This is a genomic window from Agreia sp. Leaf210, from assembly GCF_001421485.1.
In the GTDB taxonomy this organism is placed as follows: Bacteria; Actinomycetota; Actinomycetes; order Actinomycetales; family Microbacteriaceae; genus Agreia.
Map to the genome: position 1 here is coordinate 113,788 of NZ_LMKK01000002.1, position 56,777 is coordinate 170,564.

A 56,777-nucleotide genomic window follows, 5' to 3' on the forward strand; every position below is an offset into this window, starting at 1 on the left:
GGGATCGTCGGGATCGGGGTCGGCGAGCCGGGTGACGCGCACGCCGCCGTCTCGGGACGCTGCCGCGGGCCCGCCCGGCTGGGCGACGTCGCCGTCGATCGGTGAGATGTGACGCACGTAGACGTGGGATGCCGGTACCGATGCCACACGCACCGACTGAGGCTCGGCAGCGGCAAAAGAAGCGCGATGGGGCAACTTCTCGGAGGCAGAGCCATCTCGGCCCGACTGCGAAAGAAGGCTCGTCATATGCGCCTCCGTTCCATGGGTTGGTGCGCCGCTGAAGTGGTCACTCGGGCGCCCTTCAGCATGTCACTCGATTGCGAGGCGCAAATTGACCCTTGCCAAACGGTCGACGCTGCCCTACACGTTTTCGATCAGAGTCGCCGTCTGCTCGCGATCACGATCGAGCCGACGACAGCAAGAGCTTCAGCCGCCGCCGCGACGATGCGCAGGTGCAACCAGGGACCGACCGGAATCGTCGGGAGCCCGAACGGAAGCTCGATGGGTGCGACGGTGCTCGACACCGTCAGGGCGAGTCCCACCACCGACGCGGCGGTCACGACGAACGCAGACCACCGGCGGGGCCGAACGAGGATGAGGATGGCGAGGATCACGTTCGCTGCCGCAGCGACTCGAAAGAACTGACCGACGGAGGCGACGAAGCCGTTCTCGAGCCGCGTCTGCACGAGATCGAATTGGGGAGCCGAGCCAGAAATACACCACCGCGTTCACCGCGAGGGCGAGAGCGGTCCAGATGACGGCGGCGACGCGAAATGCCATGACAATCAGCCTGCCTGGTCACTCGGTCTCGAGGCTTTCGGTCAGAAGTAGTGCCAGGCCGCGGAACGCCTCTCGGCGGAAGGCCGTTCGTAACGGCGGAAATTGGAGCCCGGGGTTACCACGGCCCGGCGAGATACGACTTTACCCGACTTCAGTCGAGACTGTCCGTTCTCCACAATTTTGCGCAGATAGCGAACTCCGACGCTGTCTCCGCGAAGCGATTGGCGCGTACCGTGAACTCCGACGCCCGCTCGGCCGAATCCGATTCTGTGTCGTCGGCCTCGGCGGCTGCGCCGAGAGACATGATCCGGCAGAAGGCGGCAGCCCTTTCGAGAGCCACGGCGAAGTCGCCGTCGAAGATGCCACGCAGAATCTGGTCGGCGAGGTCGGTGATCTCCTTCGGCCCCGTCGGAGAGGTCGCACCGGCGACCACCGGGTCGATGGTGATGCTCAGTTCGCTGCCCTTCTGGAACAGAAAGCTCGACTGCTCGGGATCTTGTCGGATCAGGGCGCGAAGCAGGTAGATGCGCCAGAGCGCACCGGGAAGGCTGTGAGACGACGCCCGAGACCAGAGTTCGGCTATCGCATCGATGCCGTGCAGGTCGGTGTACTCGATGAGTCTGTCGATGACGCCGGGGTCTGGATCTGCGCGGACCCGGCCCAGCAGCGCGCTGGCGGTGTCATGCGCGAGACGCGAGATCTGGGCGGGATCCTCGCCTCCCTTGAACGCCTCGAACTCCGATCCGCCGAAGAGTGCGGGTTTGCGATACTCGCTTGTCATGCATCCATCCTGCCTCGGTTAGATGAGAGCGCAAAGACACGCTAGATTAGTCGCTGCGGGCCTCTAGCTCAGTTGGTAGAGCATCGGACTTTTAATCCGCGGGTCGCCGGTTCGAGCCCGGCGGGGCCCACCGTATTCACGGCTTTTCCGCATCGATTGCGCGACGAGGAGCCCTATGAAGATCACCATCACCGGCGGCGCCGGTTTCGTGGGCCGCCACCTCGCCGAGAGATTCGCGCCAGACGACGTCGTGCTCGTCTCTCGCCGAACCGGCACCGACATCACCGATGTCGATGCTCTGGCCGCCTCATTCGCCGGCTGCGGCGCTGTGGCGCACTGCGCGGGTATCAACCGAGAGATCGGCGACCAGAGCTATGAGAAGGTGCACATCGAAGGCACCCGCTCGGTGATCGAGGCAGCCAAGCGTGCCGGTGTCTCCCGCATCGTGATGCTCAGCTTCCTGCGAGCCAGGCCGGAGTGCGGGTCGGCGTATCACGAGTCGAAATGGGCCGCCGAAGAGCTGGTCCGTTCGAGCGGCCTCGAGTTCACCGTGCTGAAGGCGGGAATGATCTACGGTCACGGCGATCACCTCGTCGATCACCTCAGCCACTCCGTTCAGACTCTGCCCCTCTTCGCGACAGTCGGACTGCGCGAGAAGAGCATCCGGCCGATTCCGGTGAGCGAGATGGTCGACGTGCTCGTGGCGTCCGTCGAGGGGCGCCTGCCTAACGCGACCTTCGCGGTGACAGGGCACGAAGAACTGTTGCTGAGCGAGGCCGTGCGACGCGTATCGCGCATTGTCGGCCGTCGCGTGGCGGTCGTTCCGTCACCGGTGTGGGCGATTCGCGCGATCGCGCAACTCACGGAGTGGACGATGAAAGTGCCCCTGATCGCGAAAGCCCAGGCGACGATGCTGGCCGAGGGTGTGTCGATCGCGGCTCCCCCGACGCCGGAGCTGCCAGTCGAGCTGCAACCGCGGCTCGATTTCTCGGCGGAACAGATCCGCAGAGCACTGCCTCCGCGCGGAGGTTTCGGGTTCAGCGATCTCCTCATCGCCAGGTAGATCCACACCCCGTGCTGGCATCATTGTCGGGTGCAGCTCTCCGACTTCTTCGCCCTCACCTCCGGTCCGGCCCCGCTCGTGACGGGCTCTCGGGGTGAACTGTCGGTGCACGATCTCGGCACCCTGCGTGTTCCCTCGGGCTCTCTCGGGGCGGCTGACCCCTTCGTCGCCCTCGACATGCCCATCACGGTGCCGATTCCGCCAGGCGACTACCGCGTCTCGACCACGATCGCGGATGTGTCGACCGAACAAGACGGCTCGCACCTGCGTGAGGCATATCTGTCGTTGATCGTCTCCGACGCAGTAACAGCCTCCGTCGAACCCGTGCCCGGCCCCGACGGTCCCCCCGAACACGGCTCGTTCTTCGGAGTCGCCGTCGATGCCGGCACGGTCGCGTTCTTCGACGCCGCCGCCGTCGAGTCGTCGATGCCGGGCGAAGCCGACGACTGGTACGACGAGGTGTTCGATACGGGCGAGCCAGGGTCGTGGTTCGACACCATGGACTCTGAGACGCCGCTCAGGGCGGGCACCGCGAACATCGAGATGCCGCTCGCTCGCGCCGGTGAGAACGTCATCCTCGCGCACTCGGGCTGGGGCGACGGGTTCTATCCCGTCGTTCAGACCTGGGATGCCGACGGCCGCCTCACAGGCGTGCATATCGATCTGCAGGTGGTCGGCTCGGCACCCGATCCGGAGCCTTCGTCGCCACAAACGAGCTGGGTCTCCCGCGTGAAAGGCTTCCTCAGGTGATCGACGTCATCGTCGTCATCGTGCTCATCGCCGGCGCCGTGACGGGCTACCGTCTGGGCCTCGTGAGATCGCTGCTCGGACTCGCCGGTGTGATCGCGGGAGGAGTGGGTGCGTACTTCGCGATCCCGCCCGTGGTCGCCTGGATCTCCGAGCCGGAATGGCGGATCGCCGGCGTCATCGGAACGGCTTTTGTCCTGGTCACCGTGGGGTACCTGCTCGGCGCCACGATCGGACGACTGATCGGGCGGGGCGTGGCGAAGGCGAAACTCCGCTTCGTCGACCGCGGTCTGGGGTTCATCGGCAGCGGCATCGCTGCAGCCCTCGTCGTGGTGACCGTCGCGTCAGGGGTCTCGACTCTCGGCGTCGTCCCGCTCACTCAGGCCGTGGCATCATCGTCGATTCTGCGAACCATCGACGGCCTCGTTCCGCCCCAGGTGACGACTTTCCTGGCCCAGTTGCGCACGGCCGCGGTCACAGACGGAGCCCCGTGGGTCATCGACGCTCTGGGTGCGCCGACCACGGCTCCGTCCATTCCGACGATCAGCACCGACAGCCCTGCGCTCACTGCTGCGGCCCGATCGATCGTTCGCATCACGGGCACTGCATACGAGTGCGGCGTCACGATGTCGGGAAGCGGTTTCGCGATCGCGCCCGATCGGGTCGTCACGAACGCCCACGTGGTTGCGGGGATCTCCGAGCCCGTGGTCGAGGTCCCGGGACAATCTCCGCGATCGGGGCGCATCGTCTACTTCGACCCGGCTGCGGATCTGGCGGTGATCGCGGTCGACGGCCTGCCGGCGGACGCGCTTGAGTTGGCCGAGACGCTTCCGCCCACGAGCCCCGCGGTCGTCGCCGGCTACCCCTTCGGCGGCCCCTTCTCCATCGCCGGGGCCGAGGTCTTGGCGGCCGGTCCCCTGCAGCTGATCGCAGACGGCACGGCCGGGGCCACGCGGGATGCCTACACGCTGGCGGCCGATATCGAGCCAGGCAACTCGGGGGGCCCGCTTCTCACGGTCGATGGTCGCGTTGCCGGCGTGGTCTTCGCTCGGGCCAGCACGGTGAGCAATGTCGGTTACGCCCTCACGATGCAGGAGCTCTCTCCCGTGGCAGCGCAGGCGCCGGGTCTCACAGCGCCTGTCAGCACCGGGGCGTGCTCCGCCTGACCCTGGTGGCCTCCGTCGTCAGAAGACGTCGTAGTCGAGGCTCGCCTTGCCGTTGCCGCTGTCGATACGCGCCGTGTTCTCGTGCGACTGCGCCTGCTCACGCACGCGCTCCGCGACACCCTGGGTCTCGGGCTCGGCGTACGACACGGTTTCGTGCTGGCTCATGATCTGGCTGGTCGGGCCCAGTACGAGCGACACCGGGGTCGGCGCGCCGTCGGCGTCGAAGCCGGGAACCACCAGAACCTGATTGCGCCGGTTGCGCGGAACGGTAGCCGCGAAGTGCACGAGCGCATCGGCCACCTCGTCACTCGTGACGAACGTCCCACCGGCGTAACTCATCTTCTTCATCTCTTGAGGGTCGCGCATTCCGGCCGCTCGGACCCGGGCATTGTGATCGACGCCTTACTGAGGTAACAGAGTGCAGGACTACCCTTCGGCGGCGCGTGCCCCGTACGATGAAGTCCCATGTCGCCCGCTCCCGCTCGAAGCGCCGTCCGCCAATTCTTCGACGGGGTCGCCTATCTCGGGCGCGGGCTGAAGATGTGGGGTAGCGACCCTCGCCTGATGCTCTTCGGCGCTCTGCCGGCGCTCATCGTCGCCGCGGTCTATCTCGCCGTGCTCGTCGTGCTCTTCGTCAACGCCGCGACGCTGGCCGAGTGGGCCACACCCTTCGCCGACGAATGGGACGAGGGCTGGCGAACCACCCTGCGCGTGACCGCCGTGATCGCATTCCTCGCCCTCGGCGCCCTCCTCGTGGTGTACACGTACACCGCGATCACACTCGTGGTCGGCGATCCGTTCTACGAGAAGATCTGGCGAAGCGTGGAGAACCGTCTTGGCGGGATCCCCGACGAGGTAGAGACGGCATTCTGGCCATCTGTTCTGCGCGGAATCCTCGATGCACTGCGCATCCTGTTGGCGACCTTGCTCATCGGCATCTGTCTGTTCGCGCTGGGATTCATCCCCGTGCTCGGCCAGACGGTCGTTCCAGTGCTCGGCGCAGCGGTGGCCGGCTGGTTCCTCGCCCTCGAGCTCACGGGCAAGGCGTTCGAAGCCCGGGGTCGAACGCTGCGGCAGAGGAGACGGGCGCTTGCGGCCATGAGGCCCACCGCGCTCGGCTTCGGAATCGCGAGTTACCTCGTGTTCCTCATTCCGTTCGGGGCAGTGTTCGTTATGCCCGCCGCGGTGGCCGGTGGTGCGCTGCTCTCTCGGCAGGCCCTCGCCGACGACGCTGGCAGCGCGGGCGCGCTATGAGCCGCTGGATTCGCCGTGCTCGTCGGGCTCCGGCACCGGTCTGAGCCCGCCCGTGCTGTTCGCAGCGAGCATGAGGTCTTCGATCCATACCCGGTTGAGCGCCGGAGACTTGTTTCCGTAGAAACGGAAGTGAAGCGGAATCGACGGGTGCACCCAGATGGTGCTGCGGCCGCTGCCTTCTTCTGTTCCGTGCTCCCACGAGAGCATAAAGGCCTCGTTGCGACGCAGCTTCGTCGAGATCACGACTTTGAGGTGAGCAAGCAGCCGATCCTCGAACTCGACGTCTGTATCTCCGGTGCCGTAGATCAGTCTGCCCATATGAAAAAACGTCCGTTCCTGACAAAGGGCCCACGCAGATCCAATTCCACGTGAGCTCCCTCACCAAGGTAGTCGCTCAAAATGCTCCGTTTTCAGGGTTGCCAATAGGGAACCACTTGTGCGAAGCGATCCAGATGTGCGACTAGCGCGAGAGTGCGTAGAGCGCGCTCTTCGCGTCGTCTGCGGTCTTGTACAAACCACACACGTTGCCATAGGCATCCGTCAACTTCGCCGGATGTCCGGGCAGACCCTGCACCATTCCGGCGAATCGTCCGTCGCGGCGGGCGAGCCATACCCCGTCGAAGACGAGCTGCCAGCGGAGGTGGGTCGTGGCACTATCTGTGACGGAGCCGGGTGCCGTCGGCGCCGACGGCATGCTGTCGATAACGAGAGACATTAATCCACTCCTTTCAGAGTTGCTTGATGCCTTCAGGCTAGGTGTGGACACCACCCCCCAACAAGGGGTTTACGGCACCCCCGTCACCCGCTACGGGCGCCCGTCAGGACGCGGCACGATAGCGGACACCCCAGCTGAGCATCCATGATGCTCCCGGTTCGATCCAGCGAAGGCCCTCCCCCGTGTTGAAGGCGTTGGCCGGGGCTGTCATGGGTTCGAGAGCGACAGCCATCCCTGTTCCGGTCTCGAAGGGGAACTCCCGGGGGTTGTACGCCTGTACGTACGCGAAGTTGAGGTCGGTCCACAATTCGACCCGCTGCCCGTCGGGCGAGACGAGCGAATGGATGTTCTGTCCCCCCGTTCCGGTCAACGAACCGAACGCGTGGTTGAGGTCGAGGTCAGACAGATGGCGACCGGCCCGCAGATCGAGTCCGGCATCCTCGACCGAGACCTCGGCGGTCGGTATGAACGCGTCGTCGTACTCGAAGACCGTGTCGGCCGCGAGGGTGAGGGTCAGATCCTCGGTCGGGACGGAGCCGATGACGAAGTACGGGTGTGCCCCGACGGCCACCGGCGCTGGAGCATCCGACTCGTTCGTGATTGCGTGAGTGACGGTGAGACCGGCTTCGCTGAGCTCGTAGCTCACCGAGGTGTCGAGCAGGAACGGGTAGCCGTGCTGCGGGAACACGCGGGCGTTCAATGTCAGAAAGCCCTCCCCCTGCTCGGCAACCGTGTACGCCGTATTGCGCAGGAGGCCGTGCGTGGCATTGCCGGTGGAGGGCTCGGTGATGTCGAGTTGCTGCTTGACCCCGTCGAGCACCCAGGCTCCGTGTGCGATGCGATTCGGCCAGGGAACGAGCACGATGCCCTGGCCCATGGGCGGCAGCGACTGCTCGGGGTACTCACGAACCACCTCGACGCCGTTCAGCACGAGGCCACGAAGACCCGCCGCCAGCTCGGTGATCGTTGCTCGGGAATCGCCGAATTCGACGGAATACTGGGTGCCTGTCGCTGCTCTCACGAGACAAGCCTACGGTGTCGCCCGGCCCCGGGCATCCGGATGCCGGAGCCGGGCGACTCGCGGGTCAGGCGGCGGGCGCCGGCCCGTCGGTCGGCTCGGCGTCTGTCGGCAGAGACTCCTCGATCTCCTCGAGGACAGTGTCCTCTTTCTCGCCGGCCGTCTTCTTGCCCGGATCGCGAGGGATGGGATGTTCGTTCGTCATACGTTCCTCCTTCTGTGGTGGGATCGTGCTCTCGTACCGCGACTACGGCGTCGCGGCATCGACCACGTTCTGTACGAGCAGAGCCCGAGTCATCGGACCCACTCCGCCGGGAACCGGTGACAGGAACCCGGCCACGTCTGCGACGCCAGGATCGACGTCGCCTCGCAGCTTCGCCTTGCCGGTCTCGGCATCGACGACCCGGCTGATGCCCACATCGAGTACCGCCGCGCCGGGCTTGATCCATTCGGCCTTGATGAGCCCGGGCACGCCGACGGCCGCGATGACGATGTCGGCACGACGCACCTCGGCCTCGAGGTCACGCGTGCGGGAGTGGGTGAGCGTGACGGTTGCGTCGATGCCCTTGCGCGTGAGCAGAAGACCCAATGGGCGACCGACCGTGAGCCCGCGACCCACGATCACCACGTGGTGACCGCTCAGCGGAATGTCGTATCGACGCAGGATCTCCACGATTCCGGCGGGGGTGCACGGAAGCGGAGCGCGCCGACCGGCGCTCGACGCGGGGTCGACCGTGAGCACGAGACGCCCCAGATTGGTCGGGTGCAGCCCGTCGGCGTCCTTGGCCGGATCGATGAGCTCGAGCATGGCGTTCTCGTCGATGCCGTTCGGCAACGGAAGCTGCACGATATAGCCCGTCACGAGCGGATCGGCATTCAGCGCAGCGATGGCGTCGCGCACGTCTTGCTCGCTCGCCGTGGCCGGCAGGTCGACCCTGATCGACTCGATGCCGACCTCGGCACAGTCTCGGTGCTTGCCCGCCACGTACGAACGGGATGCCGGGTCGTCGCCGACCAGGAGCGTGCCGAGGCCGGGGTGGATGCCCTGCTTCTTCAGCTCGAGGACGCGCTGCGCGAGCTCGGACTTGATGGCCGAGGCTGTGGCGACACCGTCGAGGACGACGGCCGTCACTGGACGAGGCCCGGGTAGAGGGGGAACGCGCCGGTCAGGGCCGAGACGCGAGTGCGCAGGGCAGCCGTGTCGGCACCCGGCTTGAGCGCCTCTGCGATGATGTCGGCGACCTCGGTGAACTCGACGTCTCCGAAACCGCGGGTTGCGAGCGCGGGCGTTCCGATGCGCAGCCCGGAGGTGACCATCGGGGGGCGGGGATCGAAGGGCACGGAGTTGCGGTTGACCGTGATGCCCACCTCGTGAAGGACGTCTTCGGCCTGCTGTCCGTCGAGTGGCGAATTGCGCAGATCCGCGAGCACGAGGTGCACCTCGGTTCCGCCCGTGAGCACGTCGACGCCACCGGCGCGTGAGTCTTCCGCGGTCAGGCGCTCGGCGACGATGCGGGCACCATCGATGGTGCGCTGCTGGCGATCGCGGAACTCCGGCTCGGCGGCGAGCTTGAACGCCGTCGCCTTCGCGGCGATGACGTGCATGAGCGGACCGCCCTGCTGGCCGGGGAAGACGTTCGAATTGAGCTTCTTGGCGAGTTCGGTGTCGCGGCTGATGATGAAGCCGGAGCGCGGACCGCCAATGGTCTTGTGCACGGTCGACGAGACGACGTCGGCGAAGGGAACCGGCGACGGGTGGAGGCCTGCGGCGACGAGCCCGGCGAAGTGGGCCATGTCGACCCACAGCTTGGCGCCGACCTCGTCGGCGATGGCGCGGAAGGCAGCGAAGTCGAGGTGGCGCGGGTACGCCGACCATCCGGCGATGATGACCTGCGGGCGGTGCTCGAGCGCCTTGTCGCGCACCACGTTCATGTCGACGAGGAATGTCTCGGGGTCGACCCCGTATGAGACGGCGTTGTAGAGCTTGCCCGAGAAGTTCAGCTTCATTCCGTGGGTGAGGTGGCCGCCGTGGCTCAGCTCGAGTCCGAGGATGGTGTCTCCGGGGGTGGCGATCGCCGAGAGAACGGCCGCGTTCGCCGTGGCGCCGGAGTGCGGCTGCACGTTGGCGTACTCCGCACCGAAAAGGCTCTTGGCCCGAGCGATGGCCAGCTCTTCCGCGATGTCGACGAACTCGCAGCCGCCGTAGTAGCGGCGGCCGGGATAGCCCTCGGCGTACTTGTTCGTGAGAACCGATCCCTGCGACTGCAGCACGGCACGCGGAACGAAGTTCTCGCTGGCGATCATCTCGAGCGTGTCGCGCTGGCGACCGAGTTCCTTCTCGAGAACGGCGTAGATCTCGGGATCGACCGATTCGAGGGGCTCGTTGAACGAGGAAGACGTGTGATCAGACAAGGCTGGCTCCTAAAGTGACAGAAACGGAAAAGTTGCCGCCGCGCGAACGACGGGGTGAAGCAGTATCCGGATCGACCCAGGCGCGCGGCCGAATTCGTGTCAGTCGCTTCCCGATGGTGACCATCTGAACGCCAGTTGCGACAGCAAGAAGCCTACAACAGGCATCCCGCACAATCTCTGGTGAACCATACGGGGGGCCGATGGTCGCAGACCTACGGCTCGGCCGGCCCCGGCCCGATCAGCTGAGGCGTGGCCTTCCGGCGGGAGGTGAGTTCCGCAGCGACCAAGAGCGCGCCGGCCACGACGAGGGTGATGAGGTACGCGACAGGCAATGACGTCAAGCCGAACCCGTCGAGCAGGGCCGCGCCGACGAGCGCTCCCCCGCCGATGCCGATGTTGAACGACGTCGAATAGAACGCGCTGGCGGTGTCGCGGATATCGACCGAGGCGACGTGCAGCAGTCGAGCGGCGAGCAGCGGAGGCAGCGTTCCGAAGACGAGACCCCACAGCACGAAGGCGGGAATCGCGATGAAGGGGTTGACCGCGAACACCGCCATGACGGTCACGGACACGGCGGTGACGGCGACCCCGATCACGACGCCGAGCGTGGGGCGGCGACCGAACACCGTGCCGGCGAGCAGAAGCCCGCCCGCACCCGCCAGACCGAAGATCGCGAGCAGGAGGCCGACGTGACTCGAATCGACGCCGAGTTCACCCGTGAGATAAGGAGCGATGAAGGTGTAGAACGAGTAGTGGCCGATCATGATGACCGCGGCCAGCAGGCACAGGAGGGCGACGGCGGGAACCGTCGAATCCAGCTTTCGCCGGCCAGACGGATGCCGCTCGGGCAGCGCGTCGGACTTGGCGGGACGCTCCACCCGGGGCAGCAGCCACAGCATGAGCGCGGCGCCGATGATGCAGAGAACGGCGATCGCTCCGAAGGCGCTGCGCCAGCCGATCGCCTGGCCCAGCACGGTGCCGAGTGGCACGCCGAGCACGAACGCGAGAGTGCCGCCGCCCGTGGTGATGGCCACAGCGCGACCGAGCTGCTCCTTGGGAACCAGGTACCCCGAGTAGGCGCCCATGACAGCCCAGAACAAGCCGTGCGCCATGCCTCCGACGATCCGGGCCCCCACGAGGATCTCGAAGGTGGGCGCGATGGCGGTGACAGCACTCGAGAGCGAGACCACGATCAGGACGAGAACGATGAGGCGGTGACGCGACACGCTGCGGGTCAGGCGCGACAGCGGGATGCTCGTGAGCACCACCGCGAACGCGAAGACGGAGACGAGCAGGCCGATCTGCGATTCGCCCACCCGGAGCTCTGTGCTCATCTCGGGCAGAAGACCGGTGGGCAGCATCTCGGCGGTCACCGAGAGGAAGACGGCGGAGGCGAGCACGAGGAGCCCGCCCCAGGGAAACGGTCGACCGGGAGCCCCGGTCGGGACGACGGCGATGGGAGAGGTGAACGGCTGAGTCACTGCGGTAGAACGAACCAAACTAACGAAAGAAGGCGAACAGAGGCGGCGTCACGCCAGCCTGACGAGGGCGGCATCGGAAGGATCGGACGACACCGCACGACGGGCACTCGACCTCAGGAACCGATGACGACGTCGTGCATGCCCGGGGCCGAACGAGATCCGTCGGCCACCCGCTAGTGTATCGGGAGGCAGAATCGGATGGAAGAGGCGAGAGCGTTGACGAGTTCCCATTGGGTGTTGACCTTCGTCTGTGCCGACCTCCCGGGTATCGTGCACGCGGTGAGCGGCGCGGTCGTGCAATCGGGTGGCAACATCACCGAGAGTCAGCAGTTCTCCAGCGCCGATACGGGCCGATTCTTCATGCGGCTGCAGGTCGAGTCCGAATCCGATCGGGCCGTCTTCGAATCGGCGCTCGCACCGGTGATCGAACGCTACGACATGGACTGGCAGCTCGACGTGGTCGGCCGCCCCTTGCGTACTCTTGTTCTCGGCTCGACGGCGGCGCACTGCCTCAACGATCTGCTCTTCCGTCAGCGCGCGGGCCAGCTCGCCGTCGACATTCCGCTCGTCCTGAGCAATCACTCGGTTCTGGCGGAGCTCGCCGGGTTCTACGGTGTCGCCTTCGAATCGATGCCGGTGACGGATGCCGAGAGCAAGGCCGCCTTCGAACGTCGGGTTCTCGACGTGGTGGAGCAGCACGACATCGAACTCGTCGTGCTCGCCCGCTACATGCAGATCCTTTCGCCCGAGCTGTGCGCCGCGCTCGCCGGCCGCGCCATCAACATCCACCACTCTTTCCTCCCCGGGTTCAAGGGCGCGAATCCCTACAAGCAGGCCCATGCCCGGGGCGTGAAGCTCATCGGCGCGACGGCGCACTTCGTGACGAGCGACCTCGATGAGGGTCCGATCATCGAGCAGAACGTCGTGAGGGTCGACCACTCGCGTACCGCGTCTGAGCTCGTCTCGATCGGCCAAGACGAGGAGAGCCGCACGCTGACACAAGCCGTGAAGTGGTTCTCGGAGCATCGGGTGCTGCAGGACGGCGCCCGCACGATCATCTTCCGCTGACGCGGTCGGTACGCTTGAACCGTGAATCGAGAGACAGAGACCGCCGCCGGCAGAATCGGCATCGCCGACGTGATCCGGTTCGTGCTCGAACTGTTCGCGTTCGTCAGCCTCGGAATCTGGGGATTCCTCGCGTGGCCGGGCCCGTGGCTGAACATCGTCCTCTGCATCGCCACACCCCTGTTCGCCATCCTGTTGTGGGCGCTGTTCCGCTCTCCCCGGGCCGTCGTGAAGCTCGACGCGTTCGGCAAGGCGCTCATCGAGATCCTCATCATGGGGTCGGCGGCGCTCGCCTGGCTGAACCTGGGGCAGCCGATCGTCGCGGTGGTCTTCGGCGTCGCAGCGACCATCAGCGGCGTGATCTCAGGCCGTAGAGAACTCAGCTGATGCTGCTGCACGGCGCTCGAAAGCTCGACGCCGACGGGATCGTCGACGACTTCTGGATGCTGCTCGTCGGCGACACGATCTCCACGACGGGCACCGGAGACAGCTGGCAGGCCCTGGCTCCGTCGGTCGCCGACAGTGCTCGGTTCGATGCGCGCGGCCGCTGGCTCACCCCCGGCTTCATCGATCTCCACGCGCACGGAGGAGGAGGCGCCTCGTTCGACGACGGCATCGACGCCATCGGCACGGCCCTCGCGGTGCACCGCGCGCACGGCACGACGCGGTCTGTCTTGAGCCTCGTCACGAACCCCCTGGATCGTCTCGCCGAGAACCTGCGGGGCATCGCCGATCTGGCCTCGCGCGATCCGCTCATCCTCGGCTCGCATCTCGAGGGGCCCTTTCTCTCTCCGCTGCACCGCGGCGCCCACGAGCCGCAGTATCTGATCGAGCCCGACCCGGCGAACGTCGAGGAGCTGCTGCAGGCATCCGCTGGCACCCTGCGACAGGTCACGATCGCGCCCGAGCTGCCGGGAGCCCTCGACGCCATCGACCGTTTCGTGAACGCGGGAGTCGTGGTGGCGGTGGGCCACACCGATGCCGGGCTCGAGGTCACCGCAGAGGCCTTCGATCGAGGCGCCTCGGTATTGACCCACGCGTTCAACGCCATGCGAGCAATCCACCACCGTGCTCCCGGACCGGTCATCGCCGCGTTCGAAGACTCCCGGGTCGCCCTAGAGCTCATCCTCGACGGTGTGCATGTCCACCCCGAGGTCGTGCGACTCGCCTTTCTGGCTGCGCCTCAGCGCATCGTCCTCGTCACCGATGCCATGGCGGCGGCGGGGGCGCCCGACGGTCCATATCGGCTCGGATCCCTCGACGTGACCGTGGCACACGGCGAGGCGATGCTGAGCGGTACCGAGACCCTGGCGGGATCGACCCTGACCCAGGACGCCTCGCTGGCCAACGCGATCGAACTCGCGCAGATCGATCCCGTGCTCGCCGTCCGGGCGGTCACGGCGAGCCCGGCCCGAGCCCTCGGGCTCGATACGCGGTTCGGCTATCTGCGCCCCGGATACGCTGCGGACGCCGTGCTGCTCGACGAGCAGTGGCGCTCTACGACCGTATTCGCGAACGGCCTGCGGCTGGTGTGAGCCGCGCTCGTCGCCTGCACGCGTCTGCCCTGCGACAAAACACTCGGCGCCGCGCCCTCCCGAAGGAGGACACGGCGCCGGGTGGTTCAGGAGGTTTCGACTAGGCCAGACGGGCCGCGAGGTTCTTGTCGAGCGTGTCGAGGAACTCCTCGGTGGTCTCCCACTTCTGCTCGGGGCCGACGAGAAGAGCCAGGTCCTTCGTCATGTGCCCGGCCTCGACGCTCTTGATGACGACGTCTTCGAGAGTCTCGGCGAACTCGGCGAGGGCCGGATTGCCATCGAGCTTGGCGCGGTGCGACAGACCGCGGGTCCAGGCGTAGATCGAGGCGATGGGGTTGGTCGACGTCGGCTTGCCCTGCTGGTGCATGCGGTAGTGCCGCGTGACCGTTCCGTGCGCTGCCTCGGCCTCGACGACCGATCCGTCGGGCACGCTGAGCACGCTCGTCATCAGGCCCAGCGAGCCGAAGCCCTGGGCGACGGTGTCGCTCTGCACGTCTCCGTCGTAGTTCTTGCACGCCCAGACGTAGCCGCCCTCCCACTTCATGGCCGAGGCGACCATGTCGTCGATGAGGCGGTGCTCGTAGGTGAGACCGGCAGCCTCGAACTTCTCCTTGAACTCGGTCTCGAAGATCTCCTCGAAGATGTCCTTGAAGCGACCGTCGTAGGCCTTGAGGATGGTGTTCTTCGTCGACAGGTAGACCGGGTAGTTGCGGGTCAGACCGTAGTTGAGGCTCGAGCGCGCGAAGTCGCGGATCGACGCGTCCTGGTTGTACTGCACCTGTGCGATGCCGTCGTCGGGTGCGTCGTAGACCTCGAACTTCATCGGCTCGGAGCCGTCTTCCGGCGTGAACTCGACCGTGAGCTTGCCCTTGCCCTTGAACACGAAGTCCGTGGCCCGGTACTGGTCGCCGAAGGCGTGACGGCCGATGATGATCGGCTTGTTCCACCCGGGCACGAGGCGCGGAATGTTCGAGATGATGATGGGCTCGCGGAAGATGACGCCGCCGAGGATGTTGCGGATCGTGCCGTTCGGCGACTTCCACATCTTCTTGAGGCCGAATTCCTCGACCCGCGCCTCGTCGGGCGTGATCGTGGCGCACTTCACGCCGACACCGTGCTTCTGGATGGCATGGGCTGCGTCGATCGTGACCTGGTCGTCGGTCGCGTCGCGGTGCTCGATGCCGAGGTCGTAGTACTCGAGATTGATGTCGAGGTAGGGATGGATCAGCGTGTCTTTGATCGCCTGCCAGATGATTCGTGTCATCTCGTCTCCGTCGAGTTCGACGACGGTTCCTTCAACCTTGATCTTGGACAACGGCCACTCCTTCGCGTGTTTTCGGACTGTTCCACAGCTTAGCCGCTCGCCGATATATCTCTACGTCGAGATATATATCCGTTTGTACAGATGAAAGTGGCGGGCGGGTTCGAGGCGGGCTAGCCTTGCCCCATGGGTGAACTGAGACTGGTTGAGTTGTCGGCGAGCAACATCGTGGCGGCGAACTCGCTCACGCTCAAGCCCGGCCAGGAGCAGTACGTGGCCCCTGTTTCGCACTCCATCGCCGAGGCCTACGTGAACCCGGTCACCGCGTGGCCACGCGTCGTTCTCGACGACGACGAGGTCGTCGGCTTCATTCAGGGCAACTTCGATCCCGAGAGCGACCACGAAGAATTCAAAGGTTGCATCTGGAGCATCAACGTGGCGGCAGCAGCCCAAGGCCGAGGCGTGGGCCGCTTCGCCGTACTCTCCCTCGCCGACGAGGCACGATCGCGCGGCTACGACCGCATCACTGTCATGTTCGAGCCGGGTGAAGATGGGCCGGAGGCCTTCTTCTACCGCCTCGGATTCTCCAGCATCGGAGAGACGCAGTACGGCGAGACCATCGCCGCACTCTCACTCTGACCCGCTGCCGTGGCGTCGCCAGCCGCGGCCGGTCACGAGTTCGCCCTCGACGTGCTCGACCTCGTCGACTCGATACCGGTGGGTCGCGTGCTCAGCTACGGCGATCTCGCCGCGATGCTCGGCTCCCGCGCATCACGAGCGGTCGGCACGGTGCTGCGGCAGTCGGGGTCGGGTCATGCGTGGTGGCGAGTCCTTCGATCCGGAGGACATCCGCCGGTGGGGCACGAAGCGCGCGCCTACGAGCACTACATCGTCGAAGAGACCCCGCTCGTGCGCACGGCGACAGGCTGCGGCTATCGCGTCGACTACGCTGTAGCACGGTGGATTCCGACGGAGCCCCCGACCGAAGCCGTAAGCCCACGAGAAAAGGAGCAGCAGTGAAGCGTCGTCTGCTTGTTGCCGCCCCCATCCTCGCCATGACCGCACTCCTGTCCGGATGCACGCTGGCGAATGCGATCAACCCGCCCATCGAGAGCGCCATCTACGCGACCCAGCCCGAGGCGGCCGGGGCCACCGGCAGCGTCGCGCTACCCGACTTCGTGCAGGCCGATGCCACCACGATCCGCATCAAGACCGACACCGCGGACAACACCAAGATCCTCGGCTACAGCATCCCGGCTCCGCTCGCGGCCCCGATCGGCTCCGAATGCTCGAGCCCCAGCACGCCTGCTCTCGACGACACCTGGTGGGCCGAGTCCATTCCGACCGACGCCGCCATCACCTGCTCGGGCGCGTGGCACATCTACGTCGCCGGACAGACCATCTTCGCCTGGACTCCGTAGGCCTCGATCACGCCAGAGATTCGCGCCAGGAGGCGTGAAGCGCCGCGAAGCGACCCGTTCCGGCGATGAGGTCGGCCGGGGTTCCGTCTTCGACGATCCGACCGTGCTCCATCACGAGAACGCGATCCGCGATCGCCACGGTCGAGAGTCGGTGCGCGATGATGATCGCCGTACGATCCGCCAGGAGCGTCTGCAGGGCATCCTGCACGAGCCGTTCGCTCGGGATGTCGAGCGACGCCGTCGCCTCGTCGAGGATCAGCACCGCCGGGTCGGCCAGGAAGGCCCGCGCGAACGAGATCAACTGCCGCTGACCGGCTGAGACACGCCCTCCCCGCTTGTTCACATCTGTTTCATAGCCGTTAGGCAGGCCCTCGATGAAGGCGTCGGCGCCGACGGCTCTCGCGGCCGCCTTGATCTCGTCGAACGACGCCTCGGGCTTGCCGATCGCGATGTTGTCGGCGACCGTACCCGAGAAGAGGTACGCCTCCTGGGTCACCATCACGATGGCCCTGCGCAGATCTTTCGGGTGGAGCGACCGCAGGTCGATGCCGTCGAGAGAGACCTCGCCGGTCGTCGGGTCGTAGAACCGCGACACCAGTTTCGCCAGCGTCGACTTGCCGGCGCCGGTGGACCCGACGAGGGCGATCGTCTGTCCTGCCGGGATATCGAGGTCGAACGTCGGCAGGATGACACGATCGCCGGAATAGGCGAACTCCACGTCGGAGAATCGCACGTGGCCCTTCGACGTCCAGAGATCGACGGGAGCCGTGGGATCGGGGACGCTCGGCTGCTCCTCGAGAACGCCGGAGATCTTCTCGAGAGCCGCGGCCGCCGACTGATAGGAGTTGTAGAACATCGCCATGTCCTCCATCGGGTCGAAGAAGCGGCGGGTGTAGAGCACCACGGCCAGAAGCGCGCCGACGGCCAGCTGACCGTCGAAGACACGCAGCCCGCCCACGAGCAGCACGACCGCGACCGTGACGTTGCCGATGAGAACGAGTCCCGGGTTGTAGATGCCGAAGAGGCGGATGACCTTGGCGTTGACCTGGCGGTAGTCCTCGACCAGCTCACCGAAGACGTGCTCGTTTCGAGACTCGGTACGGAATGCCTTGACCGCCCGAATGCCCGTCATCGTCTCGACGAACTTGACGATGACGTTGGCCGATGCCGTGCGCGTCTGCCGGAAGACCCGCTGCGACCGCAGCTGGAACCACCGGGTGAGGATCGCCAGAGGAACGAGCGACACGAGAAGCACGCCGGCGCTGAGCGGGTCGACGAGGAGCAACGCCACGCCGACGAAGACCATGTAGAGCACGCCCTGCACGAGGTTGTTGATGCCCGAGTCGAGGAGTTCGCGGATCGAGTCGAGGTCGCTCGTCTGCCGGGAGATGATGCGCCCGGAGGTGTAGCTCTCGTGGAACTCGAGGCTGAGCCGCTGGGTCTGAAGGAAGACCCGGCGTCGCAGATCGAGCAGCACGGCCTGACTGATGCGAGCGGAGAGGACCGTGAACCAGGCGACCAGAGCGGCGCCGATCACCCCGGTGGCGAGGTAGGCCGCTCCGGCGAGCGCGAGCGGCATCCAGTCGTTCTTCATGAGGGCCGGCAGACCGCTGTCGATGCCGAATGCGATGAGGGCGGGGCCGGCCACCTGCGCGGCCGTCGACACGATGATCACGACGATGCCGAGGATGAGCCGGGCACGGAGGGGCTCGAGCAACGACCCGAGGAGACGCATACTGCGGCTGCGGATCTGTCGGCTCTCGGCGCGCGTGAAGTCGTCGCGCTCCTCGCCGCTGGTTCCGGTGACGCTGGTCTGGCTCATGAGAGGTTCTCCGTGTGTGCAGGCTCTGCCTGTGTCTGGTTGTCGAGGCTCGAGATCACGAAGCGGTAGTGCTCGTTGCTCGCGATGAGCTCGCTGTGCGTGCCCACGGCCGTGATGCGCCCGTCTTGCATCAGCGCCACCCTGTCTGCGAGCGACACCGTCGAGGGGCGGTGCGCGACGATCAGCGCGGTGGTCGACGCGAGCACGCGCCTGAGGGCCGCCTCGACCAGCTGCTCGGTCGTCACATCGAGAGCAGACAGCGGGTCGTCGAGCACGAGCACCGCTGGACGAGCAGCAACCGCGCGAGCCAAGGCGAGGCGCTGGCGCTGGCCACCTGACAGGCTCAGCCCCTCCTCGCCGACGCGAGTGTCGAGCCCGTCTGGCAGATCGAAGACGAAGCGGGCCTGCGCGATATCGAGCGCCTCCTCGAGATCGGCCTCCGTCGCATCCGGTCTGCCCAGCAGCACGTTCTCGCGAACCGTCGCCGAGAACAGCGTCGCATCTTCGAACGCCATCGCGATGTGGGTTCGAAGCTCGTCGAGAGAGAGGTCACGAACGTCGACGCCGTCGAGGGTCACCGAGCCCCCCGTGACGTCGTAGAGGCGCGTCGGCAGCGCCGTGAGCGTGGTCTTGCCTGATCCGGTAAGACCGACGAGCGCCATCGTCTCTCCCGGCTCGATGACGAGGTCGATTCCGTCGAGCAGATCAGGAAAGCGACTCGGCGAATCCTGGTAGCGGAAGTGCGCGTCGGCGAAGACCAGTCGCCCCTCGGGCCTGTCGATCGTCTTCGGCGAGACAGAGTCGACAATGGTGTTGACCTCATCCATGACCTCGAAAAAGCGATTGGTCGCGGTCTTCGCGTCGATCGTCATGGCCAGGAAGTAGCCCATCGACTGGATGGGGAACAGGAGCACCGTGCCGGTCGCGAAGAAGGCGACCAGCTCCCCCACACTCGACTGACCCGACTGCGCCAGCCATACGCCGACGACCAGTGCCACGGCGAAGGCGACATCGGGAACGAGCAGGAGCCAGAGCCAGATGCCGGCCACGGCCCGCGCCTTCTCGAGCTCCGTGCCCTGCAGCTCTTCGGCCTGCGTCTCGAACCGCTTGAGCGCGTGCGAGCCGCGCCCGAATGCCTTGAGAACCCGGATGCCGTGAACGCTCTCTTCGACGGCCGTCGCCAGATCGCCCTGCTGGTCTTGACCACGGCGAGCCGCCAGCGAATAGCGCTTCTCGAACGCGTAGCCGTAGATGAGCACGGGGATCGATGCGGCCACGAAGATGAGCCCGAGGATCCAATTGAGCGAGACGAGGATGACGAACCCGATCACCAGGGTCAGCGAGTTCACGATCAGAATGACGAAGCCGAACGCCATCCACCGGCGGATCAGGTTGAGATCGCCGATCGCACGCGACAGCAGCTGTCCGCTCGGCCATCTGTCGTGGAAGGCCACGGGAAGGCGCTGCAACTTCCGATAGAGGCTGTTGCGCATGTGCGCCTCGACGTGGGTTCCCGGAGTGAGGACGAGCCAGCGGCGCAGGGCGATCAAAGCGGCTTCGGCGACACCCAACGCGAGTACCAGGCCCACCGAGAACCACACGAGCGATACATCTGTGCCCGTCAGCGGACCGTCGATCAGCCACTGCAGCACCTGCGGGATCGCCAGCGCCACGAGACTCGCGAGAAGAGACGCCACGATTGCCACATAAATGCGCGGCATTGCCGGCTTCGCGTACCGGTACAGCCGTCCGAGGGAGGGCAGGGTGGACGGGGGCGGGGGCGTTGACACGGAGAAACCTCGTAAGAAGGGTGAAATTCCGCCCGAGTGCGGGCAGCCTTTCAGGCTACTCTCGAGTCGTGCTCGAGCGCAACGCGCGTCGCGCGAATCAGCGCACGCGCACCGACAGGCACGTCACGCAGGCCTCGAGCTTCTCGAACTCGGAGATGTCGACGGCGATGACCCTGTATCCCAGACTCTCGATCAGCTGAGCGGACTCGGGCGCCGCCGACGACATCAGCACCGTGTCGTCGGAGAGGATGACGACGTGCGCCCCAGCCTCCTCCGGCACGGCGAGGAAGCGGTCGAAGATCTTGGGATCGTCGACGACCGGCGGATATCCGATGACCGTGCCGTCGGGCAGAGCCGTGACGGCGCTCTTGAGATGCAGGACCTTCGAGATCGGCACGGCGATGACGGTATATCCGAGAGGGCTCAGGATGTGCCGTAGCTGCCTGATTCCCTCGGCGTTCGTTCGGCCACCGCGCCCCACGTAGACGCGCTTCTCGATCTTCAGCACGTCTCCCCCGTCGAGGGTGCCGGGCTGCACGATGCGCGTGACATCGAGACCCAGCGATCGCACGCTCTTCTCCACCTCGTCGATCTCTGCGACGCGGCTGGGTGCCGCAGGGCTCGCGAGCACGGCCAGGCGACCGAACATCACGACGGAGTCTTCGACGAAGACCGAGTCGGCCAGCCCGTCGGCACGCTCGACCTCCACCGGCTTCCAGCCCGCCCCGATCAGTGCGGCGACGTACGACTCCCACTGCTCGTCAGCGAGTTCTGTGTCGACCGCGGTGCGCTCGAGGTGGGTCACGATCCCCTCGGCCAGGTTGTCGGACGGGCGCCGCACCAGAACCGTTCCCGAGACGGTGCGTGGCGGCATCTCGGAGTGGCTGAGCGCCGAGTACACCCGGCGGCCCAGCGTGGCCGTCGCCACCGTGGCGGTGAGCACGAAGATGAGATTGATGTTGCCGAGAGTGCTGAGAACGTATGCGATCACCCGCCCGTCGAGTGCATTGCCCTGCAGCAGGGTTTGGATTCCCGTGCCGACGACGGCCGCGATGAGGCCCGAGACCACCCCGGCGATGGCGGCCGTGTACCAGCGCGTCAGCCGGGCGATCATGGCGAACACGAAGACCAGCACGAGCAGCACGAGCGTCGCTGGCACGAAGAAGTTGTTGATCTGCAGCAGCACGATCGCCTGGGGATCGCTGCCGACGAAGAACGACAGCATCGTGGCGAGGTGCGTGATCGCCGCGATGAGCAGCGCTGCCACGGCGGACGCGATGACCGGTCTCGGTCGGAGGAAATGCATGGGTGCGACCTTACTTCGGGTTTCTGTACGCACGTCGAGGGGTTCTAGTGGAAGAAGTGGCGTTCCCCTGTGAAGTACATGGTGACGCCTGCGGCCTGAGCCGCCTCGATCACCTCTGCATCACGGACCGAGCCGCCCGGCTGCACGACCGCTTTCACGCCCGCGTCGATGAGCACCTGCAACCCGTCCGCGAAGGGGAAGAAGGCGTCGGATGCGGCGACCGATCCGGCGGCGCGGTCGCCCGCTCGCGTCACAGCCAGATGGCAGGAATCGACACGGTTGACCTGACCCATGCCGACGCCGACCGACGCCCCGTCGGACGCGAGCAGGATGGCATTGGACTTCACGGAGCGGCACGCCTTCCAGGCGAACTCCAGATCGGCCAGGGTGGCGTCGTCGACGTGCTTGCCGGCCACCCGTTGCCACTTCACCGAGCTGAAGCCGTCGAAGCCGTCGGGCTTCTGCGCAAGGAACCCGCCGCTGATCTGGCGGATCTCCGTCTCGTCGCGGTGGAAGCCCGCGCGCAGCTTCAGCAGTCGGAGGTTCTTCTTGATCTGCAGGATCTCGAGGGCCTCCGGCTCGAAGTCGGGGGCGACGAGGACCTCGGTGAAGATCTCGGCCACCCCTTCGGCCATGGCTCGTGTCACGGTGCGGTTTGCGGCGATCACTCCTCCGAACGCGGAGACGGGGTCGCAGGCATGCGCTCGGGCGTGGGCACCCGCGACCGCATCGGCGTCGGCCGGCTGCGCGACGGCGATGCCGCACGGGTTGGCGTGCTTGATGATCGCCACGGCGGGCTCGGCGAAGTCGAACGCGGCGCGAACGGCCGCATCGGCGTCGACGTAGTTGTTGTACGACATCTCCTTGCCGTGGAGCTGGGTCGCCTGGGCGATCCCCGCCCCGTTCTCGCGCACGTACAGCGCGGCAGGCTGATGCGAGTTCTCGCCGTAGCGAAGGGTCGCCGACCGGGTGCCCTCGATCGTGACGGCGTTACCGAGACCGGCCGTGTCGACGCCGGCGCCATCCGTCGTCTCGCCCGCGAACCACGCGGCGACCGCCGCATCGTAGGCGGCCGTGTGAGCGAAAGCCTCTGCGGCGAGCGCGCGACGACTCTCGTACGTGGTTCCGGCGGGCAGCGATTCGATGATGCCGGCGTAGCTCGCGGGCGATACCGCGATCGCGACGTTGGCGTGGTTCTTGGCCGAGGCGCGCACGAGGGCCGGGCCTCCGATGTCGATCTGTTCGATCACGGCCGAGCTCTCGGCACCCGAGGCCACGGTCTCGCGGAACGGATACAGGTTCACCACGACGAGCTGGAATGCGCGGATGCCGAGTTCGTCGAGCTGGGACTTGTGCGACTCGAGCCGGAGATCGGCGAGGATGCCGGCGTGGACGGCGGGGTGCAGCGTCTTCACACGGCCGTCGAGAGACTCGGGAAAGCCCGTGACCTGGCTGACCTCCGTGACCGCGAATCCCGCGTCGGCGATGGTCTTCGCCGTCGAACCCGTCGACACGATCTCGACCCCGGCATCGGCGAGGGCCGCGGCGAGCTCGAGGAGCCCGGTCTTGTCGCTCACCGAGATCAGTGCGCGCTCGATGCGCACGACGTCGCGGTGGGCGTAGAGGTTCGGATCGTGAATTGGACCGCTCATGCTGTGGCTAGCTCCCTGAGATTGACTCTGCTGTTCGCGATGTCGAGTACCGCCTGAGTGAGCAGGCGACGCTCGACCGTCTTGATTCGTTCGTGAAGTTCCGGCTCCGTGTCGTCGGCCTCGATCGCCACGACCTCCTGGACGATCACCGGACCGGTGTCGACACCCTCGTCGACGATGTGCACGGTGACGCCCGTCTGCGCCGCCCCGGCGGCGAGGGCGTCGCGCACGGCGTGGGCGCCTGGAAACGCGGGCAAGAGAGCCGGATGAGTGTTGATGAGGAACGGGCTCAGGGCCGAGACGACCCGAGGGGGCAGGATGCGCATGAAGCCGGCGCAGACGACCAGATCGGGATTCCACACTCGGATCTGCTCGAGAAGCTCGTCTCCCCATGCGGCGCGCGACTCGAACGACGTCGGTGGCACGGTGAAGGTGGGCACGCCGAACTCCTCGGCGTGGGCCAGGCCCGCGGCGTCGTTGTCGGCTCCGACGGCGACGATCCTCGCGGGAAACTCTGCGTCTGACTGCGCGTCGAGGAGGGCGCGGAGGTTCGATCCTCCGCCGGAGATGAGTACGACCAGCGACAGCACCGTCACAGTTTATTGGTATCCGCATCGGCGCCCGCGCGGTCGAGTCCGCCGAGACCGTCGAGGCCGCCGTCGGAGTCCGCTTCGGCCCCGGTGCCGTCGGACGTCCGCGAGAAGAACCGTCGCGTGAGCCCCACTGTGAGCCCGAGCACGGCGCTGGGGCCGAGCTCGAGCGCCGACCAGATCCACACGGCGGCCGGATCCGGACCGACGTCGACGAGCCTTCCGGGTCCGGCGGCTCCCCCGGACCAGATGGCGAGCAGCCCGAGCATGCTGGCGCCGACGACCCCGACTCCGATACCCGACAGCACCAGGACCAGCGGCGACGACCCCGCACCCGCCGCCGTCAATCGAGGCTTGAGAACGACGCCCACGACGAAGCCGACGACGACGGGAACCACGACAACCGCGTAACCGATCGCGGGCGCCCCCTGTGGCAGGGCGCCGAGGATCGGCAGCCCTGGGAGCAGGCCCACCTGTGTTCCCAGCGGCGACACCACGCTGCCCGAGCCGAGGGCGAAACCCGGCCCGAGCAGCCACGAGGTGGCCCAGACGACCATGTTGGGCACGATCGAGAGTTGGCCCATGGTCAGGGCGATACCGCCCACGAGTTGCGACTGCAGGGATTCGTAGAGCGAAATGATCTGCCCGTAATGCCCCAGGATCAGGACGAACACCAGAATGCCGGCGACCGCCGTGAGCCCGGCGACCGCCATCGCGCCGCCTCGGGCCGCGAGAGACACCACCGTCGCGACGGGCGCCGGCACGCGATCGACGATCTCGCGCAGGCTCCGGGTGAGGATGTCGACGGCTTGGCCGGCGGGATCGGCCGGATCCGCGGCGGCCGAGAAATCGGCGCGGGAGAACAGGCTCGTCGCCATGCCGATGGCATAGACGGCTGCGGGGAAGAACAAGGCCTGCACGATCGACGGTCGCGCACTGTCGGAGCCGGCCCCGCTGGCGACCAGCCATCCGATCGCGACGACGGTGAGAACGCCCACGGCGGCGCCGAGGAGGCGGTGCTCCGAATCGGCGAGACGGCGGCCCGATCGCCATCCGAGCAGCACCGTGAGCACGGCCATACCCAGGGGCGCGAAGCCGATCTCGAAGGGCACCCCCGCCCCCTGCAGGGCGAGTTGCAGCGCGAGCGTCGGATCGATCGTGACGAGCAGATCGACGCCGTTGCCGAGCAGCCAGAAGTTGGCCGCGACCCGCCAGAACGCGCCGAAGTCGACGGCGAGCTCGAACTGCGTCAGCCAGAGGATCGTCAACGGAATCAAGAGGATTCCGACGCCGAGTACCCCGACGAGGAGCGCGTCGAGAAATGCGAGGAATGCGGTAAATGGTCGATTCATGCCGTGCCGAGCGTACCCCCTGTCGGCTGAGTCGACACCTCACCCCGCCGCTCTAGTGGAGGACTGCCTTGAACGCGATGATGACCAGTCCGAAGAGTGCCGTTCCGACGCCGCCGAGCAACCTCACGGGCCACGGACTGCCTCTGTCGGCGAACGCCATCCAGCCGAGAATGCCCAGCACCACCATGCCCACGATGAGCGCCACGAAGTACGCCGTGTCTTCGTCGAGGATGCCCGTCGCTCCGAGGATGAGGAACACGAGCGGCACGACCGAGGCGTACAGCAGGCCCTTCGAATGATGCACGCCTTCGCGGAACGCCTGACCGATGCCGATGATCCTGCCCCCACGCATGCCGTGATTCGCCACGGCGGTCGCGAAGACGTGCGCGGCCCAGAAGACCAGCATCGTCACGATCGTGACCACGAAGACATCGAAGTCGTCGTCGTCATCATCGGCGACGGCGATCACAGCGGAACTGACGATGGTGCCGTAGATCAGCTCGGGTGTGACCAGGGCGTGTCGGACGCGCTGCCACCGGCTCGGCTGCGCGGCCGCCTGCACAGTGGTGTCGTCCCCCGACGATTCGGACATCGAACCCCCTCCTCCCGACCCGCGCGGCGCGAACGAACGGCGGGCATCCTCATCTTAGAGAAGAGAATGCCCGCCGCAGGTCGTGCTGGGGATCAGAGCGCCGCGTAGACCTCGCGCAGCAACGCGGCCGTCTCGCTCGGCGTCTTGCCGACGCGCACGCCGGCGGCCTCGAGGGCCTCCTTCTTGGCCTGCGCGGTTCCCGCGCTGCCGGACACGATGGCGCCTGCGTGGCCCATCGTCTTGCCCTCGGGTGCAGTGAAGCCGGCGACGTAGCCGACGACCGGCTTCGTCACGTGGGCCTTGATGAAGTCGGCAGCGCGCTCTTCTGCGTCTCCACCGATCTCGCCGATCATCACGATCGCCTTCGTCTCGGGATCGGCCTCGAATGCCGCGAGCGCGTCGATGTGCGTGGTGCCGATGATCGGGTCTCCGCCGATCCCGATGGCCGTCGAGAAGCCGAGGTCGCGCAGCTCGAACATCATCTGGTAGGTCAGCGTCCCCGACTTGGAGACGAGTCCGATCGGGCCCTTGCCCGTGATGTTCGCCGGGGTGATGCCCACGAGCGACTCGCCGGGCGTGATGATGCCGGGGCAGTTCGGGCCGATGATGCGCGTCGTGTTGCCCTTCTGCTTGGCGTACGCCCAGGCCTCCGCCGCGTCTTGCACGGGGATGCCCTCGGTGATGACGACGAGCAGCGGAATCTCTGCGTCGATCGCCTCGATGATCGCGTCTTTCGCGAAGGCGGGCGGAACGAAGGCGATCGAGACGTCGGCTCCGGTCGTGGAGATGGCCTCGGAGACGGTGCCGAAGACCGGCAGCTCCATGTCGCCGTGGGTCACGGTGGTGCCCGCCTTGCGAGCGTTAACACCGCCCACGATCTGGGTGCCTGCGGCCAGCATCAGAGCGGTGTGCTTGGTGCCCTCGCCGCCCGTGATGCCCTGCACGATGACCTTGGAATCCTTATTGAGGAAAATCGACATTCTTTGTATGGTCCTTACTTCTCGCGAGGAATCGTCAGAGGGAGGCGAGTTCGGCGGCCTTGTCGGCGCCCTCGTCCATGGTGGTCGCCAGAGTGACGAGCGGGTGGTTGGCTGCGGCGAGGATCGCACGGCCCTCATCGACCTTGTTGCCATCGAGTCGAACGACGAGGGGCTTCGTGGCGGAGTCGCCCAGCACCTCGAGCGCACCGATGATTCCGTTGGCCACCGCGTCGCACGCGGTGATTCCGCCGAAGACGTTCACGAAGACGCTCTTGACCTGGGCGTCGCCGAGGATGACGTCGAGGCCCGCCGCCATCACGGCCGCAGACGCTCCGCCGCCGATGTCGAGGAAGTTGGCCGGCTTCACGCCGTTGTACTTCTCTCCCGCGTAGGAGACGACATCGAGGGTCGACATCACGAGGCCCGCACCGTTGCCGATGACTCCCACCTCGCCGTCGAGCTTCACGTAGTTGAGGTCGGCAGCCTTGGCCTTGGCCTCGAGCGGGTCCGCCGCATCCTTGTCTTCGAGCGCCTCGTGGTTGGGGTGCCGGAATCCTGCGTTCTCATCGAGCGTCACCTTGCCATCGAGCGCGATGATGTTGCCCTCTTCGGTGAGGACGAGTGGGTTGACCTCGACGAGCGTGGCGTCCTCACCCGTGTAGACCTCCCACAGCTTCACGAAGACGGGAGCGACCTTGTCGACGAGCTCGGCCGGGAACTTCGCCGAGACCGCGATCGACTTGGCGGTGTCGAGGTCGATGCCCGCGATCGGGTCGACCTCGATACGGGCGAGGGCCTCGGGGCGCTCGACGGCGAGCTGCTCGATCTCCATGCCACCCTCGTAGCTGGTGAGCGAGAGGTACGAACGGTTGGCACGGTCGAGGAGCACGGAGAAGTAGAACTCCTCGGCGATGCGCGCGCCTCCGGCGACCATGACCCGCTTCACCTCGTGACCCTTGATGTCGAGGCCGAGAATCGACTGGGCGGCCTCGAAGGCGGCCTGCGGATCCTTCGCGACCTTGACTCCACCGGCTTTGCCGCGGCCTCCGACCTTGACCTGAGCCTTGACGACGGTCACGCCGCCGAGCTTCTCAGCCGCGGCACGCACCTCTTCCGGGGTGTCCGCCACGATTCCCGGAAGAACCGGAACCCCATAGCTTTCAAACAGGTCTCGTGCCTGGTATTCGAACAGATCCACGCTCATCCAATCCGCTTAGGTCTCAGCCGGGCACGGGGGTTGGTGCTCGGCTCGAAGAGTACTCCTGCGAGTCGCGGCCGACAGATTTGCTGCTCCGCCGCAGACTTTCGCCGTCTGCCACCTTACCGCCCGAACAAGAGCCCCACATGCGAGCAACGGAGACGCCTCGTCCTCCACAACCCGGCGATCGAGACCGCATTCCACGGAGGACCGACGCGCTCCCCGCTACGCGTGCCCGGTCCGAGAAGGTGATCGGCATGACACAACCACGCCGGCGCTTCGCCGCCATACTCACCGCACTCACCACGGTCGCGACGACCATCGGACTCCTTCTCTCCGGCGCACCTCCGGCGACCGCCGCCGTGTCGACCGGGCATGGGGTCGGCCATCTCGCCGAGAACGGCGTTTCGTGGATCGGCTCGTACCGGCTCGACGACGGCTCGCTCGTCTTCTGCCTCGAAGTCGGCAAGAAAGCGCCGACCGGTCACGACTATCAGTTCGTCGACTCGGCTACTCTCGGCCGCTTCACCCCTGACGACCTCGCTCGCCTGGCATACATCTCACGCACCGCCGCGCCCTCAGCCGACCCGACCGAAGCTGCGGCTGGCCAGCTCGCGACCTGGAGGATCGCGGGTCTCGACGGCCGGAGCCCGGAGTACTACGCCCAACGGGCGGGCGCCTCTGCCCAGGCCGTGCTCGATCGCAGCAGCCAGCTCCTCGCGGCCGCCGACGCTCCCTCGGGCGCATCGCGGGGTGTCATGGGCTCGGTCACGCTGACACCGGCCGACGACGACAACCGCATGACGGTCACCAGCGGCTTGACGGTCGACTTCCTCGCGAGCGGGCCGACTGCCCTGTCGGCGGGTGTCCATTCGGGCACGATGAGCCTGTCGGGTGCTGTTTTCGACGATGGCCGAGCAGAACGCACGGTATCGAACGGCGAGACCGTGTCCATCACGACGACAGGAACCGACCCGGCGTCGACGGTCGCCGCCATGGTGCGCTACAACGACCTCCCCTACGGCTCCGCCTTCACGGCCGGCCACGCAGGAGATGATGTTCAGCAGGTGCTCGTCGCTCGCCCCGGGTCCGCCTCAGGCAGCGCCACGATCCTCTCCACGGTGCCGTCGACCAAGCCGTTCCAGCCTGTCGTGAACACGAAGACCAGCAAAGCCACGGCCGCCGCGGGCGAGGCGATCAGCGACGAACTCACCGTGTCGGCGCTGGTCGACGAGAGCCGCGACGACCTCCTCCCGGGCTGGGGCGTCTACCGGCCTGCGACTCCCCCACCCGCCGGGTCGGTTCCGGCCGTCGACGAGAACGGCATGCTGCCGATTCCTGTGGTGGTCGAGAGTTCCCTCCTCGGCCCGTTCAGCGATCCCATCGAGCCCGCGGCTGAGCCGCCGGCGGGTGCTCCGGTCGTGTGCTCCGTCGAGGTGCGCATCGAGACCGGTCCCGGAAACTATCGGACTCCCGAATGCGTCCTTCCCGGCAGCGGTTACTTCGTCTGGGTCGAGCGCATCAGCCCCTCTCGAACCCCGGTCGAGCAGGGCGGCAGCCGCATCCTGCCATGGCAGTCGCCCTTCGGCACGGCGAGCGAGGTCACCTTCGTCGCCCCTCCGCCCGCGCCAGAGCTCCCGCCGGCTCCCGCTGCTCCTGCAGCGGCGCCCGTTCTCGCCGACACGGGCAGCGGCGACACCGGCTTCCTCCTCCTCGTGTCGGCCACAGCGCTCACGCTGGGAAGTCTCCTCGGCGTCGGGGTACTGTGGCGTCGTCGGCTGACGAATCACCTCGCACCGACGACGACCACCTGAGCCGACGGGGTTCCTCTCCGATCCCCGCGTCGGGTTCGGCGCCCGAGAGAGGGGAACCCCGTGGCTTCTCCCCCGTCATCCCCGCGGTCGGGCACGCTGGGCATCCGAGACATCGCCGCGGAGTCGGTGCTCGTGGGCGCCGGGGGTCGAGCCATCCTGCTGCAGCTCGCGAACCCGGCGGTGGGACGCGGGGTGGCCGAGCACAGCGACTTCGCGGCACGTCCCCTCGATCGGCTCGTGCGCACGCTCGACTACGTCTACACCGTCGTCTATGGCACGCCCGAGCAGATCGACGCGGTCGTTCGGGCGGTCTCTCTGGCACACGGGCCGGTGCGCGGGGTGGAGGACGGCACAGCCCCGTCGTACTCCGCGTTCGACCCGCGACTTCAGCTGTGGGTCGCGGCCACACTCTACGACTCGGCGATCGACATGCACGAACGCGTATACGGGCCACTCGATGATGCATCCGCGGAGCGGATCTACCAGGACTACGCGGTGCTGGGAACGGCGCTCCAGGTTCCGCCGCAGATGTGGCCCGCGGATCGGGCTGAATTCCGTGCCTACTTCACGCACGAACTCGCGACGCTGCATACAGACGAGACGACGAGGCGCGTCGCGTCCGCGCTCCTCCATCCCGTCGCTGCGCCGCGCTGGCTCCGAGCGGCAATGCCACTCGCCCGATTGGTGACAGCGGGGCTCCTCCCACCGGAGATCAGAGAGGACTTCGGTCTGCCCTGGTCCGCGGCGCGCCGACGCCGCTTCCAGGCCATGATGTGGGTCGTCCGCCTCATCTATCCGCGGCTGCCGCGCGCGCTTCGCCACCTGCCCCGCAACCTGGCGCTGCGGCCTACGAGGCACCGTGGCAAGGCCTAGATCTTCTCGATGGGCGCGATCTTGATCAGCAGCTTTTTGGCTCCGGCGCCCTCGAACATCACATGCGCCACACGTTTCGTGCCCTCGCCGGTGACCTGACTCACCCGACCCTCGCCGAAATCGCTGTGCCGGATGCGGTCGCCGGCCGCGAGCTCGAGGTCGCCGTTGTCGCGCACCTTGTTGGTGATCGTGTTGGCCCACTCTGCTTTCGGACGCGGCGGAAGCGGAGGGAAGTCGCTGGTCGACTGCGAGCCCGTCGACCCCCACCCCTGCCGCGACGAGCGATTCGCGTTGAGGGCGCGCGGCTGAGTTCCGCCGCGAGAGGTGGCCATGCCAGGAGACTGCACCCATTCGATCAGTTCGGCGGGGATCTCCTGCAGATACCTGCTGGGCATCGCGACGGCGGTTTCGCCGTATTGAGCGCGGGTCATGGCGAGAGACAGATAGAGACGCTTGCGAGCACGGGTGATGCCCACGTAGAAGAGGCGGCGCTCCTCTGCCGGTCCGCCCGGCTCGTTGGCGGACATGCGGTGCGGCAACAGATCTTCTTCGATGCCGGTGAGGAACACCGCCTCGAACTCGAGACCCTTGGCGGTGTGCAGGGTCATCAACGACACCGTTCCGCTGGAGTCGTCGAGGTCGTCGACCGCCGCGACCAGAGACACCTCGGTGAGGAAGTCGACGAGCCCGCCGTCAGGGTTGTTCTTGCCGAACTCTTTGGTGACCGCGAGGAGCTCCTCGACGTTCTCGGCACGCGCCTCGTCTTGCGGGTCGCGCTTGGCTCGGAGTGCGGTGAGATAACCGCTCTTCTCGAGCAGGAGGGCGAGGACGTCGAACACGGGGGCCGGGCCCTGTTCGCGCTCGGGGTCGATGAGTTCGGAGGCTTCGTCGAGCAGCCCCGCCAATTGCAGGATCGCGGATGTGACCTTGGGCCCCAGTCCGAGCGAAGCTGCGCGACGCATGGCCTCGCGGTAGGTGATCTCGTTGGCTTCGGCGAAGCTCGCGAGCTGTGTTTCGGTGGCCGGTCCGATGCCGCGCTTGGGGCTGTTGAGGATGCGCCGGAGGGCCAGCGCGTCTTGCGGGTTGGCGACGGAGATCAGATACGCCATCACGTCTTTGATCTCTGCGCGCTCGTAGAACTTCGTACCGCCGAGCACCCGATACGGCAGGGCCGATCTGATGAAGATCTCTTCTAGGGCACGCGTCTGCGCGTTCGTGCGATAGAAGACGGCGATGTCTTTGTAGGCCGTTCCCGCGTCGTGCAGTTTGGCGATCTCGTCTGCGACGAATTGCGCCTCGTCGTGGCCCGAATATCCCGTGTAGCCGAGAATCCTGTCGCCGTCGCCGATCGCGGTCCACAGCTTCTTGTCTTTGCGATCGAAGTTGTTCGAGATCACGGCGTTGGCTGCGGAGAGGATGTTCTGCGTAGAACGGTAGTTCTGTTCGAGCAGAACGACCTTTGCACCCGGATAGTCGCGCTCGAACTCGACGATGTTGCGGATATCGGCTCCGCGGAACGCATAGATCGACTGGTCGGAGTCGCCGACCACGGTGAGCGAAGCGCCCTCGACGGGCGGCTGGCCGGGGTCGACCGACCCGGGCGACAGGGTGAGCTCGTGGATCAGCGAGTACTGCGCGTGGTTCGTGTCTTGGTACTCGTCGACGAGGATGTGACGGAAACGGCGTCGATACTGCTCCGCTACACGCGGGAAGGCGCGGAACAGGAAGACGGTCTGGCTGATGAGGTCGTCGAAGTCGAAGGCGTTGGCCGCCTGGAGACTTCGTGTGTACTGCCGGAAGATCTCGACGAAGAGAGCTTCTTGGGGGTCGGCGAAGTTCGCCGTGCGGGCATAGCTCTCGACGTCGGCGAGCTCGTTCTTGAGCTTCGAGATCTTGGCCGAGACGGAGCCGACGGTGAAGCCGAAGGTATCGGCCTGGAGCTCTTTGATAATGCGCTTGATCAACACACGGCTGTCGGCCGAGTCGTAGATGGTGAAGCTCTTGGTGAAACCGAAGTTCTCGGCCTCGCGGCGCAGGATTCGCACGCACGCAGAGTGGAAGGTCGAGATCCACATGCCCTGGGACGCCTGCCCCAGCAGCTGTTCGACGCGCTCGCGCATCTCGGCTGCGGCCTTGTTCGTGAAGGTGATCGCCAGGATCTGGCTCGGCCACGCCTCGCGGCTCTCGATCAGGCTCGCCACTCGGTGGGTGAGGACGCGGGTCTTGCCCGACCCCGCACCCGCGACGATGAGCAGCGCGGGGCCACGGTATTCGACCGCCTCTCGTTGCTCGGGGTTGAGGCCGTCGAGCAGATCGCTCTGCGTGGCTTCCGGCCCCTGGCCGTCGAGGATGACGGGCTTCAGGCTCGCGGTGCCGGAATCGGTCGAGGGAAGGTCGAAGAGGCTTGTCATGTCGGCTCCAGTTTAAGCCGAACCTCCGACAGTTCCCCGCGCCCGCGAGGATGCCGCGACGGCGTCTCGGGCGGCGACCGCAAGGTCTGCATGATCGGCGAATACCCCGTCGACACCGGTGGCGAGAATCAGCCCGAAGTCGCTCTGCCAATCGCCGAAGCCCGAGGAGCCTCCTGCTCCCCGGAAGGCACGGTCGAGAAACCTGTTCTCGGGCCGCAGGGTCCAGCAGTAGATCTCGAGTCCCGCGTCGTGCGCGGCCTCAACCAGCGCCGACGACACCCTGCCCGAATCCGGGTCGGTTCGAGGCAGGATCATCTGCCTGTCGACGCTGATGCCCTCGAGGTCGCGCCGCAGCATCCGAAGACCGTCGCCGGTGAGGAACGACGCGTAGCTGTCGGCCATCGTGCCGAACCGGGCGATCAGGTCGGGCGGCGAGCCCGCCGCTTCGAGCAGAAAGACGTTCTTCGAGCGGATGCCCCGACTCCTCAGCTGGTCGAGCACCGTCTTCTCGAACGATTCGACGGTCAGCCGGCCGTCACCCGAATTCCACCCGGCATTCGTCAGCTCCTCCGCAACCAGTTCGTCGAGGGCGAGGCCGATGGACTCGAAGTAGGCGGCGTGCTTGATCTCGGCGACCAGGCCGATCGACCGGCCGGACTCGTCGCGGGTGTCGTCGAGCAGGTCGAGCAGCTCCGACAGACGCATGATGGGCGACTGCAGATCGAACGACGCGCTGGAGTGTCGAATCGTCGGCAGACGCTCCCGAGCGCGCAGCGTCGACAGTTCGGCCCAGGTGAAGTCCTCGGTGAACCACCCGGTATGCCGAATACCGTCGATGGTCTTGGTTGTGCGGCGCGACGCGAACTCGGCGCGGGAGCCCACGTCGGTGGTTCCCGAGATCTCGTTCTCGTGCCTCAGCACGAGAACTCCGTCTCTGGATGCGACGATGTCGGGTTCGACGGCATCGGCACCGAGCGCGATGGCCAATTCGTACGACGAGCGGGTGTGTTCGGGACGGTACCCCGGCGCGCCCCGATGTCCGATGACGAGAGCAAGACGGGGTGCGGTCACGCCACCACGGTAGCCGGAATCGACTCCGCCCTGCGCGAAAACCCTGCGAAACGACCGCATTCACGGGCACGGTTCCGCCCATAACCGGTAGATTTGAACTCCGTCCACCTACGTACAAGAGGAACTCATGCCGTCGGCGAACCCCGCGTTCACACGCAACCCTGTCTTCAACGGAAAGGGTGCGGCTGACGCTGCGCCCACGATGTCGAGCACTCAGCTGCAAGATCTCTACGAGCGCCCGTCCGCCACCCCGGCCGACACCTCGCGCATGACCTATGACGACACCATCGTCAAGACGGCGTTGATGTTCGTCGTGCTTCTCGCGACAGCCGTCGTCGGGTGGGTGGTGCCGGGTGTCTGGATCGCCGGTGCGATCGTCGGACTGGTTCTCGGACTGGTCAACTCGTTCAAGCGCGAGCCGTCTGCGCCGCTGATCCTGCTCTATGCCGCAGCGCAGGGCCTCTTCATCGGTGGCATCTCCCAGTTCTTCGAGCAGCGCTTCGAGGGCATCGTCGTTCAGGCCGTGCTCGCCACCCTTGCGGTCTTCGGAACCACCCTGGCGCTCTTCGCCAACGGCAAGATCCGCGCGTCCAAGCGCGCGACCAAGATCTTCCTCATCGCGATGATCGGCTACGCGGTGTTCTCGCTTCTGAACTTCGTGCTCATGATCGCCGGGGTCTTCCCGGCAGACAACATGTTCGGCGCGCGTTCCGGAATCTTCGGAATCATCATCGGCGTGCTCGCCGTGATCATGGCGGCCTACTCGCTCGTGCTCGACTTCGACTTCGTTCAGCGCGGCGTCAAGGCGGGCGCTCCCCGCAAGTACGGATGGTCGGCGGCCTTCGGCCTCACCGTCACGCTGGTGTGGCTCTACGTCGAGCTGCTCCGCCTGATCGCCATCTTCCGCAACTAGCCTCACGCGCAGCGTGTCGACACACGACAACGGCGGGGCCGTCCTTCGGGGCGGCCCCGCCGTCGTCGTGACCCCAGACGGCGTCACGCGCATCCCCGGGCTGGACGCCGCGCGAGGGCTCGCCATCCTGGGCATGCTGGCGGCGCACACCCTTCCCGGCGACGGAGATGCCTTCTACGACGGGCGCAGCTCGATCCTGTTCGCCACGCTCGCGGGCATCTCGCTCGGTCTCATGACGGGCGGCGAGCATCCGATCGCCCGCGCGGCGGCCGGTGGGGCATTGCGACGCCGAGCCCGACTCTCCATCGCCATCCGGGCCCTTCTCCTCATCGCCCTCGGCCTCGGCCTGTGGCTGCTCGAGACGAATATCGCGATCATCCTCGACTCCTACGGCTTCCTGTTCCTCGTCTGCGTGCCGCTGCTCTTCGCGAACCGCTGGGCACTGGCCGCCGGGGCCCTCGTCTGCGCCGTGATCGGCCCTTCCGTGATCGACGCGATCGGCGGGGCGACCTCGTGGGACGGGCCCCTGCCTGTCTCCGCCGAGAACCCGCTGTCCATTCCGCTTTCCTGGCTCGACTCGTACTATCCCGCGCCCGTCTGGCTGGCGTATGTTCTCGCCGGCCTCGCGCTCGCCCGATTCGGTGTCGCCCGGGCTCGAGTGCAACTCGTGATGATCGTCGGAGGCTTCGCGGTGTCCGCCCTCGGGTACGGCCTGTCGAACGCGTTCGGCGATCCCGTCGTGGCGCACACCGACACGACGATGGAGGCGATTTCGTCGGGAGCGCTTGCCATAGCCGTGATAGGCCTGCTCGTCGCGGCTGTCGGGCGTGTGCGCGGGGCGGCAGGGCGCAGGCTCATTCGCCCGCTGACCGCGGCGGGAGCGATGCCGCTCACCATCTACACAGCGCAGGTCGTCGCCATCGCGATCGTCGGGGCGCTCTTCCCTGACGCACACGACGACGCATTCTCTTGGGCGCTGTTCCTCGGGCTCGCCATCGGCTCGCTCGTGTTCGCCGTGGTCTGGCGGGTGCGTTTCACGCAGGGGCCGCTCGAGTGGCTCTTCGCACGCCTGACGCTGCGCCGACCGTGGAGAGCTCCACGGGGCGCAGCGGGCTCGGATCAGGTGAGTCCGAGCGCTACTCCCACTCGATAGTTCCCGGGGGCTTGCTGGTGACGTCGAGCACGACGCGGTTGACGCCGGCGACCTCGTTGGTGATGCGGTTCGAGATCCGCGCCAGGAGGTCGTAGGGCAGACGAGTCCAGTCGGCGGTCATCGCATCTTCGCTCGAGACGGGTCGCAGCACGATCGGGTGACCGTAGGTGCGTCCGTCGCCCTGAACACCGACGGAGCGCACGTCGGCCAGGAGCACGACCGGGCACTGCCAGATCTCGTCGTCGAGACCGGCTGCGGTCAGTTCCGCGCGCACGATGGCGTCGGCCTGACGAAGCAGCTCCAGCCGCTCCCAGGTGACTTCTCCGACGATCCGGATGCCGAGGCCGGGTCCGGGGAACGGCTGGCGCCCCACGATCGCCTCAGGAAGACCGAGCTCACGCCCGATGGCGCGCACCTCGTCTTTGAAGAGAGCTCGGAGCGGCTCGACCAGTTCGAATTGGAGGTCCTCGGGAAGTCCTCCGACGTTGTGATGGCTCTTGATGTTCGCCGTGCCGGTTCCTCCACCGGATTCGACGACGTCGGGGTACAGAGTTCCCTGTACGAGGAACTTCACGGGCTCACCGTCGGTCGCCGCCGCTTCGAGCACGAGCGCTTCAGCCGCGGCCTCGAAGCTGCGGATGAACTCCCGACCGATGATCTTGCGCTTCTGCTCGGGGTCGGTGACGCCCGCAAGGGCATCCATGAACTGCTCGCGAGCATCGATGGTGATGAGCCGCACGCCGGTCGACGCGACATAGTCGATCTCGACCTGCTCGCGCTCGCCCTGGCGCAGCAGACCGTGGTCGACGAAGACGCACGTGAGCTGGTCGCCGACTGCCTGGTGCACGATCGCGCCGGCCACCGACGAGTCGACGCCGCCGGAGAGGGCGCAGATGACCTTGCCGTCACCGACCTGCTCCCTGATCAGGGCGACCTGATCGGTGATGACGTTGTTGCTCGTCCAGTCGGCAGGGATTCCTGCCGTGTCGTGCAGAAAGTTCTCGAGCACGCGCTGCCCGAACTCCGAGTGCTTCACCTCGGGGTGCCACTGCACCCCGTACATGCGTCGCTCCTTGGAGCCGAACGCGGCGACGGGGGTAGACGTCGTGCTCGCCAGGACCTCGAAGCCCTCGGGCGCCTTCGAGACCGAATCGCCGTGGCTCATCCAGACGGTCTGCGACTCGGGCTGACCGCCGAGGAGCGATCCGCCCTCACCGGTGACCGTCATATCGGTCGAGCCGTACTCGCGGAGCCCCGTGTTGGCGACCTCGCCGCCGAGGGCGCGTGCCATGACCTGGAAGCCGTAGCAGATGCCGAACACCGGCACTCCGAGGTCGAAGATCGCCGGGTCGAGCTCGGGCGAGCCGGGCTCGTAGACGCTCGACGGGCCACCCGACAGCACGATACCGACGGGAGACTTGGCGGCGACCTCCGCGGCGGTGATCGATGACGGGACGACCTCGGAATAGACGCTGGCCTCGCGTACCCGACGGGCGATGAGCTGGGCGTACTGGGCGCCGAAGTCGACGACGAGGACAGGCCGGGACTGGCTGTCGGGGCTGGGCGTGCTAATGGGTGACCTCCACGGGGGCGGATGCGGACAGCTCGGCCTCGCGGCCGGCCAGGTACGTCTTCACTTCGCGGGCGATTCTGACCTCGAGGAAGAAGGAGAGCAGCGGCACGATGCCACCGAGAGCGATGAGGACGAACTTCCAGAAGGGCCAGCGCATGCGGCTCCAGAGCTGGAAGTCGGCGAAGAGGTAGAGCACGTAGAACCAGCCGTGCGCGATCAGGATTCCGGTCGACAGGTTGACGGCCGTGACCGTGCCCTCGGGCACGAGTGCGAGGAAGCCCTGCGGACCGCCCAATTCGAGTTCGACACCGAACGCGGGGATGTACTTGAGCACGACCTCGAGGCACAGAAGCAGCAGCATCACGCCGGTGATGACCGAGGAGACCTTGTACAGCTTGACCGCGCTTCGAATGCGCGGAAAGTCGCGGGGTTTGGGTTCGAGGGCCATGTCTCTAGTGTATTCCGTGCTCGACGAGGCTCCGGTCGTCGGAGTCGCTCTCGGCTTCCTCGAGCTCTTCCAGCTCGCGCTCCCAGGCGTCGCGCGCGAGGCGGTACCAGAGGAACACGGCGAAGCCCGCGAAGATCACCCATTCGGCCGCGTAGAAGATGTTGAGCCAGTTGAGCTCGACCGACCGATCCGGCTCAGGGGCGGCGATGAGTTCGAGTCCGGCGGGAGCGGTGCTCGAGATCACGTACCCGCCGTAGACGTCAGTCGAATCTGTCAGCGCCGTCCAGATGTTCACCAGGGCGGCGGGGCTCATGGTCGTCAGGTCGTACGAGCCGCCATGCGAAGAGTCTGCGTCGTCGACGGTGGGCGCATCGGGGTCGACATAGCGACCCTCGATCGCCACCGGGGTGGATGCGCGGGGCTGGGCGGCCAGACGCTCGCGTACGGCGACGGCCGACTCGCGGTCGGGGGCCCAGCCGAGCGCCACGGCGAGAGCAGGACTGCCGGGTTCATCGACCGCGAGGTGCGCGATGACCCAGTATCCCGATTGCTCTCCGTTCAGCCTGTCGGCGAGGATCCCGTAGTCGGCGGGTTCGAAGATGCCCTGCGTCTGCACTCTCTGCGCGGCCTCCACCGCGAGCACCGGCTGCTGTGGAGAGGCGACATCCGACAGGGGCTTCACGATCTCCGTGGGCCGGTCGTCGACTTGGCCGCTCGAGACGGCACGCTCGAGCTGCCACTGGCCGAGCCCGGCGAAGATCGCCGCGATGGCGAGGGCGAGTACAAGGGCGGCGATCCATCGCGGTCGCCGCATCACGCTGAACAGAGTCAATATTCGCTGTCTCTCTCGCGGGGTTCGCGATCACGGGAGCCCAGATCGTCGGACTGGCGCATGGCCTGTTCGATCAGGGCATCGACGTCGCCCGTCACCGGCTCGTGAGAAGTCGCCTGAGCGCGCGGCGTGGTGTCGAGTGTGGGCTCGGATTCATCGTCGGCCCTGGGCAGCGACACGTCTTGTCCGGCTGTGACGGCGGCGACGAGCGCGATCTCTTCGTCGAGCATCGGGTCGCGGCTCTTCTGCCTGACTTTCGCCTTCGCCGAAGCCGACCTGGGGCGAAGGATGAACGACGAGATTTTCTCGGAGTTGGCGGCGAGGATCGGCCCCATGATGGCCATGATCAGCACGTACAGTCCCGCGAACGGCTGGATGCGTTCGTCGAGTCCCGCAGACAGAGACAGCGTCGCGAGGATGAGGGCGAACTCGCCTCTGTTCTGCAGGATCACGCTCGCGTTGATTCCAGCTCGGGGACCGAGCTTGTTGAGCCACGCGACGAACTGCCCCGCTCCCGCGTTCAAGACCACGGTCATCAGCACCGCGCCGAGGACGGGAACGATCACGGGAGCGAACTTCGTGGGATCGAGACCGAGCCCGAAGTTGAGGAAGAAGAAGGCCCCGAACACGTCGCGCAACGGGATCGCGATGTGTTCGATGCGGTTGCGATACCGGGTCGCGCCCAACACGAGACCGATCAGGAACGCGCCGATCGCATCCGTGACACCGAGGATCTCGCCGATGCCGCCGAACATGATCGCCAGACCGAAGAAGAGGATCGTGAAGAGCTCGTCGTCTTTCGTGCGGAACAGCCGCGACACGAACCGGCCTCCCCATCGCGCCACCGTGAACATCACGATGAGGAAGAGGAAGGCGATGCCGAGCTTGCCGACGACAGGCCAGATCTCCGTCTCTCCAGACAAGACGACAGACACGATCGCGAGGTAGATGGCGATGAAGATGTCTTCGACGACGGTGACCCCGAGGATCATCGGCGTCTCGGGATTGGCCAGACGCTTGAGCTCGATCAGCAGCTTGGTGACAATGGCGCTCGAACTCGTCGCGGTGATGCCGGCGACGATGAGCGCTTCGCGCGTTCCCCATCCGAGCATGAACCCGAACGCGAACCCGGCCCCCATATTGAGCGCGATGTACGAGCCGCCGGAGATGATGAGCTTGCCCGCGTTTGAGAAGAACTCGTCCTGATCGAACTCGAGACCGAGGTTGAACAGCAGCAGCACGAGACCGAATACGGCCATGAGTTCGATGTACTCGGTATGCACGAATTCGAGCGGGAAGAGGTGGAAGTTGGGGCTCGCCAGAAGACCGACGGCCATGTAGATCGGGATCGCGGGCAGACCGATGCTCTTGCCGAGCCGGCCAAGCACATACGCGATGACGAAGAGGGCGCCCAGAATGAGGAGATCGGGCCCGAAGTGCATCGCCTAGCGCCCGGGAGAGCCGTCGGCGGCGCCGCGCTTGGAGCGCATCTCGCCCGTGCGGAAGAAGTTGAACGCCTTCGCGACCTTCTCGGGAGACCCCGCGACGACGAGCGTGTCGCCAGGAAAGACCTTGAAGTCGGGCGCGGGCGCGGGGTTCGCCGATTCGCCGCGGACGACGGCGACGACGGTCAGACCGACGATGTCTCGTTCGGCCGTGTTGCCCAGGGGCTGGCCCGCGATGTGGTCTTCGTAGTCGACGGTGAACCAGTCGATGCTGAGACCTGGAATCTGGTCGAGGGCCGTCAGCGACTCGGTGATCTGCGTGCCGCCCAGGAGCTCGGCGAGCGTGCGCGCTTCGTCTTCGCTGAGCCGGAGAGAGACCTTGGCCGCGTCGGACGTGTTGTCTTCGTCGGAGAACGTGATCAGGTCGCTGTGTCCCGAGCGATGCGCGATGACGCCGACCTTGCCGCCGTCTGCCGTCACGAAGGTGTGCAGCACACCCACGCCCGGCAGCTTGACCCGTCGGACATCGACCATGACTGAACTCCTCGGGTAGCTTGACGATCGGGCGTAAGACCTCAGTCTACCGGCGCTCGGATGACGTCGTCCGTTGCCGACCGCCTCATCGGAGCAGCCCCTCGTCGGGGCTACACCTCTGCTGCGATGTCGGGGGCCTCGAGCCGGATGCGATCGGCCGACTCGTCGTCGGGCTGCTCCTGGCTCGCACGCTCCGCCGCGACCCGGCGAAGGTAGTTGGCGATCTCGCGCTCGATCCGAGCCTCGTCCCAGCCGAGCACCCCGGCCATGAGTCGGGCCGCCACAGGCGCCGCTGACACTCCCCTATCCCATGCCTCGATCGAGATGCGGGTTCGACGAGCGAGCACGTCCTCGAGGTGCAGAGCTCCCTCGTGGCTCGCGGCGTACACGACCTCGGCCGCGAGGTAGTCGTCGGCACCCGGCAGGGGCTCGGCGAGTTCGGGGTTCGACGAGATGAGATCGAGCAGTTCGTCGGTCAGCGTTCCGAAGCGGTTCAGGAGGTGCTCGATGCGCGCCGTGTGCACGCCGAACTTGCGGGCTATCTTGCTGCGCTTGTTCCACGCGGCCTGGTAGCCCTCGGCGCCGAGGAGGGCGATGTCTTCGGTGACGCTGCCCGCGATCTTGCCATCGAGGGCCGACACGGCGGCGTCGATCGCGTCTTTCGCCATGACCCGGTAGGTGGTCCATTTGCCACCCGCGATCACGACGAGGCCGGGCACAGAGTGAGCGACGAGGTGCTCTCGAGACAGCTTCGACGTCTGATCGCTCTCACCGGCAAGAAGCGGCCGGAGCCCCGCGTAGACGCCTTCGACGTCGTCGCGGGTGAGCGGCACGTTCAGAACCGTGTTGACGTGTTCGAGGACGTAGTCGATGTCTGCCGCCGTCGCAGCGGGGTGGGCCTTGTCGAGGTGCCAGTCGGTATCGGTCGTGCCGACGAGCCAGTGACGGCCCCACGGAATGACGAACAGCACGCTCTTCTCGGTGCGCAGCAGCAGACCCATCGACGACTGGAAGCGATCACGGGGCACGACGAGGTGGATGCCCTTCGATGCGCGCACCTTGAACTGTCCGCGTTCGCCGACCAGAGCCTGGGTGTCATCGGTCCACACACCCGTGGCGTTGACGACCTGCTTGGCACGGATCTCGAACTTCTCGCCGGTCTGCAGGTCGTGGGCGTGCACGCCGACGACGCGCTGGCCCACCTTGATGAATCCCTCGACGCGAACGCGGCTCGCCGCGTGCGCCCCGTAGAACGAGGCCGTGCGCACGACGCTGGCGCCATAGCGTGCGTCGTCGACCTGAGCGTCGTAGTACGTGATTCCCCCGATGAGCGCATCGTGCGCCATGCTCGGGATCGCCCGCTGGACCTGACCGCGGGTCAGATGGCGGTGGTGCGGAACTCCGGGCGGACGCCCGCCCGTGTACGAGAAGAGGTCGTAGAGCACCATGCCCGCGCCGATGTAGAAACGGTCGATGAAGCGGCGCTTGAGCGGAATGAGAAAGCGCACGGGCTTCACGAGGTGCGGCGCGATGCGCTGCAGCAGCAAGCCGCGTTCGATCAGAGCCTCGCGAACGAGACGGAAGTTGAGCTGTTCGAGGTAACGCACTCCGCCGTGGACCAGCTTCGACGACCGCGAACTCGTGCCGCTCGACCAGTCGCGAGCCTCCACGATGCCGACCCGCAGACCACGGGTGGCCGCGTCGAGCGCCGCACCGGCGCCGACGATGCCGCCGCCTACGACGAGGATGTCGAGCTCTTTGGTCTTGAGCGCCTCGATTGCTGCTTCGCGCTCTTCGGGTCCCAGCTTGGCCGATCGGGACACGTTGTTCGTTTCAGCCATCGTCAGGCCTCCTCGTCTCAAGAGAATCGGTGGCCTCAGTTTACCGGGGTCGAGTGGCTAGTGGGCGAGATACGGAGCGACCACGACATCGATGCGCTGGAACTCCTTGAGATCGGAGTACCCCGTCGTGGCCATCGAGCGGCGGAGCGCACCCATGAGGTTCGCCGTGCCGTCCGCGACCGGCGAGGGTCCGTTGAGGATCTCTTCGAGCGGAGCGACCTGTCCGACGTGAACGCGGTTTCCTCGCGGAAGCTGGGTGTGGTGAGCCTCGCTGCCCCAGTGGTAGCCACCGCCAGGAGCGTCTGTGGCGCGAGCCAACGCGGTGCCCAACATCACGGCGTCTGCTCCGACCGAGATGGCCTTCACGATGTCGCCCGAGGTGCCGAGGCCACCGTCTGCGATGACGTGCACGTAACGGCCGCCCGACTCATCCATGTAGTCGCGGCGAGCGCCGGCGACGTCGGCGACGGCGGTGGCCATCGGCGCGTGGATGCCCAGGGTGGCGCGAGTGGTCGAGGCGGCTCCCCCGCCGAATCCGACGAGGACACCGGCAGCCCCGGTGCGCATGAGGTGCAGGGCCGCCGTGTAGGTGGCGGCACCGCCCACGATGACCGGAACGTCGAGTTCGTAGATGAACTTCTTGAGGTTCAGGGGTTCTGTGCTCTTCGAGACGTGTTCGGCCGAGACCGTCGTACCGCGGATGACGAAGAGATCGACTCCGGCGGCGACCACGGTCTCGTAGAGCTCCTGGGTGCGCTGCGGCGACAGAGCGGCGGCGACGGTGACTCCGGCGGCGCGGATCTCGGCGAGGCGGGCCGTGACGAGCTCGGGCTTGATCGGTTCCGCGTAGATCTCGCGCATGCGTGCCGTGGCAGAAGCCGCGTCGAGCGAGCGGATCTCTTCGAGGATCGGCTCCGGATTCTCGTAGCGTGTCCACACGCCCTCGAGATCGAGCACCCCGAGACCGCCGAGCTGCCCCATTCGGATCGCCGTAGCCGGCGAGACCACGGAGTCCATGGGTGCCGCCAGAACGGGCATGTCGAAGTGATAAGCGTCGATCGTCCAGTTGATCGACACGTCCTGCGGGTCGCGGGTGCGCCGCGAGGGCACCACCGCGATGTCGTCGAACGCGTAGACACGACGGCCCCGCTTGTTGCGGCCGATTTCGATTTCCATACTCACCCGACAACCCTACCGGTCGAGCGAGAGGCTACCTGCGGTAGTTCGGCGCCTCGACGACCATCTGCACGTCGTGGGGGTGCGACTCCTTGAGACCGGCCGCGGTGATGCGAACGAAGCGGCCCTTCTCCTTGAGCTCCGCGATCGTGCGCGCACCCGTGTAGAACATCGACTGACGCAGGCCTCCCGCGAGTTGGTAGGCGACGCTGGCCAGCGGGCCGCGATACGGCACCTGGCCCTCGATGCCCTCGGCGATGAGCTTGTCGTCGCTCGGCACATCCGACTGGAAGTAACGGTCTTTGGAGTACGACGTCTTCTCGCCGCGGGTCTGCAGCGCTCCGAGCGAGCCCATGCCCCGGTAGTTCTTGTACTGCTTGCCATTGACGAAGACGAGATCACCGGGGCTCTCGTCGCAGCCGGCCAGGAGCGATCCCAGCATCACGGTGTCGGCACCGGCGACCAGGGCCTTCGCGATGTCGCCCGAGTACTGCAGGCCACCATCGGCGATCACGGGGATGCCGTGCGGCTTGGCCGCGAGCGACGCCTCGTAGACGGCCGTCACCTGGGGCACGCCGACACCCGCCACGACGCGGGTGGTGCAGATCGATCCGGGGCCGACGCCGACCTTGATCGCGTCGGCACCGGCATCCACCAGAGCCTGGGCGCCCGAGCGGGTCGCCACGTTGCCGCCGATGATGTCGACGGCCTCGAACGCGCTGTCGCGCTTGAGGCGACGAATGATGTCGAGCACTCCTGCGCTGTCTCCGTTGGCGGTGTCGACCACGATCACGTCGACGCCGGCCTCGAGCAGGCTCGTGGCACGCTGCCAGGCGTCACCGAAGAAGCCGATGGCGGCACCGACCCGCAGACGTCCGGCTGGATCTTTCGTGGCGTTCGGGTACTTCTCGCTCTTGTCGAAGTCCTTGACCGTGATCAGGCCCGTGAGGCGGCCCTGCTCATCGACGATCGGCAGCTTCTCGATCTTGTGCTGAGCAAAGATGGCGATGGCGTCGTCGGGGTCGATGCCCTGTCGCCCGGTGATGAGAGGAGCCTTCGTCATCACGTCGCGCACGAGCGTGGTGGCCTTCTCGAAGGGAGACACGAAGCGCATGTCGCGGTTGGTGATGATGCCCACCAGCACACCCGCTTGATCGACGACGGGCAGACCCGACACGCGGAAGTGTCCGCAGAGCGCGTCGACCTCGGCGACGGTGGCGTCGGCCGTGGTGGTGACGGGGTCGGTGACCATGCCCGACTCGCTGCGCTTGACGAGGTCGACCTGGCTCGCCTGATCGGCGATCGACAGGTTGCGATGCAGAATTCCGAGACCACCCTGGCGGGCCATCGCGACGGCCATGCGCGACTCGGTGACCGTGTCCATTGCAGCGCTGAGAAGAGGAGTGGCGACTTCGATGCGACGTGTCAGCCTCGAAGAGGTGTCCGCTTCGCTCGGAATGACGTCTGTGTGTCCCGGCAGGAGCATCACGTCGTCATACGTCAATCCGATAAAACCAAAGGGATCCGCCTGGTCCAAATGACACCTCGCCTCGTAGAAAATTTCTCTTGTCAAGAGTAACGGTTAGGCGACCGCGATATTCCGGTGTAAGAAAGTACCTGCGCGCCCCGAGGTTTCCTCTCTGTCGAAACATGGAGGCAACAAACGGGCGCTATGTTCTAGCAACGTCGCTCGACCATAGATAACGGAGCCCGGTTACATCCGAGGCTTCCCACAGGAGGTGCACCCTTGCTCGCTGGCATAAGACCCGGGCAGTCGGCTCGATTGATCGCGATGCTCATCGCGTCGGTCGTTCTCTGTCTATCCGTCGTCCTCGGAGGATCCGCCCTCGGCGCATCAGCTGCTGAGACGACCGCTTCCACATCCACTGCAACCGAGCAATCGATCCTCGTCTGGGTTCGCACCGACGCAGACAAAGTCGGTGTGGCGAACGTCTCCGTCACCGTCGAGGGCGAGGGCGGCACAGAGACGGGGGTCACCGGCGCAGACGGCAAGGCCGTCGTCCCCGTGAGCGAGCCAGGCACCTATTCGGTAACGATCGACGAAGACGCGCTTCCGGCAGAGACCGGCTACCCGCGGCCGTCGACGAACCCGGCCGAGGTCGAGGTCTTCGCCGGCAACACCGAGGTGCCCGCCATCTTCTTCCTGTCTCCCGACAACGCGAAGGGCGCGGTCGCCGCTCCCACCGACGAGTCGACGACGACACCCACACCCGGCGCGAGCGACGAGGCGGGAACCGGCACGACGACCGCTCCGGTCACGGCCGACACGTTCTGGCTGAGGTTCTGGCCGCAGCTGGTCACGGGCCTCATCTTCGGTCTGCTCATCGCGCTCGCCGCGATCGGCGCATCCCTTATCTATGGAACGACGGGGCTCAACAACTTCGCCCACGGAGAGTTGGTGACCTTCGGTGCGCTGATGGCCTATCTCTTCTCCGGGATCATCGGGCTGCCTGCGATCATCGCCATTCCGGCGGCGATGATCCTCGGCGGATTGTTCGGGTGGGCGCAAGACGCCGGCATCTGGAGGCCACTCCGCAAGCGCGGCCTCGGTCTGATTCCGATGATGATCGTCACCATCGGCCTCTCTCTCGCCCTTCGCTACGTCTTCGTCCTCCTCTTCGGCCCCGATCGGCTCACGCTCCCCAACAGCACCAAGCCGTTCCTCGTGATCGGCTCGGTCAGCCTGAAGTTCACCGACGTGGCCGGCGCGGTCATCGCGATCGTCGTCATCCTCGGCGTCGCCCTGGTGCTCACGAAGACCAAGATCGGCAAGGCCATGCGCGCCGTGTCCGACAACCGGGCTCTGGCCTCGGCATCGGGCATCAACGTCGAGCGGGTCATCCGCGTCGTCTGGGTCGGCTCGGGCGCCCTCGCCGCTCTGGCCGGTGTCTACGTGGGCTACTACCAGTCGCTCCGCTGGGATACCGGAGCGTCGATCCTGCTGCTCATCTTCGCGGCCATCACCCTCGGTGGACTCGGCTCAGCCTATGGAGCTCTCGTGGGAGCCGTGATCATCGGCCTCATCATGAACCTGTCGACGCTGTGGATCCCGGAGAACCTCAAGTTCGTCGCCCCGCTCGTGCTCATGATCATCATCCTGCTCGTTCGGCCCCAGGGCATCCTGGGCCGTAAAGAGCGCGTCGGCTAGGGAAGGTCCTTATGAACGGCAATTTCATCTGGCTCGCAATCGGGCAGATATTCGACCCCACCGTCGCGGCCTACGCGCTGGCCACGATCGGCCTCGTCATCCACTTCGGCTTCACCGGCCTGCTCAACTTCGGGCAGGCGGGCTTCATGGCCGTCGGAGGCTACGCCTTCGCCATCACCTCGGTCATCTACGACTGGCCGCTCTGGGGATCGTTCCTCGCCGCCATCGTGGCGGCCACCGTCTTCGCACTCATCCTCGGTATACCCACGCTGAGACTCAGGGCGGACTATCTGAGCATCGTGACCATCGCGGCGGCGGAGATCATCCGACTCTCCGTGAAGACGCCGGAGTTCTCCGATGTCACCGGCGGATCGGAAGGCATCAACGGTGCCGCCCGCGCGTTCAACGACGTGAACCCGCTTCCCGACGGCAGGTTCGGCCTGATGGGCACTCCCCTGGTCTACAACCAGGATCAGTGGTGGATCCGCATCGTCGGCTGGGGCCTGGTGGCACTCGCGTGTCTCCTCGTCTTCCTCCTGATGCGCAGCCCCTGGGGCCGCGTCATCATGGGAATCCGTGAAGACGAAGATGCGGTGCGCTCGCTCGGCAAGAACGTCTTCTCGTACAAGATCCAGGCGCTGATCCTCGGTGGCGTGCTGGGCGGCCTGGCGGGAGTGGTGTTCATCCTGCCGCGGTCACTGCAACCCGACAACTATGGAACCCAGCTGACGTTCTTCCTCTATACGATCATGCTGCTCGGTGGAGCGGCGACCGTGTTCGGCCCGGTGGTGGGTTCCATCATCTTCTGGGTCACGCTGTCGCTCACCGACGGACTCCTCAGCCTCGGCATCGAGGCCGGAGTCCTCCCGCTCACGACGACCCAGACCGGCCCGATCCGATTCATCGTGGTCGGCGTCGCCCTGATGCTCCTCGTGATATTCCGTCCGCAAGGAATCTTCGGCAAGAAGAAGGATCTGCACTTTGCCTGAAAAAACTCTCGTCTCAGACATCACCGACGATGTGATCGTTCCAGGCGTCAAGAAGAAAGACCCGATCGTCGTCGCTCACGCCGTGAGTCGCCGCTTCGGCGGCCTGACGGCCGTCGATGTGGCGCACCTCGAGATCCCGCGCGGCTCGATCACCGCTCTCATCGGCCCGAACGGCGCCGGTAAGACCACGTTCTTCAACCTGCTGACGGGTTTCGACAAGCCGAACACGGGCAACTGGACGTTCAAGGGCAAGAGCCTCGCCGGGGTTCCCGCGTTCAAGGTCTCCCGCATGGGCATGGTTCGCACGTTCCAGCTCACGAAGGCGCTCAGCGGCATGACCGTGCTCGAGAACATGCGCCTCGGAGCCACGAAGCAGGGCGGTGAGAACATCTTCGTCTCGCTCTTCAAGCCGCTCTGGAAGGCCAAGGAAGACGAGATCACGGAGCGCGCCATGCAGCTGCTCGCCAAGTTCAAGCTCGACACCAAGAAAGACGACTACGCGTCGAGCCTGTCCGGAGGACAGAAGAAGCTCCTCGAGATGGCTCGTGCCCTGATGTCGAGCCCCGAGCTCGTCATGCTCGACGAGCCTATGGCCGGGGTCAACCCGGCCCTGACGCAGTCGCTGCTCGGACACATCGTGAACCTGAAGGACGAGGGTATGACCGTACTCTTCGTCGAGCACGATATGCACATGGTCAACACGATCGCCGATTGGGTGGTCGTCATGGCCGAGGGCAAGGTCGTGGCCGAGGGTCCACCCTCGACGGTCATGTCCGACCCCGCGGTGATCGACGCCTACCTCGGTGCGCACCACGCCACCGACCTCGGCACGATCGAAGGGCAGCTCGAGGTGGCTGAAGACATGGAGTCCGACCTGATCCGCTCCGAGGTCGAGCAAGACGCCGAGGCCGCCGGCATCACCGTTCAGAGCCATGGGGCCTCCACGACCACCGATGCCGCATCGACCCCGGTCGATGGAGAGGAAAAGAAGTGAGCACCGAATCCGATCGCGTCCTTGTCACCAAGGAGCTCTTCGCCGGCTACGTGCCGGGCGTCAATATCCTCAACGGCTCCAACGTCTACGTGAAGCGGGGCGAACTCGTCGGCATCATCGGCCCCAACGGCGCGGGCAAGTCGACGCTGCTCAAGGCCATCTTCGGCCTCGTGAACATCCGCAGCGGCTCCGTCGAGCTCAATGGCGAGGACATCACCGGGCTGAAGGCAGACAAGCTGGTCTCCAAGGGCGTGGGCTTCGTGCCGCAGAACAACAACGTCTTCCCGTCGCTCACCATCGAGGAGAACCTCGAGATGGGCATGTACCAGAAGCCCAAGCTCTTCAAGACGCGACTGGCTTTCGTCGAGGACCTGTTCCCCGAACTGTCGAAGCGGCTGAAGCAGCGCGCGGGATCGCTCTCCGGTGGAGAGCGTCAGATGGTCGCCATGTCGCGGGCTCTGATGATGGACCCGAGCATGCTCCTCCTCGACGAGCCCAGCGCCGGCCTCTCCCCGATGCGTCAAGACGAGACCTTCGTGAACGTGCAACGCATCAACCGCGCCGGCGTCTCGATCATGATCGTCGAGCAGAACGCCCGACGCGCCCTGCAGATCTGCGACCGCGGCTACGTTCTCGACCAGGGAAAAGACGCCTACGAGGGCCCCGGGCGTGAGCTCATGAACGACCCCAAGGTGATCGAGCTCTACCTCGGAACCCTCGCCACGACGAACGAGGTCACCACCTCGACGCCGACCGTGGGCGGCTGACGACCCGCACCATGCCGAGGCCCAGCTCCGGAGCCCCGCGAATCGCCCTCACCGGCGTCGTGGCGGCCGGGATGCTGGGCCTTTCCGCGTGCCAGACGAGAGCTCCGTCTTCGCCAGCGGCTCGTCCACCGGCCACAGCTCGGAGATCCCGAGCGGAGTGACCCGCGACCTCAGGGTCCTGCCGAACAATTGCAACATGCGCACGGTCGCCGAAGACAAGCGAGGCACGTTCTTCCCCGTGAACGTCTCGACGGGCGACGGTGCTGCCGGCATGATCACGCGACGGCACGACAAAGGGGCCCGGTCCGAAGACCGGGCCCCTCTCTTCATAGGCGAAGAATTAGTCGAGCTTGCCGAAGACCTGCTCTTCGAACGTGGTCTTGTTTCCGGTGTCGTACTTGTAGATCGACACGTACGCCTCGGTCGGGTCACCGTTCTTGTCGAACGTGATCGGGCCGGAGATGCCGTCGTAGTCGATGTCGGTGCCGTCGGCGATGAGCTTGGCGCAGTCAGTGAACGACTCGCACTTCGTTCCGCCCTCGGAGACCGACTGCAGGTTGTCCTTGATGGTCGCCCCGTCGGTGGCCTTGCCCTGGAGCGATGCCAGCGCCAGCAGCGTGGTCGCGTCGTAGGACTCTGCCGCGTAGCTGAAGACCGTCAGCGGGTCGCTGCCCTGTTCCTTGACGAGGGACTGGAGCTTCTCCTGGAACTCGGCCTTGGCTTCGACGCCCGGGTTGGTGAACTGGGCGCCGGCGATGTCGACGTTGGTGTCCTTGTCGGTGATGACGCCGTAGTTTCCGTCGGCTCCGTAGAGCTTCGAGAAGTCGAAGCCCTTGGCCGCGAGCTGCTCGGCGATGGTCTTGATCTCGTCGAACGAGATGACGACCAGCGCGTCGGGGTCGGTGGCGAGAACGCTCGTGAGAGCCGAGTTGAAGTCGGTCGACGCCGGCTCGAAGGTCTCTTCTGCGCCGACGGTCGCGCCGCCTGCCTCGAGAGCTGCCTTGATGTTCTTCTCGAGACCGGTGCCGTAGGCGTCGTTCATGTAGAGGATCGAGACGTTGGTCTTGCCGTCTTTTACGATCTTGTTTCCGAGGATGCGGCCCTGGAGGAGGTCGGAGGGGGCGGTGCGCCAGTAGTACCCGTCGTCTTCGTACGACGTGAAGTCGGGCGAGGTGTTGGCGGGCGAGATCTGCACGACGCCGGCCTGCGTGACCTGGTCGATGAAGGTCTTCGAGACGCCCGACGAGGCGGCACCGATCACGGCGGAGACGCCGTCGGCGATGAGCGACGTCGCCGACTGCGAGGCGATGTCGGTCGTGGTGTCGCCCGAGTCCTTCTGCGTCACGTCGATCGAGATGCCGGCTTTGGCATCGTTGATGTCTTTGGCGGCGAGGTCGACACCTGCGATCTCGGGCGGGCCGAGCACGGCGAGCGTACCGGTCTGCGGAAGGATCGTACCGATCTTGAGGGACAGGTCACCGGAGTCGCTGCTGCCGCTGTCGGTCGAGCCGCTCGAGCAGCCGACGAGAACGAGCGCGCTGATTCCCAGAATGGCCGCGCCACCGAGGGTGGTCTTCAGCGACCGGGAACCGGTCTTGGCGAATACGCCCATGATGCTCCTTGAATGTGATTGTTTTGTGGTGCACGGCGTAACGAAGTTGGCCGTCCTGCAAAGCTAATGGCCCAAAGTCGCACCGACAATACATTCCTGTTACGGGCTTGTAACGCGACCCAATCGTTACTTTTGCCCGGTCAGACCGGCTCAGCGACAGGCATCCGGCCCGATCGGCTCGTTCTGACCATGTCGACTGTGAGCGCGATCAATGCGAGCCAGACCAGACCGAATCCCACCCATCGTTCGACGGGCATCGGTTCGTGCATAACGAAGACTCCGAAAAGGAACTGGAGGATGGGCGCGATGTACTGGATGAATCCCATATAGACGAGCGGGAGCCTCTTGGCAGCAGAGGCGAACAGCAGCAGCGGAACCGCCGTGATGACCCCCGCGCCCACCATGAGTACGACGTGCGCGGTACCCGAGGAGCCGAAGGCGAGTCCCTGAGGGGTGGCGGCCACGATGACGGCCTGCACGGCGGCGACGGGAAGCAGCCACAGGGTCTCGAGAGTGAGGCCCGACACGGGGTCGACCACGGGGCCGATGCGCTTCTTGACGAAGCCGTAGAGCCCGAAGGAGAAGGCGAGGATCAGAGCGATCCACGGAACGGATCCGAAGCCCACCGTGAGCACGCCGACGGCGACCACGCTGATGCCGAGCGCGATCCACTGCACCACTCGGAGTCGCTCGCCGAGAAGGACGACCCCGAGGAGGATCGTGACGATCGGATTGATGAAGTATCCGAGAGCCGTCTCGACGACGTTTCCGCTCGTCGCGCCGATGACGTAGGTCTGCCAGTTGACGTAGATCAGCAGACCCGCGAGGCCCATCGTGAAGAGCAGCCGCGGCTGTCGCACGATGGCGATGAAGGCGGGCCAAGCGCGGGTCACCGTGATGATCACCGCGCAGAAGGCGAGCGAGAAGAAGATCCGCACGGCCACGATCTCGAACGGACCCGAGGGAAGGAGCAGCAGAAAGTAGGCCGGCAGAAAGCCCCACATCGTGTAGGCGCCTACGGCGTAAAGGATGCCCGAGCGCGACGGCTCAGCGCCGGAATCAGGGGGTGCGGCGGGAGAGACGGCGGGGCGGGACACTGATGAATGCTACCTCCGGCCCGCATGAGCCGATCGCCTGGGGCGACAAAAAAGACCCGGATGGCAGAGCCACCCGGGTCTTTGTCTGTTTATCTAGGTTCAGCGAACCACGACGGCGAGCACGTCGCGAGCCGACAGCACGAGAAGGTCTTCTCCGCCGTACTTGACCTCGGTTCCGCCGTACTTGGAGTAGATGACCTTGTCGCCCACAGCGACGTCGATCGGAACGCGGTTGCCATTGTCGTCTACGCGACCGGGGCCCACGGCCACGACCTCGCCCTCCTGGGGCTTCTCTTTGGCAGTGTCAGGAATGACCAGGCCCGAGGCTGTGGTCTGCTCCGCCTCGACCTGGCGGATGACGATGCGATCCTCGAGCGGCTTGATGGAGACCGACACGGTTGACCTCTTCTTTCTTCACGTCTGATTAGCACACTCACACCGAGAGTGCTAAGACGAGTTTAGGGGGTGGACTGGCACTCGGTCAATCCGAGTGCCAACCGTCGTGGCACCTCGATGAGAACCGACCGCCGTCTAGGCTGGCGGGGTGAACAGGCGCAGCGAATGAACAAAGACGAGCTCGGCCTTGTGATGACCTCGGCAGCCCTGCGGCTGCTCGATTCACTGCCCGAATACTCCGACTCCACCGATATCGTCAAGACCGTCGCGGCGCTCAGGCGCGACGGCCACCCGGCCGATCTCGTGTCGGCGGTGCTCACGCAGTCCCGGCTCCGGGCGAAGGCCACGGGCAAGTTCGGCGAGTTCGCCTCGCGCATGCTGTTCACTGAAGCCGGACTCGAGCAGGCCACCCGCCTGCGTGTGGCCGCGCTGCACGCTGGGCGATACCAGGCGGCCGGCATCCGGAGCGTCGCGGATCTGGGATGCGGCATCGGGGCGGACGCCCTCGCCTTCGCCGCTCTCGACCTCGAGGTGCAGGCCGTCGACGTCGACGAGGTGACGGCGGCCGTCGCCTCGTACAACCTGGCACCGTTCACGAACGTCGCCGTCAGCCTCGGCGATGCGGTCGATCACGATCTCGCCGGGGTCGACTCCGTGTACATGGACCCCGCTCGGCGCACCTCGGGGCACACCGACACTCGCCGCCTGCCCGATCCTCGCGACTACTCCCCCTCGCTCGACTTCGCTTTCGGTGTGGCACGCACGGTGCCCACCGGCATCAAGCTCGGACCCGGATTCGATCGCGAGCTCATCCCCGACGAGGCCGAGGCGCAGTGGATCTCGGTAGACGGTCAGCTGGTCGAGAACAGTCTGTGGTTCGGCCCGCTCGCCCGTGCCGGCATCAAGCGAAGCGCCCTCGTGCTGCGCGGCGGCCACAGTGCCGAGTTGGTGGCAGCAGGCGACAGCGTCGATGCCGACGTGGCCGAGCTCGGCACCTACCTCTACGAACCCGACGGGTCGGTGATCCGCGCACGACTGATCGGTGACCTCGCCCGGGAACTCGACGCGAGGATGCTGAGCGAGCAGATCGCCTACCTCACCTCCGACACCCTGGTCTCGTCGCCCTTCGTGTCCGCTTTCCGTGTCGTCGATACGCTGCCGAGCGATGAGTCGAAGCTCAAGAAAGAACTGCGCCGGCGGGGCATCGGGCGCCTCGAGATCAAGAAGCGCGGCGTCGACATCGATCCTGCGGTGTTGCGCAGACGATTGTCTCTGTCAGGTGACGCGGAGGCCACCCTCGTGATGACGCGGGTGGGCGGCCGTCACACGGCGATCCTCGCCGAGCGCGTCTGAGCCGCACACGAGAAAACGCCCTCCGTCGCGCGACGGAGGGCGTTTCTTCGTTCAGTTCTAGTAGCTGCTGTAGCTGTCGGCGCTCATGCCGGCGACGATGATGACGACCCAGAAGATACCCCAGATCAGCGAGATGCCGATTCCGACGAAACCGGTGATGAGGGCCGTGAGCCAGAAGCCCTTGGCGGCCTGCTCGCGCTTCTTGCCGAGGAATCCGAGGACGACGGCGCCGATCGAGAAGATCAGACCGAACCCACCGCTGAACAGCGAGATGACGACGCCGGCGATACCGGCGATCATGCCGATGAGGCTGAGGGTCTTCGGGGCAGAGGCGACCGGCGAATACGGCTGACCGTAGGGATTCGCATTAGGAGCCTGCGCGTAGGGGTTGGCCGGCGGGGCCTGCTGGTAGCTGGGCGCTCCGTACGACGGGGTCGACGGCTCGGCGGGAGGCGTGTACGCGGGCGGAGCCGAGGGCGTGCTCGGGGCGCCGTAGCTGGGCGCAGACGGGGTGGACGGGGCCGTGGGAGGCAGCGGCGGGACCGACGGCGTGCCCTCGGTCGACGGGGTATTGGGATCAGTCATGGGTCAACACTACTGAAGCGCGGTCACCCACATCTACGGGACACCCCGATTGCGCCGAGCGACGGGCCTCGCGCCTCAGAACGACGTCGGCGGCGTGGGTCCGGAATTCACGAACAGCACCAGGGCGACGAGGGCGGCGATGGTCGCGATGAACCCCAGATAGCCCAGCACGAGGCCGACGACCGCGAGGATCATGCCCGACTGTCGGCGACGTCTCACCTGCACGATGCCGATGTGCCCCAGAACGATGGCGACCGGAGAGATGAGCAGCACACCGGTGATCAGGGAGAAGAGGGCCGGCATGTTGAGCGTCCGGCGCGCAGGAGCCTGCGCTGCCGCCTGCGACCCGGGAACGGCCGATGAAGGGTCGGGCGAATACGGCGCGTAGACAGGCTGGCTCGACATGGATCGAGCCTAGCCGACCTGGATATCTGTGACCGGCAGCGTCGAGTCGGCACCGAACCCGAGACCCGACGGAGCATGACCCGCCATGATCAGCTGAGCGCCCAGCGCCGCGATCATGGCGCCGTTGTCGGTGCAGAGGCTGAGCGGCGGGATGCGCAGGGCGACGCCGGCCTCGGCGGCCCGAGCTGCGGCGACCTCGCGAACACGGGCATTGGCCACGACACCGCCGCCGAGGAGAAGGCGGGGCACGCCGTATTCGGCGCAGGCCGCGAGCGCCTTCGAGATGAGAACGTCGACGACCGCCTCGCGGAAGCTGGCGGCCACGTCGGCGAGCGGCACTTGTTCTGCCGCATCCTGTTTCTTCTCGACCCAGCGTGCGACCGCGGTCTTGAGCCCGGAGAACGAGAAGTCGTAGCGGTGCGCCTCGTGGTCTTTCGGCAGGCTCAGGCCACGCGGAAAACGGATGGCTTTCGGATTGCCGCCCACCGCCGCCCTGTCGATCTCGGGCCCGCCCGGGTACGGCAGGCCGAGGAGTCGCGCCACCTTGTCGAACGCTTCCCCCGCCGCATCGTCGATGGTCTCGCCCAAGAGCTCGACATCGGACACCAGATCGCGCACCAGGAGAAGGGACGTATGTCCGCCCGAGACGAGCAGCGCGATCGTCGGGTACTGGATCTCGCCGGCGTCGATCTCACTCGATCCAGCGGTCGCGCTCTGCGGAACGCGCAGCACGTCGGCGCCGACGTGCCCCACCAGGTGGTTCACGGCGTAGATCGGTTTCTCGATCGCCAGGGCGAGAGCCTTGGCTGCCCCGACCCCGACCATCAACGCCCCAGCGAGGCCCGGCCCGCTCGTGACCGCGATGGCGTCGATCTCATCGAGCGTGACCCCTGCATCGGCGAGCGCGGAGGTGATCGCGGGCGTCATGGCCTCGAGGTGGGCCCGAGCCGCAACCTCGGGCACGACTCCCCCGTAGCGCGCGTGCTCGTCCATCGACGACGCGATGGTGTTGCTCAGCAGCGTGGTGCCTCGCACGATTCCCACGCCGGTCTCGTCGCACGATGTCTCGATGCCGAGAACGAGAGGGTTGTCGATGTTCACGATTCGATCTCCTCACCCTCGTCGATACCGGCCCAGCGCGTCTGCGGCTCTAGGATTCCGGCACGCATGACGATGGCATCGACGTTGTCGGGCTGGTAATAGCCGGGGCGCACCCCGAGCCGCTCGAAGCCGAGCGATGAGTACAGCGCCTCGGCACCGGGGTTGTCGGCACGCACCTCGAGGAAGATCTCCCGAGCACCCCGGCGCCGGGCTTCGTTCATGAGACTCGTCATCAGCACACGAC

General features: G+C 66.2%; 57 protein-coding genes, 1 tRNA gene and 1 riboswitch (2 of these 59 only partly in view). Of the genes, 20 read left to right on the plus strand and 38 right to left on the minus strand.

Going from position 1 to position 56,777, the window contains the following annotated elements; translation table 11 throughout:
* From ASE64_RS06515 to ASE64_RS06525, 3 genes are all read right to left on the minus strand, one after another.
* On the minus strand, positions 1-246 hold the 5' end (the start) of the coding sequence (locus tag ASE64_RS06515) for a glycosyltransferase family 1 protein (protein ID WP_235480526.1). 975 nt of this gene lie to the left of the window's left edge; 246 of the gene's 1,221 nt are visible here — the first part of the coding sequence; its start codon is at positions 244-246; the stop codon falls past the left edge of the window.
* A 128-nt stretch (positions 247-374) separates the two neighbouring features.
* On the minus strand, positions 375-686 hold the full coding sequence (locus tag ASE64_RS06520) for a hypothetical protein (protein ID WP_055777851.1): 312 nt from the start codon (positions 684-686) through the stop codon (positions 375-377).
* A gap of 245 nt (positions 687-931) precedes the next feature.
* A complete protein-coding gene (locus tag ASE64_RS06525) occupies positions 932-1,561 on the minus strand; it encodes a hypothetical protein (protein ID WP_055777855.1) in 630 nt (209 codons plus the stop codon).
* Positions 1,562-1,618: 57 nt separating this feature from the next.
* Here ASE64_RS06525 and ASE64_RS06530 point away from each other — a divergent pair.
* The 4 genes from ASE64_RS06530 (at position 1,619) to ASE64_RS06545 (ending at position 4,537) form a co-directional block, all read left to right on the plus strand.
* Positions 1,619-1,691 (plus strand) — tRNA-Lys (locus ASE64_RS06530).
* Between the two features lie 45 nt (positions 1,692-1,736).
* Positions 1,737-2,624 carry an NAD-dependent epimerase/dehydratase family protein gene (locus ASE64_RS06535; RefSeq protein ID WP_055777858.1) on the plus strand — a complete coding sequence of 296 codons (888 nt, stop codon included), beginning with the start codon at positions 1,737-1,739 and terminating at the stop codon, positions 2,622-2,624.
* Between the two features lie 30 nt (positions 2,625-2,654).
* Entirely contained in the window at positions 2,655-3,374 is a 720-nt protein-coding gene (locus tag ASE64_RS06540) for a DUF4241 domain-containing protein (RefSeq protein WP_055777861.1), read from the plus strand.
* Positions 3,371-4,537: a MarP family serine protease gene (locus ASE64_RS06545; RefSeq protein ID WP_055777863.1), complete on the plus strand. Its 1,167-nt coding sequence runs from the start codon at positions 3,371-3,373 to the stop codon at positions 4,535-4,537. The genes ASE64_RS06540 and ASE64_RS06545 overlap by 4 nt, the downstream gene beginning before the upstream one ends.
* 18 nt (positions 4,538-4,555) lie before the next feature.
* On the opposite strand, the gene ASE64_RS06550 is transcribed toward ASE64_RS06545, so the two are convergent.
* On the minus strand, positions 4,556-4,885 hold the full coding sequence (locus ASE64_RS06550; protein WP_156351684.1) for a hypothetical protein: 330 nt from the start codon (positions 4,883-4,885) through the stop codon (positions 4,556-4,558).
* A 117-nt stretch (positions 4,886-5,002) separates the two neighbouring features.
* Here ASE64_RS06550 and ASE64_RS06555 point away from each other — a divergent pair, with 117 nt between their 5' ends.
* Positions 5,003-5,791, plus strand: coding sequence for an EI24 domain-containing protein (locus ASE64_RS06555; protein WP_055777869.1), 789 nt, complete (start codon positions 5,003-5,005; stop codon positions 5,789-5,791).
* Here the strand turns inward: ASE64_RS06555 and ASE64_RS06560 are convergent.
* From ASE64_RS06560 to ASE64_RS06585, 7 genes are all read right to left on the minus strand, one after another.
* Positions 5,786-6,109 (minus strand): DUF7882 family protein, encoded by a 324-nt coding sequence (locus ASE64_RS06560; protein WP_055777872.1) that lies wholly within the window; start codon positions 6,107-6,109, stop codon positions 5,786-5,788. The genes ASE64_RS06555 and ASE64_RS06560 overlap by 6 nt on opposite strands.
* Positions 6,110-6,251: 142 nt before the next feature.
* Positions 6,252-6,506: a hypothetical protein gene (locus tag ASE64_RS06565; RefSeq protein WP_055777875.1), complete on the minus strand. Its 255-nt coding sequence runs from the start codon at positions 6,504-6,506 to the stop codon at positions 6,252-6,254.
* A gap of 103 nt (positions 6,507-6,609) precedes the next feature.
* Complete coding sequence (locus ASE64_RS06570; protein ID WP_055777878.1) at positions 6,610-7,527, minus strand: aldose 1-epimerase family protein; 918 nt, start codon at positions 7,525-7,527, stop codon at positions 6,610-6,612.
* Between the two features lie 64 nt (positions 7,528-7,591).
* Positions 7,592-7,729: a hypothetical protein gene (locus ASE64_RS17360; RefSeq protein WP_156351685.1), complete on the minus strand. Its 138-nt coding sequence runs from the start codon at positions 7,727-7,729 to the stop codon at positions 7,592-7,594.
* Positions 7,730-7,771: 42 nt separating this feature from the next.
* Positions 7,772-8,656 (minus strand): bifunctional methylenetetrahydrofolate dehydrogenase/methenyltetrahydrofolate cyclohydrolase, encoded by an 885-nt coding sequence (locus ASE64_RS06575; protein ID WP_055777880.1) that lies wholly within the window; start codon positions 8,654-8,656, stop codon positions 7,772-7,774.
* The gene (gene glyA, locus ASE64_RS06580; protein ID WP_055777883.1) at positions 8,653-9,936 is read right to left on the minus strand and encodes a serine hydroxymethyltransferase; all 1,284 of its coding nucleotides are present in this window, start codon (positions 9,934-9,936) and stop codon (positions 8,653-8,655) included. The genes ASE64_RS06575 and glyA overlap by 4 nt, the downstream gene beginning before the upstream one ends.
* A 67-nt stretch (positions 9,937-10,003) precedes the next feature.
* A riboswitch (ZMP/ZTP riboswitch) is annotated at positions 10,004-10,085 on the minus strand.
* 63 nt (positions 10,086-10,148) lie between these two features.
* Entirely contained in the window at positions 10,149-11,417 is a 1,269-nt protein-coding gene (locus ASE64_RS06585; protein WP_235480527.1) for an MFS transporter, read from the minus strand.
* Positions 11,418-11,615: 198 nt separating this feature from the next.
* Here ASE64_RS06585 and purU point away from each other — a divergent pair, with 198 nt between their 5' ends.
* Genes purU through nagA form a run of 3 tightly spaced genes read left to right on the plus strand, consistent with a single transcriptional unit; the run spans position 11,616 to position 14,017 of the window.
* Positions 11,616-12,485, plus strand: a complete 870-nt coding sequence (gene purU, locus ASE64_RS06590; RefSeq protein WP_055777886.1) for a formyltetrahydrofolate deformylase — start codon at positions 11,616-11,618, stop codon at positions 12,483-12,485.
* A 21-nt stretch (positions 12,486-12,506) separates the two neighbouring features.
* Positions 12,507-12,869: a YrdB family protein gene (locus ASE64_RS06595; protein ID WP_055777888.1), complete on the plus strand. Its 363-nt coding sequence runs from the start codon at positions 12,507-12,509 to the stop codon at positions 12,867-12,869.
* Entirely contained in the window at positions 12,869-14,017 is a 1,149-nt protein-coding gene (gene nagA, locus ASE64_RS06600) for an N-acetylglucosamine-6-phosphate deacetylase (RefSeq protein ID WP_055777891.1), read from the plus strand. The genes ASE64_RS06595 and nagA overlap by 1 nt, the downstream gene beginning before the upstream one ends.
* Positions 14,018-14,117: 100 nt before the next feature.
* Here the strand turns inward: nagA and ASE64_RS06605 are convergent, their stop codons facing one another.
* On the minus strand, positions 14,118-15,332 hold the full coding sequence (locus ASE64_RS06605; RefSeq protein WP_055777894.1) for an NADP-dependent isocitrate dehydrogenase: 1,215 nt from the start codon (positions 15,330-15,332) through the stop codon (positions 14,118-14,120).
* Positions 15,333-15,464: 132 nt separating this feature from the next.
* Between ASE64_RS06605 and ASE64_RS06610 the strand changes: the two genes are divergently transcribed.
* From ASE64_RS06610 to ASE64_RS06620, 3 genes are read left to right on the plus strand one after another with little or no spacing between them, the layout of a single operon-like run.
* On the plus strand, positions 15,465-15,917 hold the full coding sequence (locus ASE64_RS06610) for a GNAT family N-acetyltransferase (protein WP_055777897.1): 453 nt from the start codon (positions 15,465-15,467) through the stop codon (positions 15,915-15,917).
* Between the two features lie 9 nt (positions 15,918-15,926).
* Entirely contained in the window at positions 15,927-16,298 is a 372-nt protein-coding gene (locus ASE64_RS06615) for an MGMT family protein (protein WP_055777900.1), read from the plus strand.
* A complete protein-coding gene (locus ASE64_RS06620; RefSeq protein WP_055777903.1) occupies positions 16,295-16,699 on the plus strand; it encodes a hypothetical protein in 405 nt (134 codons plus the stop codon). The genes ASE64_RS06615 and ASE64_RS06620 overlap by 4 nt, the downstream gene beginning before the upstream one ends.
* 7 nt (positions 16,700-16,706) lie before the next feature.
* Here ASE64_RS06620 and ASE64_RS06625 read toward each other — a convergent pair whose 3' ends face one another.
* The 9 genes from ASE64_RS06625 to sucC form a co-directional block, all read right to left on the minus strand.
* Positions 16,707-18,521, minus strand: a complete 1,815-nt coding sequence (locus ASE64_RS06625; protein ID WP_055777905.1) for an ABC transporter ATP-binding protein — start codon at positions 18,519-18,521, stop codon at positions 16,707-16,709.
* Positions 18,518-20,242, minus strand: coding sequence for an ABC transporter ATP-binding protein (locus ASE64_RS06630; protein WP_082465968.1), 1,725 nt, complete (start codon positions 20,240-20,242; stop codon positions 18,518-18,520). Before ASE64_RS06630 ends, ASE64_RS06625 begins: the two co-directional genes overlap by 4 nt.
* 166 nt (positions 20,243-20,408) lie before the next feature.
* On the minus strand, positions 20,409-21,617 hold the full coding sequence (gene ddaH, locus ASE64_RS17885; RefSeq protein WP_055777911.1) for a dimethylargininase: 1,209 nt from the start codon (positions 21,615-21,617) through the stop codon (positions 20,409-20,411).
* A gap of 44 nt (positions 21,618-21,661) precedes the next feature.
* On the minus strand, positions 21,662-23,269 hold the full coding sequence (gene purH / locus ASE64_RS06640) for a bifunctional phosphoribosylaminoimidazolecarboxamide formyltransferase/IMP cyclohydrolase (RefSeq protein WP_055777914.1): 1,608 nt from the start codon (positions 23,267-23,269) through the stop codon (positions 21,662-21,664).
* Positions 23,266-23,859 (minus strand): phosphoribosylglycinamide formyltransferase, encoded by a 594-nt coding sequence (purN, locus tag ASE64_RS06645; RefSeq protein ID WP_055779700.1) that lies wholly within the window; start codon positions 23,857-23,859, stop codon positions 23,266-23,268. The genes purH and purN overlap by 4 nt, the downstream gene beginning before the upstream one ends.
* 2 nt (positions 23,860-23,861) lie before the next feature.
* A complete protein-coding gene (locus tag ASE64_RS06650) occupies positions 23,862-25,211 on the minus strand; it encodes a cell division protein PerM (protein WP_055777917.1) in 1,350 nt (449 codons plus the stop codon).
* A gap of 52 nt (positions 25,212-25,263) precedes the next feature.
* A complete protein-coding gene (locus ASE64_RS06655; RefSeq protein ID WP_055777920.1) occupies positions 25,264-25,803 on the minus strand; it encodes a hypothetical protein in 540 nt (179 codons plus the stop codon).
* Positions 25,804-25,895: 92 nt separating this feature from the next.
* Positions 25,896-26,783 (minus strand): succinate--CoA ligase subunit alpha, encoded by an 888-nt coding sequence (gene sucD, locus ASE64_RS06660; RefSeq protein ID WP_055777923.1) that lies wholly within the window; start codon positions 26,781-26,783, stop codon positions 25,896-25,898.
* A 34-nt stretch (positions 26,784-26,817) separates the two neighbouring features.
* Positions 26,818-27,981 carry an ADP-forming succinate--CoA ligase subunit beta gene (sucC, locus tag ASE64_RS06665; RefSeq protein ID WP_055777926.1) on the minus strand — a complete coding sequence of 388 codons (1,164 nt, stop codon included), beginning with the start codon at positions 27,979-27,981 and terminating at the stop codon, positions 26,818-26,820.
* A gap of 257 nt (positions 27,982-28,238) precedes the next feature.
* Between sucC and ASE64_RS06670 the strand changes: the two genes are divergently transcribed.
* Both ASE64_RS06670 and ASE64_RS06675 read left to right on the plus strand, forming a co-directional pair.
* The gene (locus ASE64_RS06670; RefSeq protein ID WP_156351686.1) at positions 28,239-29,795 is read left to right on the plus strand and encodes a hypothetical protein; all 1,557 of its coding nucleotides are present in this window, start codon (positions 28,239-28,241) and stop codon (positions 29,793-29,795) included.
* A gap of 60 nt (positions 29,796-29,855) precedes the next feature.
* On the plus strand, positions 29,856-30,668 hold the full coding sequence (locus ASE64_RS06675; protein ID WP_055777934.1) for an oxygenase MpaB family protein: 813 nt from the start codon (positions 29,856-29,858) through the stop codon (positions 30,666-30,668).
* Here ASE64_RS06675 and ASE64_RS06680 read toward each other — a convergent pair.
* Both ASE64_RS06680 and ASE64_RS06685 read right to left on the minus strand, forming a co-directional pair.
* Positions 30,665-33,079, minus strand: coding sequence for an ATP-dependent helicase (locus ASE64_RS06680; RefSeq protein WP_055777941.1), 2,415 nt, complete (start codon positions 33,077-33,079; stop codon positions 30,665-30,667). The two genes, ASE64_RS06675 and ASE64_RS06680, sit on opposite strands and share 4 nt — an antisense overlap.
* A 12-nt stretch (positions 33,080-33,091) precedes the next feature.
* A complete protein-coding gene (locus ASE64_RS06685) occupies positions 33,092-34,150 on the minus strand; it encodes a glycerophosphodiester phosphodiesterase family protein (RefSeq protein ID WP_055777943.1) in 1,059 nt (352 codons plus the stop codon).
* Positions 34,151-34,277: 127 nt separating this feature from the next.
* Here ASE64_RS06685 and ASE64_RS06690 point away from each other — a divergent pair, with 127 nt between their 5' ends.
* Both ASE64_RS06690 and ASE64_RS06695 read left to right on the plus strand, forming a co-directional pair.
* Entirely contained in the window at positions 34,278-35,063 is a 786-nt protein-coding gene (locus ASE64_RS06690) for a Bax inhibitor-1/YccA family protein (RefSeq protein ID WP_055777946.1), read from the plus strand.
* Positions 35,064-35,076: 13 nt separating this feature from the next.
* Entirely contained in the window at positions 35,077-36,216 is a 1,140-nt protein-coding gene (locus ASE64_RS06695; protein ID WP_055777949.1) for a DUF418 domain-containing protein, read from the plus strand.
* Here ASE64_RS06695 and guaA read toward each other — a convergent pair.
* The 8 genes from guaA to guaB form a co-directional block, all read right to left on the minus strand.
* The gene (gene guaA / locus ASE64_RS06700) at positions 36,200-37,789 is read right to left on the minus strand and encodes a glutamine-hydrolyzing GMP synthase (protein WP_055777952.1); all 1,590 of its coding nucleotides are present in this window, start codon (positions 37,787-37,789) and stop codon (positions 36,200-36,202) included. The two genes, ASE64_RS06695 and guaA, sit on opposite strands and share 17 nt — an antisense overlap.
* Complete coding sequence (locus ASE64_RS06705; protein WP_055777955.1) at positions 37,785-38,237, minus strand: DUF3817 domain-containing protein; 453 nt, start codon at positions 38,235-38,237, stop codon at positions 37,785-37,787. The genes guaA and ASE64_RS06705 overlap by 5 nt, the downstream gene beginning before the upstream one ends.
* 4 nt (positions 38,238-38,241) lie before the next feature.
* Positions 38,242-39,051, minus strand: a complete 810-nt coding sequence (locus ASE64_RS06710) for an SURF1 family cytochrome oxidase biogenesis protein (protein WP_055777958.1) — start codon at positions 39,049-39,051, stop codon at positions 38,242-38,244.
* A 14-nt stretch (positions 39,052-39,065) separates the two neighbouring features.
* Positions 39,066-40,511 carry a cation:proton antiporter gene (locus ASE64_RS06715; protein ID WP_055777961.1) on the minus strand — a complete coding sequence of 482 codons (1,446 nt, stop codon included), beginning with the start codon at positions 40,509-40,511 and terminating at the stop codon, positions 39,066-39,068.
* A gap of 3 nt (positions 40,512-40,514) precedes the next feature.
* Positions 40,515-41,048, minus strand: coding sequence for a cation:proton antiporter regulatory subunit (locus ASE64_RS06720; protein ID WP_055777964.1), 534 nt, complete (start codon positions 41,046-41,048; stop codon positions 40,515-40,517).
* 110 nt (positions 41,049-41,158) lie between these two features.
* Positions 41,159-42,889, minus strand: a complete 1,731-nt coding sequence (locus ASE64_RS06725; RefSeq protein WP_055777967.1) for a glycerol-3-phosphate dehydrogenase/oxidase — start codon at positions 42,887-42,889, stop codon at positions 41,159-41,161.
* A gap of 57 nt (positions 42,890-42,946) precedes the next feature.
* Entirely contained in the window at positions 42,947-44,065 is a 1,119-nt protein-coding gene (locus ASE64_RS06730) for a GuaB3 family IMP dehydrogenase-related protein (protein ID WP_055777970.1), read from the minus strand.
* Between the two features lie 34 nt (positions 44,066-44,099).
* Entirely contained in the window at positions 44,100-45,602 is a 1,503-nt protein-coding gene (gene guaB, locus ASE64_RS06735; protein WP_055777973.1) for an IMP dehydrogenase, read from the minus strand.
* A gap of 255 nt (positions 45,603-45,857) precedes the next feature.
* On the opposite strand from guaB, the gene ASE64_RS06740 reads away from it, so the two are divergent.
* The 4 genes from ASE64_RS06740 to ASE64_RS06755 are packed head-to-tail and all read left to right on the plus strand — an operon-like array spanning position 45,858 to position 49,984.
* Complete coding sequence (locus tag ASE64_RS06740) at positions 45,858-47,234, plus strand: branched-chain amino acid ABC transporter permease (protein WP_082465970.1); 1,377 nt, start codon at positions 45,858-45,860, stop codon at positions 47,232-47,234.
* 11 nt (positions 47,235-47,245) lie between these two features.
* A complete protein-coding gene (locus ASE64_RS06745) occupies positions 47,246-48,223 on the plus strand; it encodes a branched-chain amino acid ABC transporter permease (RefSeq protein ID WP_055777979.1) in 978 nt (325 codons plus the stop codon).
* Positions 48,216-49,217, plus strand: a complete 1,002-nt coding sequence (locus tag ASE64_RS06750) for an ABC transporter ATP-binding protein (protein WP_082465971.1) — start codon at positions 48,216-48,218, stop codon at positions 49,215-49,217. Before ASE64_RS06745 ends, ASE64_RS06750 begins: the two co-directional genes overlap by 8 nt.
* On the plus strand, positions 49,214-49,984 hold the full coding sequence (locus tag ASE64_RS06755) for an ABC transporter ATP-binding protein (protein ID WP_055777984.1): 771 nt from the start codon (positions 49,214-49,216) through the stop codon (positions 49,982-49,984). The genes ASE64_RS06750 and ASE64_RS06755 overlap by 4 nt, the downstream gene beginning before the upstream one ends.
* A gap of 340 nt (positions 49,985-50,324) precedes the next feature.
* On the opposite strand, the gene ASE64_RS06760 is transcribed toward ASE64_RS06755, so the two are convergent.
* From ASE64_RS06760 to groES, 3 genes are all read right to left on the minus strand, one after another.
* Positions 50,325-51,596: an ABC transporter substrate-binding protein gene (locus ASE64_RS06760; protein WP_055777986.1), complete on the minus strand. Its 1,272-nt coding sequence runs from the start codon at positions 51,594-51,596 to the stop codon at positions 50,325-50,327.
* Positions 51,597-51,736: 140 nt separating this feature from the next.
* Complete coding sequence (gene rarD, locus ASE64_RS06765) at positions 51,737-52,693, minus strand: EamA family transporter RarD (RefSeq protein WP_055777989.1); 957 nt, start codon at positions 52,691-52,693, stop codon at positions 51,737-51,739.
* A gap of 99 nt (positions 52,694-52,792) precedes the next feature.
* Complete coding sequence (gene groES, locus ASE64_RS06770; RefSeq protein WP_044440065.1) at positions 52,793-53,089, minus strand: co-chaperone GroES; 297 nt, start codon at positions 53,087-53,089, stop codon at positions 52,793-52,795.
* Between the two features lie 165 nt (positions 53,090-53,254).
* On the opposite strand from groES, the gene ASE64_RS06775 reads away from it, so the two are divergent.
* Positions 53,255-54,442: a THUMP-like domain-containing protein gene (locus ASE64_RS06775; RefSeq protein ID WP_055779706.1), complete on the plus strand. Its 1,188-nt coding sequence runs from the start codon at positions 53,255-53,257 to the stop codon at positions 54,440-54,442.
* Between the two features lie 57 nt (positions 54,443-54,499).
* Here ASE64_RS06775 and ASE64_RS06780 read toward each other — a convergent pair whose 3' ends face one another.
* The 4 genes from ASE64_RS06780 to rimI all read right to left on the minus strand — a co-directional run.
* A complete protein-coding gene (locus tag ASE64_RS06780; protein ID WP_055777993.1) occupies positions 54,500-55,027 on the minus strand; it encodes a DUF4190 domain-containing protein in 528 nt (175 codons plus the stop codon).
* Between the two features lie 75 nt (positions 55,028-55,102).
* Entirely contained in the window at positions 55,103-55,432 is a 330-nt protein-coding gene (locus ASE64_RS06785; RefSeq protein WP_055777995.1) for a DUF4190 domain-containing protein, read from the minus strand.
* 9 nt (positions 55,433-55,441) lie between these two features.
* Positions 55,442-56,533: a tRNA (adenosine(37)-N6)-threonylcarbamoyltransferase complex transferase subunit TsaD gene (gene tsaD, locus ASE64_RS06790; protein WP_055777998.1), complete on the minus strand. Its 1,092-nt coding sequence runs from the start codon at positions 56,531-56,533 to the stop codon at positions 55,442-55,444.
* On the minus strand, positions 56,530-56,777 hold the end of the coding sequence (rimI, locus tag ASE64_RS06795) for a ribosomal protein S18-alanine N-acetyltransferase (RefSeq protein ID WP_055778001.1). Its footprint extends 274 nt past the window's final position; only the last 248 of its 522 coding nucleotides appear in the window; its start codon lies off the right edge, out of view; the stop codon is at positions 56,530-56,532. Before rimI ends, tsaD begins: the two co-directional genes overlap by 4 nt.

What these genes read in the sequence shown, in the direction of transcription:
- ASE64_RS06525 (WP_055777855.1), bottom strand. Translation starts at nt 1,561, where the DNA reads ATGACAAGCGAGTATCGCAAACCCGCACTCTTCGGCGGATCGGAGTTC.
- ASE64_RS06535 (WP_055777858.1), top strand. Translation starts at nt 1,737, where the DNA reads ATGAAGATCACCATCACCGGCGGCGCCGGTTTCGTGGGCCGCCACCTC.
- ASE64_RS06550 (WP_156351684.1), bottom strand. Translation starts at nt 4,885, where the DNA reads ATGAAGAAGATGAGTTACGCCGGTGGGACGTTCGTCACGAGTGACGAG.
- ASE64_RS06555 (WP_055777869.1), top strand. Translation starts at nt 5,003, where the DNA reads ATGTCGCCCGCTCCCGCTCGAAGCGCCGTCCGCCAATTCTTCGACGGG.
- ASE64_RS06560 (WP_055777872.1), bottom strand. Translation starts at nt 6,109, where the DNA reads ATGGGCAGACTGATCTACGGCACCGGAGATACAGACGTCGAGTTCGAG.
- ASE64_RS06565 (WP_055777875.1), bottom strand. Translation starts at nt 6,506, where the DNA reads ATGTCTCTCGTTATCGACAGCATGCCGTCGGCGCCGACGGCACCCGGC.
- ASE64_RS17360 (WP_156351685.1), bottom strand. Translation starts at nt 7,729, where the DNA reads ATGACGAACGAACATCCCATCCCTCGCGATCCGGGCAAGAAGACGGCC.
- purU (WP_055777886.1), top strand. Translation starts at nt 11,616, where the DNA reads ATGGAAGAGGCGAGAGCGTTGACGAGTTCCCATTGGGTGTTGACCTTC.
- nagA (WP_055777891.1), top strand. Translation starts at nt 12,869, where the DNA reads ATGCTGCTGCACGGCGCTCGAAAGCTCGACGCCGACGGGATCGTCGAC.
- ASE64_RS06610 (WP_055777897.1), top strand. Translation starts at nt 15,465, where the DNA reads ATGGGTGAACTGAGACTGGTTGAGTTGTCGGCGAGCAACATCGTGGCG.
- ASE64_RS06625 (WP_055777905.1), bottom strand. Translation starts at nt 18,521, where the DNA reads ATGAGCCAGACCAGCGTCACCGGAACCAGCGGCGAGGAGCGCGACGAC.
- ASE64_RS06630 (WP_082465968.1), bottom strand. Translation starts at nt 20,242, where the DNA reads ATGCCGCGCATTTATGTGGCAATCGTGGCGTCTCTTCTCGCGAGTCTC.
- ddaH (WP_055777911.1), bottom strand. Translation starts at nt 21,617, where the DNA reads ATGCATTTCCTCCGACCGAGACCGGTCATCGCGTCCGCCGTGGCAGCG.
- purH (WP_055777914.1), bottom strand. Translation starts at nt 23,269, where the DNA reads ATGAGCGGTCCAATTCACGATCCGAACCTCTACGCCCACCGCGACGTC.
- ASE64_RS06650 (WP_055777917.1), bottom strand. Translation starts at nt 25,211, where the DNA reads ATGAATCGACCATTTACCGCATTCCTCGCATTTCTCGACGCGCTCCTC.
- ASE64_RS06655 (WP_055777920.1), bottom strand. Translation starts at nt 25,803, where the DNA reads ATGTCCGAATCGTCGGGGGACGACACCACTGTGCAGGCGGCCGCGCAG.
- sucD (WP_055777923.1), bottom strand. Translation starts at nt 26,783, where the DNA reads ATGTCGATTTTCCTCAATAAGGATTCCAAGGTCATCGTGCAGGGCATC.
- ASE64_RS06670 (WP_156351686.1), top strand. Translation starts at nt 28,239, where the DNA reads ATGACACAACCACGCCGGCGCTTCGCCGCCATACTCACCGCACTCACC.
- ASE64_RS06680 (WP_055777941.1), bottom strand. Translation starts at nt 33,079, where the DNA reads ATGACAAGCCTCTTCGACCTTCCCTCGACCGATTCCGGCACCGCGAGC.
- ASE64_RS06690 (WP_055777946.1), top strand. Translation starts at nt 34,278, where the DNA reads ATGCCGTCGGCGAACCCCGCGTTCACACGCAACCCTGTCTTCAACGGA.
- ASE64_RS06705 (WP_055777955.1), bottom strand. Translation starts at nt 38,237, where the DNA reads ATGGCCCTCGAACCCAAACCCCGCGACTTTCCGCGCATTCGAAGCGCG.
- ASE64_RS06710 (WP_055777958.1), bottom strand. Translation starts at nt 39,051, where the DNA reads ATGCGGCGACCGCGATGGATCGCCGCCCTTGTACTCGCCCTCGCCATC.
- ASE64_RS06715 (WP_055777961.1), bottom strand. Translation starts at nt 40,511, where the DNA reads ATGCACTTCGGGCCCGATCTCCTCATTCTGGGCGCCCTCTTCGTCATC.
- ASE64_RS06720 (WP_055777964.1), bottom strand. Translation starts at nt 41,048, where the DNA reads ATGGTCGATGTCCGACGGGTCAAGCTGCCGGGCGTGGGTGTGCTGCAC.
- ASE64_RS06725 (WP_055777967.1), bottom strand. Translation starts at nt 42,889, where the DNA reads ATGGCTGAAACGAACAACGTGTCCCGATCGGCCAAGCTGGGACCCGAA.
- ASE64_RS06730 (WP_055777970.1), bottom strand. Translation starts at nt 44,065, where the DNA reads ATGGAAATCGAAATCGGCCGCAACAAGCGGGGCCGTCGTGTCTACGCG.
- ASE64_RS06740 (WP_082465970.1), top strand. Translation starts at nt 45,858, where the DNA reads ATGCTCATCGCGTCGGTCGTTCTCTGTCTATCCGTCGTCCTCGGAGGA.
- ASE64_RS06745 (WP_055777979.1), top strand. Translation starts at nt 47,246, where the DNA reads ATGAACGGCAATTTCATCTGGCTCGCAATCGGGCAGATATTCGACCCC.
- ASE64_RS06760 (WP_055777986.1), bottom strand. Translation starts at nt 51,596, where the DNA reads ATGGGCGTATTCGCCAAGACCGGTTCCCGGTCGCTGAAGACCACCCTC.
- ASE64_RS06775 (WP_055779706.1), top strand. Translation starts at nt 53,255, where the DNA reads ATGAACAAAGACGAGCTCGGCCTTGTGATGACCTCGGCAGCCCTGCGG.
- ASE64_RS06780 (WP_055777993.1), bottom strand. Translation starts at nt 55,027, where the DNA reads ATGACTGATCCCAATACCCCGTCGACCGAGGGCACGCCGTCGGTCCCG.
- ASE64_RS06785 (WP_055777995.1), bottom strand. Translation starts at nt 55,432, where the DNA reads ATGTCGAGCCAGCCTGTCTACGCGCCGTATTCGCCCGACCCTTCATCG.